Raw genomic sequence first — 46315 nt, forward strand, 5'->3', positions numbered from 1 at the left:
AGATGTCGATCAGCCGGTTGCCCTTGCGGACCGCGGCGATCCCGGCCCACATCGACTCCTCGGTGACCCGGCTCAGCTCGTGCAGCTCCGGGGCGTGGCCCTCGCCGACGAAGACGGTGAAGGCGGCGTCCCCGTGCCAGCCGTCGATGATCGCGCCCGCGTCGATGGAGATGATGTCGCCGTCGGCGAGGACGGTCTCGCGGTCCGGGATGCCGTGCACGACGACGTCGTTCACGGAGGTGCAGATGGTCGCGGGGAAGCCGCCGTAGCCCAGGAAGTTCGACTTGGCGCCGTGGTCGGCGATCACCTTGCGGGCGACGTCGTCCAGGTCCTTGGTGGAGGCGCCGGGCACGGCGGCCGCGCGCGTCGCCTCGTGGATGGCGGCGACGACCAGCCCCGCCTCGCGCATCTTCGCGATCTGCTCGGCCGTCTTGATCTCCACCATCGCCCTCAACCTTCCGCGGTCCATCGTTTCCGCTCAACAGTACGGCCGCGAGACCTCAGGGCTCGCGGCCGTACTGACAGTAACCATCAATTGAGCAACCCCTACGGCGAGCAACCAGGTCCGCGAGAGCGGCGGCGGTTTAGCCGCAAAGGGGTGCGTCAGGCCGCCTTGGCCGCCAGGGCGCCCATCGCGCGCTGCGTGACCTCGGACACCGCGCCGAGCGCCGGGATCGTCACGACCTGGCCCTTGGCCCGGTAGTAGTCGATGATCGGCTCGGTCTCGCGGTGGTAGACCTCGAGGCGCTTGCGGACGGTTTCCTCGCTGTCGTCCTCGCGCTGGTACAGCTCACCGCCGCACACGTCGCACACGCCCTCGGCCTCGGGCTTCTTGTACTCCACGTGGAAGGTGTGCGCGCTGTCGTTGCGGCAGGTACGGCGGCCGGCGATGCGCTTGACCACCTCGTCCTCCGGGACCTCCAGGTCCAGCACCGCGTCGAGCGTCAGCTCGTTGGCCCGCAGGAAGGCGTCCAGCGCCTCGGCCTGGGCCAGGTTGCGCGGGAAGCCGTCGAGCAGGAAGCCGCCCGACGCGTCCGGCTGGCCCATCCGGTCCTCGGCCATGCCGACGGTGACCTCGTCCGGGACCAGCTGACCGGCCCGCATGTACTCCTGCGCCTGCTTGCCGAGCGGCGTGCCCTGGCTGATGTTCGCGCGGAACAGGTCGCCCGTGGAGATGTGCGGGATCGACAGGTTTTTGGCCAGATACGCGGCCTGCGTACCCTTGCCCGCTCCAGGAGGCCCGACGAGGACGATTCGCATCAGCGGAGGAACCCTTCGTAGTGTCGCTGCTGAAGCTGGCTCTCGATCTGCTTCACGGTCTCCAGGCCGACACCCACGATGATCAGGATGCTCGTGCCGCCGAACGGGAAGTTCTGATTGGCATTGAGCGTCACCAGCGCCACCGTGGGCACCAGGGCGATCAGACCCAGATAGAGCGCACCGGGCCACGTGATGCGGTTCAGCACGTAGCTCAGATACTCAGCAGTGGGACGACCAGCCCGAATACCCGGGATGAACCCACCATACTTCTTCATGTTGTCGGCAACTTCTTCGGGGTTGAAGCTGATGGCGACGTAGAAGAACGCGAAGAAGACGATCAGCAAGAAGTACGCGGTGATGTAGATCGGGTGGTCGCCCTTGACCAGGTTCTGCGAGATCCACTGCGCCCAGCCCGCCTTGGACTGGCTGAACTGAACGATCAGCGCCGGAATGTAGAGCAGGGACGAGGCGAAGATCACGGGGATCACACCCGCCTGGTTCACCTTCATCGGGATGTAGGTCGACGTGCCGCCGTAGCTACGACGGCCGATCATCCGCTTGGCGTACTGCACCGGGATGCGGCGCTGCGCCTGCTCGACGAAGACCACCAGGCCGACCATGGCCAGACCACAGACGATCACCAGGCCGAACTCCAGCCAGCCGTCCATGATCTTGCCCTGCTGCTTGATGCTCCACATGGCGCTGGGGAAACCGGCGGCGATCGAGACGAACATCAGGATCGACATGCCGTTGCCGATGCCGCGGTCGGTGACCAGCTCACCGAGCCACATGATCAGCGCGGTGCCGGCGGTCATCGTGATGACCATCACGGCGGTGGTGAAGATCGAATCATCCCGGACGATCTGACCACCGACCGGGCAGCTCTGGAACAGCGAACCGCTGCGCGCGGTGGCGACCAGACCGGTGCCCTGGAGGATCGCCAGCGCGACGGTCAGGTAACGGGTGTACTGCGTGATCTTCGCCTGCCCGGTCTGGCCCTCCTTCTTGAGGGCCTCCAGACGCGGAATCACCACGGTCAGCAGCTGCAGGATGATGCTCGCCGTGATGTACGGCATGATCCCGAGCGCGAAGATGGTGATCTGGAGCAGTGCGCCACCACTGAACATGTTGACCAGGCCGAACAGCCCCTGCTGACCCTTGGCCAAGTCCATGCACGTCTGGACGTTCTTGTAGTCGATGCCCGGGATCGGGACATGTTGCCCGAGCCGGAAGAGCACGATGATGGCCAGCGTGAACAGCAGCTTCTTGCGCAGGTCGGGCGTCTTGAACGCCCGGGCGAACGCGGTGAGCACGGTGCCTCCTGCGCCCCCCGCGGTTCGTTGCGCGAGAGGTGACGGTCTTGAGGATCGACGAATACTTATCAGCCAGGACCCGTACGGAGACGTACCGCACGGAAGGTAACAGCGCATGCCACCTTACCGGCGACCGGGCCCCCCTAGGAACGACCAACCGGGGATGCCCCGAATCTGGGGCATCCCCGGCCAGTTTCGCACGTTGCTCAGACGAGCTCGGTGACGGTGCCGCCGGCAGCGGTGATCTTCTCCTTGGCGGAGCCGGAGACGGCGTCGACCGTCACCTGGAGCGCCACGGAGACCTCACCGGAGCCCAGCACCTTGACGAGCTGGTTCTTGCGCACCGCACCCTTGGCGACCAGGTCGGCCACCGTGACCTCGCCACCCTGCGGGTAGAGCGCGGCCAGCTTGTCCAGGTTCACGACCTGGTACTCGGTGCGGAAGGGGTTCTTGAAGCCCTTCAGCTTCGGGAGACGCATGTGGAGGGGCATCTGCCCACCCTCGAAGCGCTCCGGAACCTGGTAGCGGGCCTTGGTGCCCTTGGTACCACGACCAGCGGTCTTACCCTTGGACGCCTCACCACGACCGACACGGGTCTTGGCGGTCTTGGCGCCCGGGGCGGGCCGGAGGTTGTGGACCTTCAGCGGGTTGTTCTCCGCCATGTCAGTCGACCTCCTCGACCGTCACGAGGTGCCGCACGGTGGTCGCCATGCCGCGGAACTCGGGGCGGTCCTCCTTGACAACCACGTCGCCGAGCTTCTTCAGCCCGAGCGAACGCAGGGTGTCGCGGTGGTTCTGCTTGCTGCCGATGTACGACTTCGTCTGCGTGATCTTGAGGCGGGCCATGCTCACACACCCACCCCGGCACGCGCCCGCAGCAGAGCGGCGGGAGCGACGTCCTCGAGCGGCAGACCACGACGGGCGGCGATCTCCTCGGGGCGCTGAAGGCCCTGCAGAGCGGCTCGCGTGGCGTGCACGATGTTGATCGGGTTCGACGAGCCGAGCGACTTGCTCAGCACGTCGTGGATGCCCGCGCACTCCAGAACGGCACGCACCGGGCCACCGGCGATCACACCGGTACCGGGGGACGCCGGCTTGAGCAGCACGACACCCGCGGCCTCCTCACCCTGGATCGGGTGCGGGATGGTGCCGGCGATCCGGGGGACCTTGAAGAAGTGCTTCTTGGCCTCCTCCACGCCCTTGGCGATCGCGGCCGGCACCTCCTTGGCCTTGCCGTAACCGACACCCACGGTGCCGTCACCGTCGCCCACCACGACCAGCGCGGTGAAGCTGAAGCGACGACCACCCTTCACAACCTTGGCGACGCGGTTGATCGCGACAACACGCTCGACGTAAGCGGTCTTCTCGGCAGCTGCGCCGCCGTCCCGCCGGTCCTTCCGGTCCCGCCGCTCGCCGCCACCGGCGCCGCCACCGCGGCGCTGGGGTCCAGCCATTGGATTTACCTCTCTCGTTTCCGCATTGCGTTGGAACCGGGGCTCAGAACTGCAGCCCGGCCTCACGGGCAGCGTCCGCCAGGGCGGCGATGCGCCCGGCGTACCTGTTGCCACCGCGGTCGAACACGACCGCCTCGACACCCGCGGCCTTGGCCCGCTCGGCGACCAGGGCGCCGACCTGCTTGGCCTGGGCGCTCTTGTCACCCTCTCCGCCGCGGATGGAGGTGTCCAGGGTCGACGCCGAGGCCAGCGTGTGGCCCGCGATGTCGTCGATGACCTGGGCCACCATGTGACGGTTGGAGCGCGTCACGACGAGGCGGGGGCGCTCCGGCGTGCCGGACACCCGCTTGCGGACGCGGATGTGACGGCGCTTGACGGCCGCGGCCTTGCGCGCGTCGCCCTTAGCGATCTTCACACCGTATGCCATGGCTTACTTACCAGCCTTTCCGACCTTGCGGCGGATGACCTCGCCCGCGTACTTGACGCCCTTGGCCTTGTACGGGTCCGGGCGGCGCAGCTTGCGGATGTTCGCGGCGACCTCGCCGACCTTCTGCTTGTCGATACCCTCGACGCTCAGCTTGGTCGGGGACTCCACCTTGAAGGAGATGCCCTCGGGGGCCTCCACCAGGATCGGGTGGCTGTAGCCCAGCGAGAACTCCAGGTTGGAGCCCTTCGCCTGGACGCGGTAACCGACACCGCTGATCTCGAGCGCCTTGCTGTAGCCCTGGGTCACGCCGGTGATCATGTTCGCCACCAGCGTGCGGGACAGGCCGTGGAGGGCCTTGTTCTGACGCTCGTCGTTCGGGCGGGTGACAACGAGAGAGTTGTCCTCACCCTTGGCGACATCGATCGGCGCGGCGACGGTGTGCGAGAGGGAGCCCTTGGGGCCCTTCACGGCGACCGTGCGGCCATCGATGGTGACGTCCACACCAGCGGGAACCTGGATGGGCAGCTTGCCAATGCGCGACATGTGCTTCCTCCGTTCCCTGGTTACCAGACGTAGGCGAGGACTTCCCCACCCACGCCCTTCTTGCCGGCCTGCTTGTCGGTGAGGAGCCCGTGCGACGTGGAGATGATCGCCACGCCCAGGCCGCCGAGCACCTTCGGCAGGTTGGTGGACTTTGCGTAGACCCGCAGGCCCGGCTTCGAAATCCGCTTGATGCCGGCGATCGAGCGCTCGCGGTTCGGACCGAACTTCAGCTCGAGGGTGAGGTTCTTGCCGACCTCGGCGTCCTCGACCTTCCAGCCGGTGATGTAGCCCTCCTGCTGGAGGATCTCCGCGATGTGCGACTTGATCTTGCTGTGCGGCATCACGACGGAGTCGTGGTACGCCGAGTTCGCGTTTCGCAGACGCGTCAGCATGTCTGCGATCGGATCGGTCATGGTCATGATGGCCTTCGGCCTCTCTCGCCGGGGTTTCCTGTATGCGCCATCCCTCTCACCCATCTCACGGTGGGCACGGGTGCGGCGCGGGGACCTACGGCGTAGTAAGGATTCTGGGCGGCGAGCGCCCAACCCTTCCACTCTACGGGAGTGAACGGGCGGGGCTCGCCATCCATTGCTTACCGAGAGCCCGGTTACCAGCCTTTACAGGCTGATTACCAGGAGCTCTTGGTCACGCCCGGCAGCTCGCCACGGTGAGCCATCTCACGAAGGCACACGCGGCACAGGCCGAACTTGCGGTACACGGAGTGCGGACGGCCGCAGCGCTGGCAGCGGGTGTAGCCGCGCACGCCGAACTTCGGCTTGCGGGCGGCCTTCGCAATGAGAGCCTTCTTCGCCACGGCTCACGCCTCCTTGAACGGGAAGCCGAGGTGACGCAGCAGGGCCCGGCCCTCTTCGTCGTTGGTCGCCGTGGTCACCACGGTGATGTCCATACCCCGGACGCGGTCGATCTTGTCCTGGTCGATCTCGTGGAACATGACCTGCTCCGTGAGACCGAAGGTGTAGTTGCCCCGGCCGTCGAACTGCTTCGGCGACAGACCGCGGAAGTCGCGGATGCGCGGCAGCGCGAGCGACACCAGGCGGTCCAGGAACTCCCACATGCGGTCACCGCGGAGGGTGACGTGGGCACCGATCGGCTGGCCCTCACGCAGCTTGAACTGCGCGATGGACTTACGGGCCTTGGTGACGGCCGGCTTCTGGCCGGTGATCGTGGTGAGGTCGCGGATGGCGCCCTCGATCAGCTTGGAGTCGCGGGCGGCGTCGCCCACACCCATGTTGACCACGACCTTGGTGAGGCCCGGGATCTGCATGACGTTCCCGTACGAGAACTGCTCCTGCAGCTTGCCCTGGATCTCTTCGCGGTAGCGCGTCTTGAGACGCGGTGCGTTGGTGGTGGCAGTCATCAGATGTCCTCACCGGTCCGCTTGGCAACGCGGATCTTGTTGCCCTCGTCGTCGAAGCGGTACCCGACGCGGGTGACAACCTTGTTGCCGTCCTTCTCCACCACGAGCTGGACGTTGCTCACGTGGATCGGGGCCTCGGTCGTCACGATGCCGCCGGTCTTCGACCCACGAGCGGTCTGTCCGGCCTTGGTGTGCTTCTTGACCCGGTTGACACCCTCGACCAGGACCCGGTCCTCGCGGGGGAAGGCCGCGATGACCTTGCCCTGCTTGCCCTTGTCCTTACCGGTGATGACCTGGACCAGGTCGCCCTTCTTGATCTTCATCGGTTACAGCACCTCCGGCGCGAGGGAGATGATCTTCATGAACTTCTTCTCGCGCAGCTCACGGCCCACGGGGCCGAAAATACGGGTGCCGCGGGGGTCGCCATCGTTCTTGAGGATGACGGCCGCGTTCTCGTCGAAGCGGATGTACGAACCGTCCGGGCGGCGGCGCTCCTTCACGGTGCGCACGATGACCGCCTTGACGACGTCACCCTTCTTCACGTTGCCACCGGGGATCGCGTCCTTCACGGTGGCGACGATGACGTCACCAATGCCCGCGTAGCGGCGACCCGAGCCACCGAGAACACGGATGCAAAGGATTTCCTTCGCCCCCGTGTTGTCGGCGACGCGCAGTCGCGACTCCTGCTGGATCACGTCTATCTCCTGATCGTCTGCCGGTTCCCGGCAGGGGCTCGGCACTTACCGTGCGAGCCCCTGCCAAGCCTGGCGGAACTGTCCTGCGGGCTTGCCCCGCAGGAATTACTTGGCCTTCTCGAGGATCTCGACGACGCGCCAGCGCTTCGTCGCGGACAGCGGCCGGGTCTCCATGAGGAGGACGCGGTCGCCGACACCCGCGGCGTTCTGCTCGTCGTGCGCCTTGAGCTTGTTGGTACGGCGGATGACCTTGCCGTACAGCGCGTGCTTGACGCGGTCCTCGACGGCGACGACGACGGTCTTGTCCATCTTGTCGCTGACGACCAGACCCTCACGGGTCTTGCGGAAGCCGCGGCTCTGCGTTGCGTTCTCAGTCACATTCGTCTCGCTCATCAGGCGCTCTCCACCGTCTCGATGCCGAGCTCGCGCTCCCGCATCAGGGTGTAGATCCGGGCGATGTCCTTGCGGACGGCCTTCAGCCGGCCGTGGTTCTCGAGCTGTCCGGTCGCCGCCTGGAAACGGAGGTTGAACAGCTCTTCCTTGGCCTCACGGAGCTTGCCAACGAGGTCCTCGTTGTTCAGCTCACGCAGCTCGGACGCCTTGGTACCGGCCGCCATCACGACTCACCTGCCTCGCGCCGCACGATCCGGCACTTCATCGGGAGCTTGTGAGCAGCGCGGGTGAGCGCCTCACGCGCAGTCTTCTCGTTCGGGTAGGACAGCTCGAACATCACCCGACCGGGCTTGACGTTCGCGACCCACCACTCCGGCGAGCCCTTACCGGAACCCATGCGGGTCTCGGCGGGCTTCTTCGTCAGCGGACGGTCCGGGTAGATGTTGATCCAGACCTTGCCGCCACGCTTGATGTGGCGGGTCATCGCGATACGAGCGGCCTCGATCTGACGGTTCGTGACGTACGCCGGGGTGACGGCCTGGATGCCGTACTCCCCGAACGCCAGCTCCGTGCCGCCCTTGGCCATGCCGGACCGCTTGGGGTGGTGCTGCTTGCGGTGCTTGACCCTGCGAGGGATCAGCATGTCGGTCAGGCCTCCGTTCCGGTGCTCTCAGCAGCCGGAGCAGCGGCGGCGGCCTCGGCCTTGGGGGCCTCGGCAGCGGCGTTCTGCTGCTGCGGCTTACGGCCACGGCCGCCACGCTCGCCACCACGGCGCTGCGGACGGTCGCTGCCGCGCGACGGGCGGTTGCCGGCGCGGGCGGCGGCGTTCTCGGCGCGGACCTCGGCGATGTTCTTGACGTCGCCCTTGTAGATCCACACCTTGACGCCGATGCGGCCGAAGGTGGTCTTGGCCTCGAAGAAGCCGTAGTCGACGTTCGCGCGGAGCGTGTGCAGGGGCACGCGGCCCTCGCGGTAGAACTCCGAGCGGGACATCTCGGCGCCGCCGAGACGGCCACCACACTGGATCTTGATGCCCTTGGCACCGGCCTTCATCGAGCTCTGCATGCTCTTACGCATCGCACGACGGAAGGAGACGCGGGAGGACAGCTGCTCGGCGACGGCCTGGGCCACCAGCTGAGCGTCCACCTCGGGGTTCTTGACCTCGAGGATGTTCAGCTGCACCTGCTTGCCGGTGAGCTTCTCCAGCTCGCCGCGGATACGGTCGGCCTCCGCGCCGCGGCGGCCGATGACGATGCCCGGCCGGGCGGTGTGGATGTCGACGCGGACGCGGTCACGGGTGCGCTCGATCTCCACCTTGGAGATACCGGCGCGCTCCATGCCCTTCGTCATCATCCGGCGGATGGCGACGTCTTCCTTGACGTAGTCCTTGTACAGCTTGTCGGCGTACCAACGCGACTTGAAGTCGGTGGTGATGCCGAGCCGGAACCCGTGCGGGTTAACCTTCTGGCCCATTACCGGGTTCCTTCCTTGCTGCTGACGACCACGGTGATGTGGCTGGTCCGCTTGCGGATCCGGTAGGCGCGGCCCTGGGCGCGCGGACGGAAACGCTTCAGGGTCGGGCCCTCGTCGACATAGGCCTCGGAGATGACGAGGCTGTCGGCGTCGGTGTGGTCGTAGTTGTGCGCGGCGTTGGCGATGGCGCTGTCCAGCACCTTGCCGACCGGCACGCTCGCGGCCTGCGGGGCGAAACGCAGGACCGCCTGAGCCTCCGTGGCATTCATGCCACGGATGAGGTCCACCACGCGGCGGGCCTTCATGGGCGTGACGCGGATGTACCGCGCCTGGGCCCTGGCTTCCATGGTTGTCCCTTCGGTGTCTGTCATGAGTCTCTTCCGCCGATCAGCGACGACGCGACTTGCGGTCGTCCTTCTCGTGGCCGCGGAAGGTGCGGGTCGGCGCGAACTCGCCGAGCTTGTGGCCGACCATCGACTCGGTGACGAACACCGGGACGTGCTTGCGGCCGTCGTGCACCGCGATCGTGTGGCCGAGCATGGCCGGGACGATCATCGAGCGGCGGGACCAGGTCTTGATGACGTTCTTGGTGCCGGCTTCGTTCTGCGTGTCCACCTTCTTGCTCAGGTGGTCGTCGACGAAGGGCCCCTTCTTGAGACTACGCGGCATCTAAACCCGCTCCTAGCGCTTCTTGTTCGTCTTGCGGCGGCGGACGATGTACTTGTTGCTGGCCTTCTTCGGCGAGCGAGTACGGCCCTCCTTCTGACCCCACGGCGAGACCGGGTGGCGACCACCGGAGGTCTTGCCCTCACCACCACCGTGCGGGTGGTCGACGGGGTTCATGACCACACCACGAACGGTCGGGCGGACGCCCTTCCAGCGCATGCGGCCGGCCTTGCCCCAGTTGATGTTCGACTGCTCGGCGTTGCCGACCTCGCCGACGGTGGCGCGGCAGCGGACGTCGACCAGGCGGATCTCACCGGACGGCATGCGGAGGTGGGCCATGGAGCCCTCCTTCGCCAGCAGCTGCACGGAGGCACCCGCGGAACGGGCGAACTTCGCGCCGCCACCGGGCCGCAGCTCGATCGCGTGGAGCGTGGTACCGACCGGGATGTTGCGCAGCGACAGGTTGTTGCCCGGCTTGATGTCGGCCCCGGGGCCGTTCTCGATCCGGTCGCCCTGCTTCAGGCCACGCGGGGCGAGGATGTAGCGCTTCTCGCCGTCCACGTAGTGCAGCAGCGCGATGCGCGCGGTGCGGTTGGGGTCGTACTCGATGTGCGCGACCTTCGCCGGGACGCCGTCCTTGTCGTGACGGCGGAAGTCGATCACGCGGTACGCACGCTTGTGACCGCCACCCTGGTGGCGGACCGTGACGCGACCGGCGTTGTTACGACCGCCCTTGCTGTGCAGCGGGCGGACCAGCGACTTCTCCGGCGTGGACCGCGTGATCTCGACGAAGTCGGCGACGCTGGAGCCACGACGGCCCGGGGTCGTCGGCTTGTACTTGCGGATACCCATTTCTCAGTCCTCGGAATATTCCGGACTTCTGGACGATTCCGGCCTCCGTCAGGAGGTCGGGCCGCCGAAGATGTCGATACGGTCGCCCTCGGCAAGGGTCACGATGGCGCGCTTGGTGTCCTTGCGCTTGCCGTAACCGGTGCGGGTGCGCTTGCGCTTGCCCTGCCGGTTGATCGTGTTGACCCCGGTGACCTTGACCGAGAAGACCGCCTCGACGGCCTGCTTGATCTGGGTCTTGTTCGCGCGCGGGTCGACGATGAACGTGTACTTGTTCTCGTCCAGCAGCGCGTAGCTCTTCTCCGAGACCACCGGCTTGACGAGAACGTCGCGGGGGTCGGTGAAGGTCTTGCTGGTGACAGCGGTCGCCTCACTCATCAGGCGGCGCTCCCTTCGGTCTTCTCAGCGGCCTTGGGACCAGCCACGAAGGACTCGAAGGCGGCCTTGGTGAAGACCACGTCATCGGAGACGAGCACGTCGTACGTGTTCAGCTGGCCCGGCTCCAGGATGTGCACCTGGGGCAGGTTGCGGGCGGACAGCCACGCGGCCTCGTCGCTCCGCTCGGCGACCAGCAGCACGTGCTTGCGCTCGCTGATCTTGCCCAGCAGGGCCTTCGCGGCCTTGGTGGAGATGTCGCCCTCGACCACGCCGGTCACGACGTGAACGCGGCTGTGGCGCGCCCGGTCCGAGAGGGCTCCGCGCAGCGCGGCGGCCTTCATCTTCTTCGGGGTGCGCTGGCTGTAGTCGCGCGGCACGGGGCCGTGCACGACGCCACCGCCGGCGAACTGCGGCGCCCGGGTCGAACCCTGACGGGCCCGGCCGGTGCCCTTCTGGCGGTACGGCTTCTTGCCACCGCCGCGGACTTCACCGCGGGTCTTGGTCTTGTGCGTGCCCTGACGGGCAGCGGCCAGCTGGGCGACGACGACCTGGTGGATCAGCGGAATGCTGACCTGCGCGTCGAAGATCTCCGTGGGGAGCTCGACGGTCCCGGCCTTGTCGCCCGCCGGCGAAAGGATGTCAATGGTGCTCATCGGTTACCTCAGGCCCCCTTGGCCGCGGTACGGACCAGGACGAGGCCGCCGTTCGGACCAGGAACCGCTCCCTTGATCAGGAGCAGACCCTTCTCCGCGTCAACGGCATGGACGGTCAGGTTCTGGGTGGTGACCCGCTCGTTGCCCATGCGGCCCGCCATGCGCAGGCCCTTGAACACGCGGCCCGGGGTGGCGCAGCCACCGATCGAGCCCGGCGAGCGGTGCTTGCGCTGGGTGCCGTGGCCGGCGCCGAGGCCGCCGAAGCCGTGGCGCTTCATGACACCGGCGGTGCCCTTGCCCTTGCTGGTGCCGGTCACGTCGACCTTCACACCGGACTCGAACACCTCGGCGGTGACCTCCTGGCCGAGCGTGTACTCGCTGGCGTCAGCGGTACGCAGCTCCACCAGGTGGCGGCGCGGGGTGACGTCCGCCTTGGCGAAGTGGCCCTTGAGGGGCTTGTTCACCTTGCGGGGGTCGATCTCGCCGAAGGCGATCTGGACGGCGTCGTAGCCGTCGGCGTCATCGGTACGGACCTGGGTCACGACGCAGGGACCGGCCTTGACGACGGTGACCGGGACGACACGGTTGTTCTCGTCCCAGACCTGCGTCATGCCGAGCTTCTCGCCCAGGACGCCCTTGATCTGCTTAGCCATCTCGCGCGTCACCTCAGAGCTTGATCTCGATGTCGACGCCCGCCGGCAGGTCGAGACGCATGAGCGAGTCGACGGTCTTCGGCGTGGGGTCGAGGATGTCGATGAGGCGCTTGTGCGTACGCATCTCGAAGTGCTCGCGCGAGTCCTTGTACTTGTGCGGCGACTTGATGACGCAGTACACGTTCTTCTCTGTGGGCAGCGGCACCGGGCCCGCGACCGACGCACCAGTGCGGGTCACCGTCTCGACGATCTTCTTCGCCGAGGAGTCGATGACCTCGTGGTCGTAGGCCTTGAGCCGGATGCGGATCTTCTGTCCCGCCATGGCTACTTCGTAGTCCTGTCTCTCGTAACGCTCTGGGACCCGGTGGCGTTCGCGGCCCTTCCCCCACTCCCGACCCACGCGGTCGGGCGTGTCGCGCCCCTTCTCGTAAATCTCCACAGAAGAGATCCCTGGTGAAGGGGGTTGGTCAGGGGAGAGAGTCACCCACCGGGCGCCTGGCTGGGGCCCCGCTGACACTTCCCGGAAGATTCCCGTACTTCCGCCCCTGATCAGGGACGACGAGTACTGCGGGACTCGCTTCCAGTCCTCCCGGCGGGAGGCGCGCAGCATCGGCACTCAACCGAGCAACCCGGACAGTCTGCCATACGAGGCCCAGCCTCCGCGAATCGGCCCTGGAGCGTACCCCGCCCCCGCCTCACCGAACCACGACCACCCGATCCGCCCCCATCGGGTTTCCCCGGCATCATCTGCCTCGCCCCCGGCGTGGTGTGCTTCCGCGAGGCACCGTGGTGCGGCGGCCGACGCCCGCGGTACCTTTCCCGGCGCGCCGGGAAAATGGGGGAAAGAGGGGGGATCGGGATGGCCGGGGTACCACTGCGGGTGGACATCTTACGGGCGGGCGAGGAGCACGTGGAGCAGATCGCCCGGCTCGCCGCGTCACGGAGCCTGGACGGGCCGGGCGGCGCTCAGAGCTCGACCGAGGGCGGTTTCCTGGTCTCGGCGTACACCGATGCCGACTACCGCTCCCGGCTGACGACCGCCGAGCACTTCTATGTGGCGGTCAAGGGCGGACAGGTCCTGGCGTTCCTGCTCGCGTACAGCTCCGACCGGGTCGAGCCGGACGAGTGGCTGAACCGCCGGATCAAGACGGCGCTGGGCGACTTCCTCGTGATCAAGCAGATCTGCGTGGCCCGCGAGGCGGCGCGGGCCGGGATCGCCTCGATGCTCTATTACCACGTGCTCGACCAGTGGAACGAGAGCCCCGTGATCGCCGCAGTGGTCAACGACCCGCCCAACGACGCGTCCGCGCGCTTCCACCACAAGCTCGGCTTCCAGGAGCTGACCCGGATGACCCCGCCGGACGGGCTGCCTCGGGTGGTGTGGGTCTGGCGCAAGCCGCGCGAGGCGATGCTGCACGCGCAGTACGGGATCGCGGTGGACCTCTACAAGCACGAAGACAGCTTGAACTGGCAGAAGTTGAACAACTTCTTCTACATCACGGCGGGCCTCGCGGCCGCCACCGCCTTCTGCCTCGGCAAGGAGGGCGCGGGCGGCACCCTGGGCACGGCGCTGGCGATCATCATCTCGGTCATCGGCTTCGGGGTATCGCTGGGCTTCTCGCAGATGCTGCGCTTCGGACGTCAGTACCTCCTGGCGCGCAAGGAGGCGGTGATCGAGCTCGAGGAGTACATGGCCTGGCACGGCGGCGAGCGGATAGTCAACCGCCGCACCAGCGACCCCGGCTCCGCGTATCTGAAGGTGTCGCCCACCGGAGCGATCATGATGCTGCTGCCGGTGCTGGTGGCGGTCTGCTGGCTGGCGGTGCTCGTGGCGCTGGTCACCCACTGAGGCCGGCAAACCTGTCAGGTCCGCCGCTGCCTGTGATGTGACCCACAGTGGGCAACCCGGCCGCGTCCCCACCGCGTTTCGGCGTGCGTGGATCACACGAAGGATCGGCTTCGAATCACGCGAGGGCGGCATGGCGGGCGGCGACTGGACCGAGTTCGAGGAGTTCGTCGCCGCCTGCGGGCCACGGCTGCTGCGGTCCGCCTGGTTCCTGACCGGCGACCGGCATCTGGCCGAGGACCTGCTGCAGAGCGCCCTGGCCCGGGTCTGGCCGAAGTGGGGACGGATCGCCGAGGAGAACCCCGAGGCGTACGTCCGCCGCACCCTGGTCCATCTGCACGCGTCCTGGTGGCGGCGGCACTGGCGGCGCGAGGTGCCCCACTCGGAGCTGCCCGAACCGTCCCCCCGGGGCGGCCCGTCCGGGCCGTATCCCCAGGTCGGGGAGGTGGACCAGGGGCGGGCGATCATCGGGCTGCTGCGGCTGCTGCCCCGGCGGCAGCGCGAGGTCGTCGTGCTGCGCTATCTGGAGGACCTGAGCGTGGAGCAGACCGCCGCGGTGCTGGGCTGCTCCACCGGCACGGTCAAGAGCCAGGCGTCGAAGGCCCTGAGCACGCTGCGCACCCGATTACCCGGGCTCGATCCCGGGCTCGTGCCCGCCCCGGAGCCGGTCCGCGGCCGCGCCGCGCCGAAGTGAGGTGAGGACCGTGGCGATGAACGACGAGGGCGCCCGGGAGCTGGCCCGCGCCGCGGCCGGGCTGCGGCGGCTCGCGGACGCCGACACCCCGCCGCTGACCGCGCCGGAGGACCGGATGGAGCGGGTACGGCACCGGGTGGTGCGGGCCCGCAGGCGGCGCACCGCGGTCGTGGCCGCCCCGATGGTGGTCGCGCTGATCGCGGGGGCGGTGTCGCTGGCCACCGGGGTGCGCGACGGCCGGCCCGCCGGGCCCGGCGGCACCACACCGGCCACGGCGCCCGCCCCGGACCGGACGGCGGCGCCGCGGAAGGTGCTGCGGCTGCCGGACATCGCGGGCGGCATGGACCTGCGGGTGTCCGTGCCCGGCGACTGGCGGGTGCCACGGCCGCGCCGGGTGGACGGTACGAGCACACCGGCGAGCGAGACGTACGTCCTGGCGGGCCCGGCGGCGGACGAGACGTCGAGCACGGCGGCGGGCACGGTGTCGAGACCGCCGAGCACCCTGGGGAGCACGGCGTCGACCGTCTCGCCGAACCCCGGCGGCACCGGGTGCGGCGATCCGCTCAAGGAAGCCCTCTACGGCCCCGAGCTGTGCCTGCCGGTGAACCGGCTCCCGGAGAACAGCGCCCTGGTGCTGTGGCGCCGGGAGTCCTACGACCGGCCGGAGAAGCGGCTGCCCGTACGGCGGTCGGACCCCACCCCGGTCTGCCGGGAACTGGGCGGCACCGCGTTCCTCAGCCTGCGGCAGCCGCTGCCCGAACACCCCGACAGCACGGTCGCCGCGTACGCCTGCCTCGCCTCCGCGGACCCCACCCTCGTCGAGCACGTCAAGGACGCGCTCACCTCGGCCCGCTTCTCCTGAACCGGTCCACGCTTCCGTCCCCCTTCCCTTGGAGCACCCCCCGCCATGACCGTCACCGAACACCAGTCCGCCGAGCGGTCCGCCCGGCCCTCGCACCGCCGTTCGTCCCGGCGCCGCCGACGGCGGCGGTCGCCGGTGGTGCCGCTGCTGATCGGCGCGGCGGTGGCGTCCGGGGCCCTGCTGGCCGCCTACGTGGTGTCACCGGGCGACGGGGGCGGCGTACGGGCGGCCCCCGCGAACTCCCCGGCGGCGCGCCGGTCCCCGGCCGCCGGCCACTCCCCCACCGCCCCGCCGTCGGCTCCGCCCTCCCGGTCCTCCCGCGACGCCGGACCCACGCGCCCCGCCGCGCCCACGTCCCCCGCGGCGCCCACCTCCCCCGCCGGGACCGGCACGTTCACCACCGCGAAGGCGTCCGGCAAGGTGGTCGGCGACGGCGGCGCGGTGCGGCGGTTCAAGGTGCAGGTGGAGGAGGGCACGGGCGTCGACGCGAAGCAGGCCGCGGACGAGATATCCGCGGTCCTCGCGGACGAACGCGGCTGGACCAGGGACCGGAAGCACTCCTTCCAGCTGGTCTCCGGCGGCAGCTACGACTTCGAGGTGAAGATCGCCACCCCGGACACGGTCGACTACATCTGCGGCCAGGCCGGCCTCAAGACCCACGGCGAGGTCAACTGTGCCAACGGAACGCAGGTCATGGTCAATCTCAAGCGCTGGAACACCGGTTCCCCCGAGTTCGACGGCCCCATCGGCGAGTACCGGGCGCTGATCATCAATCATGAGGTGGGCCACCGCATCGGCCACGGCCATGAGACCTGCCCGGGCAAGGGAAAGCCCGCCCCGGCGATGATGCAGCAGATAGACGGGCTGAAGGGCTGCGTCGCCAACGCCTGGCCCTACACCAGGGCCGGGAGGTACCTCGGCGGCCCCTCGGTCGCCTGAGCCGGCACCGGGCGGCGCGTTCGAGTTGTGACCGACGCCTCCCGGCTATCGGACAACCTTTGAAGATCATCGGCCGTCCCTTATCACGTGGAAGCAGCCGGAGATTACGCGCTGCACAAGTGACAGGGTCACCAAATTGAACAGTCGATGGACTCTGCCCGCGCGCACGACACGCAGGCATGCACTGGCCGCGGTGGCGGCCCTCGGCGCCGCCGCTGCCGCCGCCGGGTGCAGCGGCCGCCCCCTGGCTTCCGCCGCCCCCACCACACCGGCCCGGACGACCAGCAGCCCGGGGGCCGCCGAGCCGTTCACCTCGGCGGCCGGGGACAAGCGGGCCACCCTGCTCCAGGTCATGGCCCACCCCGATGACGACCTGTACTTCATGAACCCCGACAACGAGCACGTCCTGCGCTCCGGGGTTCCCGTGGTGAGCGTGTACGTCACGGCGGGCGAGGCGTTAGGCCTCAACCGGGTGCCCGGGCGGCCGCTGCCGACGCCGGACAAGGCCGCGTACTCCGCCGCCCGCCACCAGGGGCTGCGCCAGGCGTACGCGCAGATGCTGGGCCTGCACCAGTTCACGCCGTGGCACCGGTCGGTGCTCAACCTGCCGGGCGGCGTCAAGGCGGAGACGAACGTGCTCGCCAACGGCGCCCGCCGAGTACGGCTGATCTTCCTCAACATCGCCATGCTGTCCGAGGGCCACCAGCGCATGCCCGACCTGTGGGACACCCCGGGCGCCGTCATGCGGACGCTGCTGGCCGAGGGCTCCCCGGTGGCGCACCCCAGTTCGTACGTCCACCAGACCCTCGTCGACGTGCTCGCCGAGATCATGGACCGCTACCGGCCCACGCTGATCCACACCCTCGACCCCGACCCCGACTTCCAGATCCACGACGCGCTGCACCCCAAGGACAACGACCAGCCCGGCTGCTCGGACCACCGGGACCACACCCCGGTCGCGCTGTTCACCTGGAAGGCGATCGCGCAGTGGGCCGCCGAGTCCACCCGCCGGGACAAGCAGGCGCCGCGCTTCACCACCACGTCCTTCCGCGGCTACTACAACCAGCGCTGGCCGCACAATCTGCCGCCCGCCGTGCTGGCCCAGAAGGCGCGCGTCATCAAGGCGTACGGCGGCTCCCCCGAGTGGGAGTGCGGTGACGCCGCGGGCTGCGGCGACTACGGCCAGGGCGGCGTGCGGCCGCTGCGGAACCGCAAGGGCTGGATCCGCTCCACCCACTACCGCTACCCCAGCGCCCTGCCCACCCCCACCACCGACCGCGAGGGCCGCCTCGTCGCGTACGGCGTCCTCGGCACCCAGGCCGTCCGGTGGCGCGAGACCGCCCGCGGCAGCGGGCGGTTCGGGGCGCCGCTCGGGCTCGGCGGCGGGCCGCTGGCCCCCGCGCTGACCGCCGTGACGGACAGCGCCGGACGCCACGTCCTGCTCGCGCTGCGGTTCGCGGCGCTGGACGGCCAGGGCGGGGCCAACCTGCGCGAGGTCGTGGCGCTCGAACAGAGCCGCCCGAACGGGCCGTTCCGCGCCTGGACCGGACTCGGCACCCCCGAGGCCAACCCGCAGCACGGCCGCCGCGTCGGCTGCCCCGCCGCGGTCGCCACCCCGGACGGGAAGATCCACCTCTTCGTGCGGACCGCCGAGAAGGCCCTCGCCACCCGGGTACGGGACGCGGACGGCCGCTGGGGGCCCTGGGAACGGCTCGGCGGCGCGGAGATCCAGGACGGGCTGACCGCCCTGGTCGACCGCGAGGGCCGCGCCCATGTCGTCGCCCCGGGCCGCGACACCGTGCACCACTGGTCGCAGGAACAGCCCGGAGGCCCCGTCGCCCTGCGGCCCTCCGCCGGGCTGCCCCGCCCTGGCGGCAACCAGATCGGCGCCGCGATCGCCCCCGACGGCTCGCTCTCGCTGGTCTACCGCACCCCCGCGGCCACCGTGCCCGCCGTCCACGGCACGGAGAACCGCACGCTGCGGCACTTCGAGGGGTACGGGGCCATCGCCGCGCACACCGTGCCCGAGCCCGGCAAGGACGGCGACGACCACAAGGCCGCCACCCTGCTCCTGCTCGGCCGCGGCCTCGACGGCGACGTCCAGGTCCAGTGGGGCACCGGCCCCGGCGACCGCCCGCTGCGCTCCCCCGGCCACCTCACCCCGGTGGGCACCCCCGCCCTGCTGTCCGACCCCGGCCAGGGGGCCTGCGTGGTGGGCATCGCGCCGGACGCCACCCCGTGGATCTGGCGCCCGCGCCCGACGTCCACGGCGTGACGCCACCGCTGGGGCGCCCCGGTCCGTTCACCGGGGCGCCCCAGCGGTCGGCCGCCGCCCGCAGGGGTGTCAGCGGCGAGCCGCCGCCGTACGCCGCGGGCGCTCGGCCTCGGCGTCGTCCTCAGCCTCGTCCTCTGCCTCGTCCTCGGCCACGGCCGGCTCTTCGGGCTCCTCGTACTCCTCCTCCGGTTCCTCCTCGGGCTCGGCGTCGGCGTCCTCGGGCTCGTCGGGCTCCTCGTACTCCTCCTCGGGCTCCTCCTCGCCCTCGTCCTCGTACGCCGCTTCCTCGTCGTCCTGATCGGCCCGCGGCTCATCGGCCTCTCCCCCGGCCTCCTCGCCGTGCTCGTCCTCTTCCTCCGCCACGGCCGTCTCGTGGTCGACCACGACCTCGCCGTCCCGGACCTCGCCGCGCCAGCCGTCCGTGGCCTCGCCGCGCATCATGATGAACTTGCGGTAGAGCTTGAGGTCGAGCCGTGCCCGGCGGCCCTGGGCGCGCCAGATGTTGCCGGTCTTCTCGAACAGCCCCTTGGGGAAGTACTCCAGCACCAGCAGCACGCGGGTGAGGTTGTCGCCGAGCGGGTGAAAGGTGACGACGCCCTTGACGGTGCCCTTGGCACCCTCGGTCGTCCAGCTGATCCGCTCGTCGGGCACCTGCTCGGTGACGTTGGCCTTCCAGCTGCGCGTGGACTTGGCGACCTTCACCTTCCAGTTGCTGCTGGTGTCGTCGGCCTTCTCGACGCTGACGACACCCTTGGCGAAGGTGCTGAACTCCTGGAACTGGGTCCACTGGTCGTACGCCTCGCGGACCGGCACCCCGACGTCGATGTCCTCGACCACCGTGACGCTCTTGGACTTGCCGCCGCCGCTCTTGCCACGTCCCTTGCCGAACATGCCCTTGACCTTGTCCTTCAGCGAGTCCTTCAACGAGTCCTTCAGCTGGGAGGCCCCGGCCTTCAGCACGGCCCGGCCCGGCGGCTTGCCCTCGGCGAGCGCCTTGGTGCCCTTGGCGAGACCGCTGCCGAGTCCGGAGAGCGCGTGGGTCGCCCGGGCCTGTACGTAGCTCTGCAGCTCGTCCTTGAGGCGGTCCGCGGCCGGGCTGCGGACGATGTCGTCCTTCAGCTTGCCCAACGTGTCAGCCATTGCGGCCCCCGGCGGTCTTCTTGGCCGTCTTCTTCGTGGCCTTCTTCGCGGTCTTCTTCGCCGCGCCGGACGACGAGGCGGCGGTCCTGCGCGCCCGGCCGGCCGGGGCCTTGGCCGCCTTGGCCTGCGGCGCCTTGGCCTGCGGTGCCTTGCGGCGTGGTGCCGGCGGTTTCCGCTCGCTGTCCTCGTCGGCCGGTTCGTCGTCCTCCGGCTCCTCGTCCGCTTCGCGCGCGTCGTCCGCCCCGCCCCGCAGGCTCAGCGTGCGGTCGTGCAGCGAATCGGCGAGGCCGTTCATGCGGGTGGACAGGGCCGAGGTCGCGGCCGTCTTGGCGGCACCGGCCAGCTCCTTGCGCGCCTGCGCGTTCAGGCCGCTCAGCAGCGGGGAGTCGGCGACCGCCCGGGCCAGCTGCTGCGGATCCAGGCTGATCTTCTTCCCGGCGAGCAACATGCCCAGCCCGAGGGCGAGTTTCGCCTTCTTGGTACGCCCCAGGAGGTAGCCTCCCGCGACCGCCACCGCGATCTTGCCGTTGGTCATCATCGGTTCTCCCGAAGTCGAACTCAGCTTCGATACGGGGGGCCGGGTACCCAGATACGGAAAAGCCCCACCCGCCGTATGAAGGCGAGTGGGGCTTCGTGCTCCGGGGAGCGTGCTCCGAAGAGCGTCAGATCACTTGTTGATCTTCGTGACCTGACCGGCGCCGACGGTCCGGCCACCCTCACGGATGGCGAACTTCAGGCCCTCCTCCATGGCGACCGGCTGGATCAGCTGGACGGACATCTCGGTGTTGTCGCCCGGCATGACCATCTCGGTGCCCTCGGGGAGGGTCACAACGCCCGTCACGTCCGTGGTACGGAAGTAGAACTGCGGACGGTAGTTGTTGAAGAACGGCGTGTGGCGGCCACCCTCGTCCTTGGACAGGATGTACGCCTGGGCCTCGAACTCGGTGTGCGGGGTGACCGAACCCGGCTTGATGATGACCTGGCCGCGCTCGACGTCCTCGCGCTTGATGCCGCGGAGCAGCAGACCGACGTTCTCACCGGCCTGGCCCTCGTCGAGCAGCTTGCGGAACATCTCGATACCGGTGACGGTGGTCGAGGTCTTCTCGTTCTTGATGCCGATGATGTCGACGTTCTCGTTGACCTTCAGCACACCGCGCTCGATACGGCCGGTGACGACCGTACCGCGACCGGTGATGGTGAAGACGTCCTCGATCGGCATGAGGAACGGCTTGTCGACGTCGCGCTCCGGGTTCGGGATCGAGTCGTCGACGGCCTTCATCAGGTCGAGGACGGACTTGCCCCACTCGGCGTCGCCCTCGAGCGCCTTGAGCGCCGAGACCTTGACGACCGGGACGTCGTCGCCCGGGAACTCGTACTCGGAGAGCAGCTCGCGGACCTCGAGCTCGACGAGCTCCAGGATCTCCTCGTCGTCCACCATGTCGGCCTTGTTCAGGGCGACGACGATGTACGGAACGCCGACCTGGCGGGCCAGGAGCACGTGCTCCTTGGTCTGCGGCATCGGGCCGTCGGTGGCGGCGACCACGAGGATGGCGCCGTCCATCTGCGCGGCACCGGTGATCATGTTCTTGATGTAGTCCGCGTGACCGGGGCAGTCAACGTGCGCGTAGTGACGCGACTCGGTCTGGTACTCGACGTGCGCGATGGAGATCGTAATACCGCGCTGGCGCTCTTCCGGCGCCTTGTCGATCATGTCGAAGGCCGAGGCCTCGTTCAGGTCCGGGAACGCGTCGTGCAGCACCTTGGTGATCGCCGCGGTAAGGGTCGTCTTACCGTGGTCGATGTGACCGATGGTGCCGATGTTGACGTGCGGCTTAGTCCGCTCGAACTTCGCCTTCGCCACTGGGGTCCTCCTGTGGAGTGGTTCTGTAACGCATCCGCGCTTTGCGAATGGGTTCAGTTGGTCTTACCGAACCGGCCAGGACCCCGAGGGGGATGCCCTTCGCCGTATTCGTATGGGGGCCGGCGGCCGGGGCCCCGCCGTCGATCGCCACGGTGGACGGTCTCCGGCGGAACACCCGTTGCCTTTTGCTCCAGCCTAAAGGGTGAGGAATGCGGATGAACCCGCCTTACTCGCCCTTGGCCTTCGCGATGATCTCCTCGGCGACGTTCCGCGGAACCTCGGCGTAGGAGTCGAACTGCATGGAGTAGCTGGCGCGGCCAGAGGTCTTGCTGCGCAGGTCGCCCACGTAGCCGAACATCTCCGACAGCGGGACCAGACCGATCACCAGCTTGGCGCCGCTACGGTCCTCCATGGACTGGATCTGACCACGGCGGGAGTTGATGTCGCCGATCACGTCGCCCATGTAGTCCTCGGGCGTCGTGACCTCGACCTTCATCATCGGCTCGAGCAGGGCCGGGCTGGCCTTGCGGGCGGCCTCCTTGAAGGCCATCGAACCGGCGATCTTGAAGGCCATCTCGGAGGAGTCGACCTCGTGGTAGCCACCGTCGAGAAGCACGACCTTGACGCCGGTCAGCGGGTAGCCGGCGAGCACGCCGAACTCCATGGCCTCCTGGCAGCCCGCGTCCACGGACGGGATGTACTCCCGCGGGATGCGGCCACCGGTGACCTTGTTCTCGAACTCGTAGCCGTCGCCCTCGAGCGGCTCCAGCGCGATCTGCACCTTCGCGAACTGGCCGGAACCACCAGTCTGCTTCTTGTGCGTGTAGTCGTACCGCTCGACCGCCTTGCGCAGCGTCTCACGGTAGGCCACCTGCGGCTTGCCGACGTTGGCCTCGACCTTGAACTCACGCTTCATACGGTCGACCAGCACGTCGAGGTGGAGCTCACCCATACCGGCGATGATGGTCTGGCCGGTCTCCTCGTCGGTCTTGACGCGGAAGGACGGGTCCTCCTCGGCAAGCCGCTGGATCGCGACGGCGAGCTTCTCCTGGTCGCCCTTGGACTTCGGCTCGATGGCCACCTCGATGACCGGGGCCGGGAAGTCCATGGACTCGAGGATCACCGGGTTCGACGCGTCGCAGAGGGTCTCACCGGTGGTGGTCTGCTTCAGACCCATGACGGCGACGATGTCACCGGCACCCACCGACTCGATCTCCTCACGCTTGTTCGCGTGCATTCGGTAGATCTTGCCGATGCGCTCCTTCTTGCCCTTCACCGAGTTCAGCACCTGCGTGCCGGCCGTCATGCGGCCCGAGTAGACCCGGATGAAGGTGAGCTTGCCGAGGTGCGGGTCGCTCGCGATCTTGAACGCCAGCGCCGACAGCGGCTCTTCCTCGGACGGACGCCGCTTGATGACCTCGTCGGGGTCCTTGACCGAGTGGCCCTCGACCGCCTCGACGTCGATCGGCGACGGCAGGTACCGGACGACCGCGTCGAGCAGGGGCTGCACGCCCTTGTTCTTGAACGCGGTGCCGCAGAACACGGGGGTGACGGTCGTGCCGCCGCCCACGCCGGAGGCGATGGTGATGCGGCGGATCGCCGCGTACAGCTGCTCCACGGAGGGCTCCTCGCCCTCCAGGTACAGCTCCATCATCTCTTCGTCGTTCTCGGCGACGGTCTCCAGCAGCTTGCCGCGCCACTCGTCGGCGGCCTCGGCGTGGGTGTCCGGGATGTCGACGGTGTCGTACATCTCGCCCTTGGACGCCTCGATGTTCCAGACCAGCGCCTTCATGCTGACGAGGTCGATGACACCCTTGAAGTCGGCCTCGGTGCCGATCGGCAGCTGCATGACCAGCGGCACCGCGCCCAGGCGGTCCGTGATCATGTCGACGCAGCGGTGGAACTCGGCACCGGTGCGGTCGAGCTTGTTGACGAAGCAGATCCGCGGAACGCCGTAGCGGTCCGCCTGACGCCACACGGTCTCGGACTGCGGCTCCACGCCGGCCACACCGTCGAACACCGTCACGGCACCGTCGAGGACGCGCAGCGAGCGCTCCACCTCGACCGTGAAGTCGACGTGCCCCGGGGTGTCGATGATGTTGATCGTGTGATCGGTGTCCTCGAGCGGCCAGTGACAGGTCGTCGCGGCCGACGTGATCGTGATGCCGCGCTCCTGCTCCTGCTCCATCCAGTCCATGGTGGCAGCGCCATCGTGGACCTCACCGATCTTGTAGCTCACACCGGTGTAGAACAGAATCCGCTCGGTGGTCGTCGTCTTGCCCGCGTCGATGTGGGCCATGATCCCGATGTTGCGGACCTTGGCCAGGTCAAGTGAAGTGGTAGCCATAAGGCTTCAGTCTTCTCTCGGTCTCGATGGGGGTAGCGACTACCAGCGGTAGTGCGCGAAGGCCTTGTTGGACTCGGCCATCTTGTGGGTGTCCTCGCGACGCTTGACGGAGGCGCCGAGACCGTTGCTGGCGTCCAGCAGCTCGTTCATCAGGCGCTCGGTCATGGTCTTCTCGCGGCGGGCGCGGGAGTAGCCCACGAGCCAGCGCAGCGCGAGGGTGGAGGAGCGGCCGGGACGGACCTCGACCGGCACCTGGTAGGTGGCGCCACCAACACGGCGGGAGCGGACCTCGAGGGTCGGCTTCACGTTCTCCAGCGCGCGCTTGAGCGTGATGACCGGGTCGTTGCCGGACTTCTCGCGCAGGCCCTCCATGGCGCCGTACACGATGCGCTCGGCGGTGGAGCGCTTACCGTTCAGCAGCACCTTGTTGATGAGGGACGTCACCAGAGGAGAGTTGTAAACCGGGTCGATGATGACCGGGCGCTTCGGGGCGGGACCCTTACGAGGCATTCTTACTTCTCCTTCTTGGCGCCGTAGCGGCTGCGAGCCTGCTTGCGGTTCTTGACGCCCTGCGTGTCGAGGGAGCCGCGGATGATCTTGTAGCGAACACCCGGCAGGTCCTTCACTCGACCGCCACGCACGAGCACGATGGAGTGCTCCTGCAGGTTGTGACCCTCACCCGGGACGTAGGCGGTGACCTCGATCCCACTGCTCAGCCGGACACGCGCGACCTTGCGGAGCGCCGAGTTCGGCTTCTTCGGCGTCGTGGTGAACACGCGGGTGCACGTGCCACGGCGCTGCGGCGACCCCGCCAGTGCGGGAGTCTTGTTCTTCTCGACCTTGTCCTGGCGGCCCTTGCGGACCAGCTGCTGGATCGTAGGCACCGTTTCTCCGGTTTCTGTGTGCCGTCTCGGTAAAGCTAACCTGGGATTTCTCCGACCCACGCGGTCGGGTGTGTCGCGCACCGCAGCCCCCTGCGAATGTCAGGAGAGTGCGAATTGTTGGTGTCGACACCTCGGCCCCCCGCGCGGTCTCAAGCACACACGGGAGCCCAGGGACACCCCAGGCACAAGGTCAGAGCGTACCTACCGCATCGGCTCCGGTCAAAACAAATGCACACGCGCTGGACACACCAACCCGGAGCATAGCCGCAGGGCGGCCACCCCCGCCATGGGGTGACCGCCCTGTACCGCATTTCCCGGGGGCTGTGACACCAGCGGCTACCGCCGCGGGCCCCGGACCCCAGCCGGGAGTGCTTACTGGTTGTACGGACCGTAGTCGTAGTCCTCCAGCGGGACCGCCTGGCCGGAGCCGGTGCCGAAGGGCGAGTAGTCGATGTCGTCGTAGCCGACGGCCGAGTACATCGCGGCCTTCGCCTCCTCGGTCGGCTCGACCCGGATGTTGCGGTAGCGGGACAGGCCCGTACCGGCCGGGATGAGCTTACCGATGATGACGTTCTCCTTGAGGCCGATCAGGGAGTCCGACTTGGCGTTGATCGCCGCGTCGGTGAGCACCCGGGTCGTCTCCTGGAAGGACGCCGCCGACAGCCAGGACTCGGTCGCCAGCGAGGCCTTGGTGATACCCATCAGCTGCGGACGGCCGGAGGCCGGGTGGCCGCCTTCCTGGACCACACGACGGTTCTCACCCTCGAAGCGCGTACGCTCCACCAGCTCGCCCGGCAGCAGCTCCGCGTCGCCGGACTCGATGATCGTGACCCGGCGCAGCATCTGCCGGATGATGATCTCGATGTGCTTGTCGTGGATCGACACACCCTGCGAGTTGTAGACCTTCTGGACCTCGCCGACCAGGTGCACCTGGACGGCGCGCTGGCCGAGGATGCGCAGCACGTCGTGCGGGTTGGTGGCACCCACGGTCAGCGCCTGGCCGACCTCGACGTGGTCGCCCTCGCCCACCAGCAGACGGGCCCGCTTGGAGACGCCGTAGGCGGTCTCGTCGGAGCCGTCGTCCGGGGTGACGACGATCTTCTTGGTCTTCTCGGTCTCCTCGATCCGGACACGGCCGGCCGCCTCCGAGATCGGCGCGACGCCCTTGGGCGTACGGGCCTCGAACAGCTCGACGACACGCGGCAGACCCTGGGTGATGTCGTCACCGGCCACACCACCGGTGTGGAAGGTACGCATCGTCAGCTGGGTGCCGGGCTCACCGATGGACTGGGCGGCGATGATGCCGACGGCCTCGCCGATGTCCACCAGCTTGCCGGTCGCCAGCGAGCGGCCGTAGCACATGGCGCAGGTGCCGACGGCGGACTCGCAGGTGAGCACCGAGCGGGTCTTGACCGTCTCCACGCCGTGCCGGACCAGCTCGTCGATGAGCACGTCGCCCAGGTCGGTGCCGGCCGGGGCCAGGACCTTCCCGTCCACGACGATGTCCTCGGCGAGGCAGCGCGCGTACACGCTGGTCTCGACGTCCTCGGTCTTGCGCAGCACGCCGTCCGCGCCCTTGGTCGCGATCGCCAGCTTGAGGCCGCGCTCGGTGCCGCAGTCCTCCTCGCGGATGATCACGTCCTGCGAGACGTCCACCAGACGACGGGTCAGGTAACCCGAGTCGGCGGTACGCAGGGCGGTGTCCGCGAGACCCTTACGGGCACCGTGGGTGGAGATGAAGTACTCCAGCACGGAGAGACCCTCACGGAACGACGCCTTAATGGGCCGCGGGATGGTCTCGTTCTTCGCGTTGGACACCAGACCACGCATACCGGCGATCTGACGCATCTGCATCATGTTTCCGCGCGCGCCCGAGTCGACCATCATGAAGATCGGGTTGGTCTTCGGGAAGTTCGCGTTCATCGCCTCGGCGACCTCGTTGGTCGCCTTGGTCCAGATCGCGATCAGTTCCTGGGTGCGCTCGTCCTTGGTGATCAGACCGCGCTCGTACTGCTTCTGGACCTTCTCGTCCTGCGCCTCGTAGCCCGTGATGATGGCCTTCTTGGCCTCGGGCACGACGATGTCGGAGATGGCGACGGTGACACCGGAGCGGGTGGCCCAGTGGAAACCGGCCGCCTTCAGGTTGTCCAGGGTCGCCGCGACGATGACCTTGGGGTAGCGCTCGGCGAGGTCGTTGACGATCTCGGAGAGCTGCTTCTTGCCCACCGAGTAGTCGACGAACGGGTAGTCCTCGGGCAGCAGCTCGTTGAAGAGCGCGCGGCCCAGCGTGGTGCGCAGCCGGAAGCTGTCGCCCTGCTGCCAGGCGGGCTCGCCCTCTTCCGGAGCCGGCGGGGTCCAGCCGCGGGGCGGGACGGTGCCGATCGGGAAGCGGATGTCGATCTTCGCCTGGAGCGACAGCTCCCGGGCGTCGAACGCCATGATCGCCTCGGCGCTGGAGCCGAAGGACCGGCCCTCGCCGATGACCTTGCGCTCCTCCTCGTCGGTGGTGAGGAAGAACAGGCCCAGCACCATGTCCTGGGTCGGCATGGTCACCGGCCGGCCGTCGGCCGGCTTGAGGATGTTGTTCGAGGACAGCATCAGGATGCGGGCCTCGGCCTGGGCCTCCGCGGACAGCGGCAGGTGCACGGCCATCTGGTCACCGTCGAAGTCCGCGTTGAACGCGGTGCAGACGAGCGGGTGAATCTGAATGGCCTTGCCCTCGACCAGCTGCGGCTCGAAGGCCTGGATGCCCAGACGGTGCAGGGTCGGCGCACGGTTCAGCAGCACCGGGTGCTCGGCGATGACCTCTTCGAGCACGTCGTACACGACGGTGCGGCCGCGCTCGACCATGCGCTTGGCCGACTTGATGTTCTGCGCGTGGTTGAGGTCCACCAGGCGCTTCATCACGAACGGCTTGAACAGCTCCAGCGCCATGGCCTTGGGCAGACCGCACTGGTGCAGCTTGAGCTGCGGGCCGACGACGATGACGGAACGGGCCGAGTAGTCGACGCGCTTACCGAGCAGGTTCTGACGGAACCGGCCCTGCTTACCCTTCAGCATGTCGCTGAGGGACTTCAGCGGACGGTTACCGGGACCGGTCACCGGGCGGCCGCGGCGGCCGTTGTCGAACAGCGCGTCGACGGCCTCCTGCAGCATCCGCTTCTCGTTGTTCACGATGATCTCGGGGGCACCGAGGTCGAGAAGACGCTTGAGGCGGTTGTTCCGGTTGATCACACGGCGGTACAGGTCGTTCAGGTCGGAGGTCGCGAAGCGGCCACCGTCCAGCTGCACCATCGGACGCAGGTCCGGCGGGATCACCGGGATGCAGTCCAGCACCATGCCGTTGGGGCTGTTGCGGGTCTGCAGGAAGGCGGAGACGACCTTGAGGCGCTTGAGCGCACGGGTCTTCTTCTGGCCCTTGCCGGTCCGGATGATCTCGCGGAGCTTCTCGGCCTCCTCGTCGAGGTCGAAGGACTCCAGGCGCTTCTGCAGGGCGGCGGCGCCCATGCCACCCATGAAGTACGTGCCGAAGCGGTCACGCAGCTCGCGGTAGAGCAGCTCGTCGCCCTCCAGGTCCTGGACCTTGAGGCTCTTGAAGCGGTTCCACACCTCGTCGAGACGGTCGATCTCGCGCTGGGCGCGGTCGCGCAGCTGCTTCATCTCGCGCTCGGCGCCCTCGCGCACCTTGCGGCGCACATCGGCCTTGGCGCCCTCGGACTCCAGGTCGGCGAGGTCGGCCTCGAGCTTCTTGGCGCGGGCCTCCAGGTCGGCGTCGCGGCGCTGCTCGATCTGCTGGCGCTCGACGGAGACGTGGGCCTCCAGCGAGGGCAGGTCGCGCGTGCGGCGCTCCTCGTCCACCCACGTGATCATGTAGGCGGCGAAGTAGATGACCTTCTCGAGGTCCTTCGGGGCGAGGTCGAGCAGGTAGCCCAGACGGCTGGGCACGCCCTTGAAGTACCAGATGTGGGTGACGGGAGCGGCCAGCTCGATGTGGCCCATCCGCTCACGGCGCACCTTGGCGCGGGTGACCTCGACGCCACAGCGCTCACAGATGATGCCCTTGAAGCGGACGCGCTTGTACTTGCCGCAGTAGCACTCCCAGTCCCGGGTCGGACCGAAGATCTTCTCGCAGAAGAGTCCGTCCTTTTCGGGCTTCAGGGTGCGGTAGTTGATGGTCTCCGGCTTCTTGACCTCGCCGTGGGACCACTGACGGATGTCGTCAGCAGTGGCGAGGCCGATCCGCAGCTCGTCGAAGAAGTTGACGTCGAGCACTTGTCGTCAATCCCTCTTTCAGGGTCGTGTCTTCGGGTCTGACTGGGGGTCCGGGGAGAGGCCGGGGCGGTGCGTACGAGCCGCCCCGGCCAGACCCGTCAGACCTCTTCGACGCTGCTCGGCTCGCGCCGCGACAGGTCGATGCCGAGCTCCTCCGCAGCGCGGAAGACGTCCTCGTCGGTGTCGCGCATCTCGATGGACATGCCGTCGCTGGACAGCACCTCCACGTTGAGGCACAGGGACTGCATCTCCTTGATGAGCACCTTGAAGGACTCGGGGATGCCGGGCTCGGGGATGTTCTCGCCCTTGACGATGGCCTCGTAGACCTTCACGCGGCCGGTGACGTCGTCGGACTTGATGGTCAGCAGCTCCTGGAGGGCGTACGCGGCGCCGTAAGCCTCCAGCGCCCACACCTCCATCTCTCCGAAGCGCTGGCCACCGAACTGAGCCTTACCACCCAGCGGCTGCTGGGTGATCATCGAGTACGGGCCGGTGGACCGGGCGTGCAGCTTGTCGTCCACCAGGTGGTGCAGCTTGAGGATGTACATGAAGCCGACCGAGATCGGGTCCGGGAACGGCTCGCCGGAGCGGCCGTCGAAGAGCCGGGCCTTGCCGGAGGGCTGGACCAGACGGTCCCCGTCGCGGTTCGGGATCGTCGCCTCGAAGAGACCGGCGATCTCGTCCTCACGGGCACCGTCGAAGACCGGGGTCGCGACGTTGGTGCCGGGCTGGACCTCGTCGGCGCCGATCGCCTGCAGCCGCTGCATCCACTCCTCGGAGCCCTCGACCTTCCAGCCCCGGGAGGCCAGCCAGCCGAGGTGGATCTCCAGCACCTGTCCCGGGTTCATTCGGGACGGCACACCGAGGGGGTTGAGGATGATGTCGACCGGGGTGCCGTCCTCCAGGAACGGCATGTCCTCGACCGGCAGGATCTTCGAGATGACGCCCTTGTTGCCGTGGCGGCCGGCGAGCTTGTCACCGTCGGTGATCTTGCGCTTCTGCGCGACGTAGACGCGGACCAGCTGGTTCACGCCGGGCGGCAGCTCGTCGCCCTCCTCGCGGTCGAAGACGCGGACGCCGATGACCTTGCCGATCTCGCCGTGCGGCACCTTCAGCGAGGTGTCACGGACCTCACGGGCCTTCTCACCGAAGATCGCGCGCAGCAGGCGCTCCTCCGGAGTCAGCTCGGTCTCACCCTTCGGGGTGACCTTGCCGACCAGGATGTCGCCGGCGACGACCTCGGCACCGATGCGGATGATGCCGCGCTCGTCGAGGTCGGCCAGGACCTCCTCGGAGACGTTCGGGATGTCCCGGGTGATCTCCTCGGGGCCGAGCTTGGTGTCCCGGGCGTCGACCTCGTGCTCCTCGATGTGGATCGAGGAGAGGACGTCGTCCTGCACCAGCCGCTGGCTGAGGATGATCGCGTCCTCGTAGTTGTGGCCCTCCCACGGCATGAACGCGACGAGCAGGTTCTTGCCGAGCGCCATCTCGCCGTCCTCGGTGGACGGGCCGTCGGCCAGCACCTGGCCGGTGATGACGCGGGCGCCCTCGTCCACGACGACCTTCTGGTTGAAGGAGGTGCCCTGGTTGGAGCGGGAGAACTTGGCCACCCGGTAGGTGGTGTAGGTGCCGTCGTCGTTGGCCACCGTCACGTAGTCGGCGGAGACCTCCTGGACGACACCGTCCTTCTCGGCCTTGATGACGTCGCCGGCGTCGACCGCGCAGCGGTACTCCATGCCGGTGCCGACCAGCGGGGACTCCGCCTTGATCAGCGGCACGGCCTGACGCATCATGTTCGAGCCCATGAGCGCGCGGTTGGCGTCGTCGTGCTCGAGGAAGGGGATCATGGCGGTCGCGACCGACACCATCTGGCGCGGCGAGACGTCCATGTAGTCGACCTCGGAGCCGGGCACGTAGTCGACCTCGCCGCCACGGCGGCGGACCAGGACCCGGTTCTCGACGTAGGTGTTGTCGTCGGCCAGCGGCGCGTTCGCCTGGGCGATGACGAAGCGGTCTTCCTCATCGGCGGTGAGGAAGTCCACCTTGTCGGTGACGACACCCTCGTGGACCTTGCGGTACGGGGTCTCGACGAAGCCGAACGCGTTGACCCGGCCGTACGAGGCGAGCGAGCCGATCAGACCGATGTTCGGGCCTTCCGGCGTCTCGATCGGGCACATGCGGCCGTAGTGCGAGGGGTGCACGTCACGGACCTCGAAGCCGGCCCGCTCACGGCTCAGACCACCCGGGCCCAGCGCCGACAGACGGCGCTTGTGGGTCAGACCCGACAGCGGGTTGGTCTGGTCCATGAACTGCGACAGCTGGCTGGTGCCGAAGAACTCCTTGATGGAGGCGACGACCGGCCGGATGTTGATCAGGGTCTGCGGCGTGATCGCCTCGACGTCCTGGGTGGTCATCCGCTCGCGGACGACGCGCTCCATACGGGCCAGACCGGTGCGGACCTGGTTCTGGATCAGCTCGCCGACGTTCCGCAGGCGGCGGTTGCCGAAGTGGTCGATGTCGTCGGTCTCGACGACGATCATGTCGCCGGCCTCGCCGACCGTCTCGGTCTCCCCGGCGTGCAGCTTGACCAGGTACTTGATGGTCGCGATGACATCGTCGGTGGTCAGCACGCCGGCGTCGAGGGGGGCGTCCGCGCCGAGCTTCTTGTTGACCTTGTACCGGCCGACCTTGGCGAGGTCGTAGCGCTTGGGGTTGAAGTACAGGTTCTCCAGCAGCGTCTGGGCGGCCTCACGCGTCGGCGGCTCGCCCGGGCGCAGCTTGCGGTAGATGTCGAGCAGCGCGTCGTCCTGGCCCTGGGTGTGGTCCTTCTCCAGGGTGGCGCGCATGGACTCGTACTCGCCGAACTCCTCGAGGATCTGCTCGGTGGTCCAGCCGAGCGCCTTGAGCAGGACGGTGACGGACTGCTTGCGCTTGCGGTCGATACGGACACCGACCATGTCGCGCTTGTCGATCTCCATCTCCAGCCAGGCACCCCGGGACGGGATGATCTTGGCCGAGAAGATGTCCTTGTCGGACGTCTTGTCGATGGAGGAGTCGAAGTACACACCCGGCGAGCGGACCAGCTGCGAGACGACGACACGCTCGGTGCCGTTGATGCAGAAGGTGCCCTTCGGGGTCATGAGCGGGAAGTCGCCCATGAAGACCGTCTGGGACTTGATCTCGCCGGTCTCGTTGTTGGTGAACTCGGCGGTGACGAAGAGCGGCGCGGCGTACGTGAAGTCGCGCTCCTTGCACTCGTCGATCGAGTTCTTCGGCGGCTCGAAGCGGTGGTCACGGAAGGTCAGGGACATCGACCCGGAGAAGTCCTCGATCGGGGAGATCTCCTCGAAGATCTCTTCCAGACCGGACTTGGTGGGGACGTCCTGACCGCTGTCCAGCGCAGCCTCGACGCGAGCCTTCCAGGCGGCATTGCCGAGCAGCCAATCGAAGCTCTCGGTCTGCAGTGCAAGGAGGTTCGGAACCTCGAGGGGTTCCTTGATCTTCGCAAAGGAGATGCGCAGCGGGGCGGTGCTGGCGCCGTTGTTCGTATTGGCAGTCGAGGCGTTGCGCGAGGCGGCCAAGAGGGGGTCCTTCCGAGGGCTCGGACTCACTACGCGCGTACCGGTCCCACCGCGAACCCATGGACGAAATCCCTGGTCAGGGCGTTTTCATCGGCAGTGCTCAAAGGTGGGTATGCCCCTGGTGACGGGCAGGGAGCAGCTAACAGGCAGCGCAAAGGGTCAGTGTAGCCACTTGGCACACTGATGTCCAGCGCCGAGTTTCTGAGACCGGCAGTGCCAATCTCTCCCTCCGGTGAGGGGCGCGCCCCTCGTTGTCCTTCACACGCCTGTCCGGCAGTCATCGCGCTTCGCCAGCGCATATCGATACTGCCCGCTTCGCCGACGATCCATGCCTCGGACTTACGGATCGGTGTGACGTCGCGTCCCGAGAATTGCGCGCTGCGTGCCGTTCGTCAAGGCCCCCCACTCCGGCGAGATCGTCACAGGGCGTGGCGACGGGCAACGAAGATCACCATACCTGCCGGAACCGGAAAGTCAGCGTAGCCGTCACAAGAACACCGAAGGGCGACCACCCCAACGGGTGATCGCCCTCACGGCACAGCGGGTCATCCGACCCGTGAGATCACTTGACCTCGACCGAGGCGCCGGCGCCCTTGAGGGACTCGGCGGCCTTCTCCGCGGCCTCCTTGTTGACCTTCTCCAGGACCGGCTTCGGGGTGCCGTCGACGAGGTCCTTGGCCTCCTTCAGACCCAGGGAGGTCAGCTCACGCACGACCTTGATGACCTGGATCTTCTTGTCGCCGGCGCCGGTGAGGATGACGTCGAACTCGTCCTTCTCCTCCTCGGCCTCGGCGGCGGCCGGGGCACCCGGGGCACCGGCGGCGACGACGGCGGCCGGGGCGGCGGCGGTGACGTCGAACTTCTCCTCGAAGGCCTTCACGAACTCGGAGAGCTCGATGAGGGTCATCTCCTCGAACTGCGCGAGCAGGTCGTCCTGGCTGAGCTTCGCCATGATGGCGGTCCTTCCACTAGTTCGGCAGGTGCCGGATGAAAATGGGGGCGGGCTTCTTCCGGGCCCGCTGCGACCGGGGCCGAGTTACTCGGCGGCCTCGGCCTCGGCGGGAGCCGGCTCGCCGGCACCGCCCTGCTCGACCTTGCTGCGAAGCGCCTCCGCGGTGCGGATGAACTTCGACAGCGGGGCCTGGAAGAGCGCGGCAGCCTGGGACTGCTTGCCCTTCATGGCGCCCGCCAGCTTGGAGAGCAGCACCTCGCGGGACTCGAGGTCCGCGAGCTTCTTGATCTCGTCGGCGGACAGCGCCTTGCCATCAAGGACACCGCCCTTGATGACGAGAGCGGGGTTGTCCTTGGCGAAGTCACGGAGACCCTTCGCCGCCTCGACCGGGTCACCGGTCACGAAGGCGACGGCCGACGAACCTGTGAACAGGTCGTCGATCTGGTTGATCCCGGCCTCGTTGGCCGCGATCTTGGTCAGCGTGTTCTTCACCACACGGTACTGGGCGTTCTCACCGAGCGAACGGCGCAGCTCCTTGAGCTGTGCGACGGTGAGACCGGTGTACGCGGTCACAACGGCGCCGTTCGAGGTGCGGAACTTCTCCCGCATCTCGTCGACGGCGTCGACCTTGTCGGGACTCGCCATGAGCCTCGGCCTCCTTCCGGGTGATGAGGACCGCATCGGCCTGAAGGAAGGAGACTGAACAACACGAAAACGCCCCGGCGCAGGCGCACGGGGCGTGACTCGACCGCACGGACCTACGGCCCGTTCGGGAGTGCTACCACAGTCACCTGCGCGGGTCGTCCGCAGCTAGCGGATCCTTCAGCCGCCGTGATCCCCTTGCGGAGACACAGCGACAACCAGCGGTCTTTGGCTTCTGCAGCAGATTACGCGAACGGGCCGCGCCCGGGCAAATCAGCTACGGCTGGGACCCCTGCTGCAGCTTCTGGAAGTCCATGGTCTGCGAGGCCGGCGGCTCCTCGACGGTGACCTTGGTGCCGTAGTCCGAGTAGTAGACCGTCGAGTCGGTGACGCCCGTCTTACTCTTGGCCTGCTCGCGCTTCTTGACCAGCAGGTTCTTGTCGTCGATCCACAGGTCGACGGTCTCGCTGTCCGCACCGGACTGCTTGAGCTGCTTCTCCAGAGCGTCCAGCTCCGACTGGCTCAGCCCCTTGGACTGCGCCCGGGCGATCTCCGAGACCTTGACCACGCCCGTGTAGTGGGTGGTCCCGACGCCCCGGACGTCCTCCGTGCCGACCTTCTTGACCTGGCCCGTGGCGAGGAGGAGCTGCACCGAACGCGACGGGTTGTTGTTCTGCATCTGGTCCTTGAGGTACGCGCCGGAGGGGCCGCCCTGCTTGGCGAGCAGATCATAGTCGTACTTGATCCACTCCTTGCCCTGGGCCGGGATCCCCATCGCGGCCGCGTTCATGAACATCGCGTCGGGCGTGTAGCGCACGTTGACGGGCTTGTCGCCGCCCGGGGAGGAGGCGGCGCCGGCGCCGCCCTTCGACTTCATCTGCATGTCGGCACGCATGCCGTCGGACCAGTCCATCGCGCCGGTCATGTCGCTGTCCGCGAGCGGGCTCTTGATGGTGCCGTCGATCTTCGCGGAGTGCTGCTGGTCCGTGCGCTGTGAGGCGAGCTTCAGGGCCGCCAGCGGGCTGCCCACCGACTGGCCGCCGCCGTCACCCTTGCCGCCCGCCTTGTCGCCGTCGGACGAGTCGCTCCCGCACGCGGTCAGCCCGGCCATCAGAACAACGCCACAGGCCGCGATCACGCATCGCACGCCCACATGAGTACCGCGCACGGTTCCCCCTTATTTTTCTTTTACGACTGTCAGTTGAACCCTATCCAGGGCCTCCGACAGCAACGCGCCGGGCCCCCGCCTCTCTTCACGAGATGCGGGGGCCCGGCGGTTCCGGTCAGGGAAGGGCTCAGACGGCCTCGTCCTCGACCAGCAGGTTGCGGGTGCGGTTGGCGTCCAGCGGGATGCCGGGGCCCATCGTCGTGCTCAGGCTCGCCTTCTTGATGTAGCGGCCCTTCGCGGCGGACGGCTTGAGACGGTTGATCTCCTCGAGCGCCGCGGCGTAGTTCTCCACCAGCTGCGTCTCACCGAACGACACCTTGCCGATGATGAAGTGCAGGTTGGAGTGCTTGTCGACGCGGAACTCGATCTTGCCGCCCTTGATGTCCGTGACGGCCTTGGCCACGTCCGGGGTGACGGTGCCGGTCTTCGGGTTCGGCATCAGACCACGCGGACCGAGCACCCGGCCCAGGCGGCCGACCTTGCCCATGAGGTCCGGGGTGGCGACGACGGCGTCGAAGTCCAGGCGGCCCTTGGACACCTCGTCGATCAGCTCGTCGGAGCCGACGATGTCGGCGCCGGCGGCCTCCGCGGCCGCAGCACGGTCACCGGTCGCGAAGACCAGGACCCGGGCGGTCTTACCGGTGCCGTGCGGCAGGTTCACGGTGCCGCGGACCATCTGGTCGGCCTTGCGCGGGTCGACGCCCAGGCGCATGGCGACCTCGACGGTCGCGTCGAACTTGCTCGGGGAGGTGTCCTTCGCCAGGCGGACGGCCTCGAGCGGGGCGTACACGCGCTCCCGGTCGATCTTGGCGTCCGCAGCGCGGAGGGACTTGCTGCGCTTGCTCAACTCTGCTCCAGATGTCTGAGTTCGGAGTCGTGGTCCGGACCGCGCATTGGCCCTGCCACGGTGGTGCTACGGGGTGGCTGTCAGCCCTCGACCGTGATGCCCATGGAACGGGCGGTGCCGGCGATGATCTTCTCGGCGGCGTCCAGGTCGTTGGCGTTCAGGTCGGGCATCTTGGTGGTGGCGATGTCGCGGACCTGGTCGCGGGTGATCTTGGCGACCTTGGTCTTGTGCGGCTCGCCGGAGCCCTTCTCCACGCCCGCGGCCTTGAGGATCAGCTTCGCGGCCGGCGGAGTCTTGGTGATGAAGGTGAAGGAACGGTCCTCGTAGACCGTGATCTCCACCGGCACGACCATGCCGCGCTGCGACTCGGTCGCGGCGTTGTAGGCCTTGCAGAACTCCATGATGTTGACGCCGTGCTGACCCAGCGCGGGGCCGACCGGCGGGGCCGGGTTCGCGGCGCCGGCCTGGATCTGGAGCTTGATCAGCCCCGTGACCTTCTTCTTCTTGGGAGGCATGCTCTCTCCGGGTCCTAGTGAGAGGTGGTCCGCCCCCACTCCGGGTCATCCGGATGGAGGCATACCGCACAACGATAACGGGTATGGATGCGCGGCCTGAAACCGAGCAGGTCAGACCGGCCCCGAGGGGGCCCGTCTGACCTGTCGGAAGGGTGCGGAAGAAAGGGTCAGTTCTTCTGGATCTGGTCGAAGCTCAGCTCGACCGGGGTCTCCCGGCCGAAGATCTCGACCAGGCCCTTGACCTTCTTCGAGTCGGCGTTGATCTCGTTGATCGTGGCCTGCAGCGTGGCGAACGGGCCGTCGGTGACCGTGACCGAGTCGCCCACCTCGAAGTCCAGCACCTGGACCTCGACCTTGCGGCTGGGCGCCGGCGCGCCGCCCTCCTCGGCGGTGGCCTTGGCGGCCTTCTCCTCGGCCTCCGGGGCGAGCATCTTGACGATCTCGTCCAGGGTCAGCGGGTACGGGTCGTAGGCGTTGCCCACGAAGCCGGTGACGCCCGGCGTGTTCCGCACGACGCCCCAGGACTCGTTCGTCAGGTCCATGCGCACCAGCACATAGCCGGGGAGCTTGTTCTGACGGACGTTCTTGCGCTCGCCGTTCTTGATCTGGACGATCTCTTCTTCGGGGACCTCGGCCTGGTAGATGAAGTCCTCGACGTTCAGCGAGACGGCACGCTGCTCCAGGTTGGCCTTCACGCGCTTCTCGTAGCCCGCGTAGGTGTGGATCACGTACCACTCGCCCGGCAGCCCGCGCAGCTCTTCACGGAGGGCCTCGACCGGGTCGACCTCGACCGCGGCCTCCTCGGCCTCGACGTCCTCAGCGGCCTCGGCGACCGCCTCGGCCTCGTCCTCGACGTGGATCGCGGCCGTCTCGGCGGGCTCACCCGCGGCGGCGTCGGCGGCTTCAGCCTGGTCGGAGTCCGCCGCCTCGACGATGTCGAGCTCGTCCTCACGGGACTCGACGGGCTCGGCGGCGTCGTTCAGGTTCGGGTCAGACACGGTGGCTGCTTCTTCCTGGCTTCAAGGGGTGGAACGTGCGAAAGGACGCTGCCGGGAAGCGGCCGCCCTCCGCGGGATCTCAGCCAAAGACGTACTTGATGGCGTTGTTGAACCCATAGTCAATCACGGTCACGATGCCGATCATGATCAGCACGAAGACGATCACCACGCTGGTGTACGTCGACAGCTGGTTGCGCGTGGGCCACACGACCTTGCGCAGCTCGGCGACGATCTGGCGGTAGAACAGCGCGAGCCGGCCGAAGGGCCCCTTCTTCGCGCGCTTGCCACCACGGCGGCCCTTCTTGGTCGCCACCTCGTCCTCGTCGGGACGACCGCTCTCAGGCGTCGCGGTGGAGCCAAGGGCTTCCGTCACTCGTCCTCACCTGAATCCGGGTCGTGGCCGTGCCGCGTCCGGCCCGGCCGCACAGCGGTGCTTGTCCTTGCGTACGCATGCACGCACCCTGACGATCAAGTGCGTGTAGCAGGGCCGGAGGGACTTGAACCCCCAACCGCTGGTTTTGGAGACCAGTGCTCTACCAATTGAGCTACGACCCTTTGCGGCAACCCCCAACCTACCGCATCCATCCCGCTGCACGGAGTGTGCGGGGCGGATACGTCTGTTGAGCGGCCAACGACGGTTGAGTGTACGTGCTTGACGGCCGGGCGTCGAACGAGAAGCGCCCGTGCCCTCCATGGAGTCTCCGCGGGGTCCCGGCAGAAGTCTGGTGTGAGTCTCGTTAAACCTGTGTACCGCCCTTTTCTCCGGTCTGCGACGATGCATCCATGACCGCTGCTACTCCCCCTGCACAGTCCCCGACCGACCGGCGGGTGTCGGCCCGGATCGGTTCCATCTCCGAGTCCGCGACCCTCGCCGTCGACGCCAAGGCCAAGGCCCTGAAGGCCGCCGGCCGCCCGGTGATCGGCTTCGGCGCCGGTGAGCCGGACTTCCCGACGCCCGACTACGTCGTCGAGGCGGCGGTGGCGGCTTGCCGTGATCCCAGGTTCCACCGCTACACCCCGGCCGGCGGGCTCCCCGAGCTGAAGGCCGCCATCGCCGCGAAGACCCTGCGCGACAGCGGTTACGAGGTCGAGGCGGCCCAGATCCTGGTGACCAACGGCGGCAAGCAGGCGATCTACGAGGCGTTCGCCGCGATCGTCGACCCGGGCGACGAGGTCATCGTCCCCGCGCCGTACTGGACCACCTACCCGGAGTCGATCCGGCTGGCCGGCGGTGTCCCGGTGGACGTGGTCGCGGACGAGACGACCGGCTACCGGGTCTCCGTCGAGCAGCTGGAGGCCGCCCGCACCGAGCGGACCAAGGTGCTGGTCTTCGTCTCGCCGTCCAACCCGACCGGCGCGGTCTACAGCCGTGAGCAGATCGAGGAGATCGGCCGCTGGGCCGCCGAGCACGGGCTGTGGGTGCTCACCGACGAGATCTACGAGCACCTGGTCTACGGCGACGCGACGTTCCACTCGCTGCCGGTGGTGGTGCCCGAGCTGCGCGACAAGTGCGTCGTGGTCAACGGTGTCGCCAAGACGTACGCGATGACCGGCTGGCGGGTCGGCTGGATCATCGGCCCCAAGGACGTGGTGAAGGCCGCGACCAACCTGCAGTCGCACGCCACCTCCAATGTGAGCAATGTCGCGCAGGCCGCCGCCCTGGCCGCCGTCTCCGGCGACCTCGACGCCGTCGCCACGATGCGCGAGGCGTTCGACCGCCGGCGCCGCACCATCGTGCGCATGCTCAACGAGATCGACGGCATCGAGTGCCCGGAGCCGGAGGGCGCGTTCTACGCCTACCCGTCGGCGAAGGGGCTGCTCGGCAAGGAGATCCGCGGCAAGCGGCCGCAGAGCACCGTCGAACTGGCCGCGCTGATCCTGGAGGAGGCCGAGGTCGCCGTGGTGCCGGGTGAGGCGTTCGGCACACCGGGCTATCTGCGGCTGTCCTACGCGCTGGGCGACGAGGACCTGGTCGAGGGCATCTCGCGGATCCAGAAGCTGCTGGCGGAGGCCCGCGCCTGAGCGGTTTTCCCCTGGAGAGCGGGCGCCCGGCCACGGCCGGGCGCCCGCTCTCGTGCGGACCCGTATTCCTGTGCGGGCAAGCCCACGTTCGGTGAAAGCGGTACCGGCGGGTCCGGACGTGCGGCAAAATCTGCAGATGGCACGCGATGTACATCTGCTCCCCAAGGCGCATCTGCATCTCCACTTCACCGGCTCCATGCGCCCCGGCACGCTCCTCGAACTCGCCGACAAGTACGGCGTCCATCTGCCCGAGGCGCTGAGCGGCGGTGAGCCGCCGAGACTGCGGGCCACCGACGAGCGCGGCTGGTTCCGCTTCCAGCGGCTGTACGACATCGCGCGGTCCTGTCTGCGGGAGCCCGACGACATCCGGCGGCTGGTGCGCGAGACCGCCGAGGAGGACGTCGCGGACGGCTCCGGGTGGCTGGAGATCCAGGTCGACCCCACCTCGTACGCCCCGCGGCTGGGCGGGCTGATCCCGGCGCTGGAGATCATCCTGGACGCGGTCGACGCGGCCTCGCGGGACACCGGGCTCGGGATACGGGTCCTGGTCGCCGCGAACCGGATGAAGCACCCCCTGGAGGCGCGCACCCTGGCCCGGCTCGCGGTGCGCTTCGCAGACCGCGGGGTGGTCGGCTTCGGGCTCTCCAACGACGAGCGGCGCGGCTTCGCCCGCGACTTCGACCGCGCCTTCGCCATCGCCCGGGACGGCGGACTGCTCGCCGCCCCGCACGGCGGCGAGTTGTCCGGGCCCGGCAGCGTCCGCGACTGCCTGGACGACCTCGTGGCCGCACGGGTGGGGCACGGGGTGCGCGCGGCCGAGGACCCGCGGCTGCTCGCCCGGCTGGCCGACCGCGGGGTGACCTGCGAGGTGTGCCCGTCCTCCAACGTCGCGCTCGGGGTCTACGAGAAGCCCGAGGACGTACCGCTGCGCACGCTGTACGAGGCCGGGGTGCCGATGGCGCTGGGCGCCGACGACCCGCTGCTGTTCGGGTCGCGGCTGGCCGCCCAGTACCAGCTGGCGCGCGAGCACCACGGCTTCACCGACGAGGAACTGGCCGAGCTGGCGCGGCAGTCGGTGCGGGGGTCGGCGGCGCCGGAGGACGTACGGCGGCGGCTGCTGGCCGGGATCGACGGGTGGCTGGCCTGACCGCCTACGGATATCCGTAGGCGTTACAGGCTCACGCCCACCGTCACCGGCTCGTTGACCAGCGTGACGCCGAACGCCTCCTCGACCCCGGCCACCACCTCGCGGGCCAGCGCCAGCAGGTCCTCGGTGGTGGCCTCGCCGCGGTTGGTGAGCGCGAGGGTGTGCTTGGTGGAGATGCGGGCCGGGCCGGTGCCGTAGCCCTTGGTGAAGCCCGCCTTGTCGATCAGCCAGGCGGCGGAGGTCTTGATCCGCCCCTCCCCCGCCGGGAAGGCGGGCGGGGCGATGTCCGCGCCGAGGCGGTCGGCGACGCGGGCCAGGAAGGCTTCGTAGGCGCTCTCGGTCAGCACCGGGTTGGTGAAGAAGGACCCCGCGGACCAGGTGTCGTGGTCGTCGGGGTCGAGCACCATGCCCTTGCCCGCGCGCAGGGACAGCACGGTCCGGCGGGCGGTGTCGGCGGGCACCCGGTCGCCCACCTCGACGCCGAGCACCCGGGCGGTCTCGGCGTACTTGATGGGCGCGGACAGCCCGTCCGCGTCCTCCAGTTCGAAGCGGACCCGCAGGACGACGTGGCGGTCCGGCTCCGCCTTGAAGCGGCTGTGGCGGTAGGAGAAGGCGCAGTCGGCGGCGGGGATCGTCACCACGGCGTCGGCGCGGCGGTCGTAGGCGACGACCTCGCTGAGGGTGGCGGAGACCTCCTGGCCGTACGCCCCGACGTTCTGTATCGGGGTCGCGCCCGCGGAGCCGGGGATTCCGGCCAGGCACTCGATACCGGCGAGGCCCGCCTCGACCGTACGGGCCACGGCGTCGGACCAGTTCTCGCCGGCGGCCAGCTCCAGCCGGGTGCCGTCGAGGGTGAAGCCGGTGGTCGCGATGTGCAGGGCGGTGCCCTCGAAGCCCTTGTCGGCGATGACCAGGTTGCTGCCGCCGCCGATCAGCAGCAGCGGGGTGCCGGTCGCGTCGGCCTCGCGGACCGCGGCGATCACCTCGTCGTCGGTGGTGGCCGTGATCAGGCGGGTGGCCGGGCCGCCGAGGCGGAAGGTGGTGAGGGGGGCGAGGGGGGCGTCATGGAGTTCCTGCACGCGCTCAAGAGTACGGGGGCGCCCCCGGCGCGATGCCGGGGGCGGGCGCAGTCCTCGAGCGATCAGGCGAGCCGGACGACGGCGCGGGCCATGCCCAGCACCTTCTGGCCCTCGCTGGTCGCCGTGAGGTCCACCCGGACCGTACGGGCCTCGTCGTCCAGCTTGGCGGCGACCTTGGCGGCGATCTCGATGATCGCGCCCTTGTCGTCGTTCGGGACGACGACCGGCTTGGTGAAGCGCACGCCGTAGTCGGCGACGGCCCCGGGGTCGCCGGTCCAGTCGGTCACCACGCGGATCGCCTCGGCCATGGTGAACATGCCGTGGGCGATGACGTCGGGGAGGCCGACCTCCTTGGCGAACTTCTCGTTCCAGTGGATCGGGTTGAAGTCGCCCGACGCGCCGGCGTACCGGATCAGGTCGGCGCGGTTCACCGGGAAGGTCCGCGCGGGCAGTTCGGTGCCGACCTCGACGGCGTCGTACGAGACCTTGGCGGTCATCTGCGGTCCTCCCCTTCGGCGGCGCGCGCCACCAGTTTCGTCATCGCCGTCACCACGTGCTCACCCGCGGCGTCGCGCACCTCACCGCTGATGAGGATCACATCATTGCCCGCGAGCGACTTGATGTCGTCGATCCTGGTGGTGACGGTGAGGCGGTCGGCCGCCTCGATGGGCCGGGTGTACGTGAACTTCTGGTCGCCGTGCACCACCCGGTTGAAGTCCAGGCCCAGCTGCGGGTCGCCGACGACCAGGTGCCGCGCGGCCTTGAAGGTGATCGCGAAGACGAACGTGGGCGGGGCGATCACATCGGAGTAGCCGAGCGCCTTGGCCGCCTCGGGATCGGTGTAGACCGGGTTGGTCTCGCCGATCGACTCGGCGAATTCGCGGATCTTCTCCCTGCCGACCTCATACGGGTCGGTGGGCGGATAGGTCCGCCCGACGAAAGACGGATCAAGCGCCATCGCCTCGGCACCTCCTGCTGTTGACGACTAACGAAACGAGGCCACCCCCGCTAGTGGGGGCGGCCTCGAATGAGAGTTTATTGCTATCGCGTCTCGCGGTGCGCGGTGTGCGCGTTGCAACGCGGGCAGTGCTTCTTGATCTCAAGACGATCCGGGTCATTACGCCGGTTCTTCTTGGTGATGTAGTTCCGCTCCTTGCACTCCACGCAGGCCAGCGTGATCTTCGGGCGGACGTCGGTGGCAGCCACGTGAGTGCTCCTTGACGAACGGATGGGACAGAAGAACGCATTAAAGAGTAGCCGACCGGAGGACCGACCCCACAATCGGCTACTGTGTGTAGCGGTGACCGGACTTGAACCGGTGACACAGCGATTATGAGCCGCTTGCTCTACCGACTGAGCTACACCGCTTCGATGCGATTCGGGCCCCGCCCGGCCGGAGCCGAACGGGATACCTCACACATCAGAGCCCCAATACGGAATCGAACCGTAGACCTTCTCCTTACCATGGAGACGCTCTGCCGACTGAGCTATTGGGGCGAGCGATGAAGACATTACACGCTCGGCCGCCGAAGGTGAAATCCGTATCGGCCGGAGGCCGCCGTGGGTGACACACGGTCCTCACGCACCACACCGGTACGACTATTCGGCTCCTCCGCGGCGCCGCCCCCACCGCGTCCTAGGCTCGGCTCACCCCGCGTGATCTGGAGTGCGATGCCCGAGAGCCAGCCGCCCGAGAGCCACCAGCAGCAGCCCTCCGGCAACGACGGCGGGACCGCCCCCGGGGCCACCGCGCTGGTCCTCGGCGGCGCCCGGCTCGCCGACGGCCGCACGGTGGACGTACGGCTCGGCGGCGGGCGGATCGAGGCGGTCGGCACCGTCGGCAGCCTGGTCCCCGGGCCGCGGCTCGACCTCGGCGGCTATCTGCTGCTCCCCGCCCCCGCCGAACCACACGCCCACTGCGACACCGCCCTGACGGCCGACATCGCGGGCCCCGTCCCGTACGCCTCCGCGGACGTCCAGCGCCGCACCACCGAGGCCGCCCTGCTGCACCTCGGCCACGGGGCGACCGCCGTGCGCACCCATGTGCGGATCGGCGGGGTGCACGGGCTGCGCTCGCTGGCGGCCGTCCTGGAGGCCCGGCACAGCCTGCGCGGGCTCATCGACCTCGGCGCGGTCGCCGTACCGCGGGTGCTGACCGGGGCCGCCGGGGCGGACGGGCTCGCGATGCTGCGGGACGCCGTACGGATGGGCGCCTCCGTCATCGGCGGCTGCCCCGACCTCGACCCCGATCCGACCGGCCACGCCGAGGCCGTCCTCGACCTCGCCGCCCGCACCGGCTGCGCCGTCGACCTCCACACGGACGGTGACGACCCGGCCCGGCTCGCCCGGCTCGCCGCGATGGCCGGGGGCCTGCGGCCCGGCGTCACCATCGGCCCCTGCGGCGGGCTGGCCCGGCTGCCCCGCGACGTCGCGGCGCGGGCCGCCGACCGGCTCGCGGCGGCGGGCGTCACCGTGGTCTGCCTGCCCCAGGGCGACTGCGTCGGGCGGGAGGACCGGGGCGAGCAGGGGGCGCGCGTGGCCGGGTGCGCTCCGGTGCGGCTGCTGCGGGCCGCGGGCGTCCGGGTCGCCGCCGGGAGCGGCGCCCTGCGCGACACCGTCAACCCCGTGGGCCGCGGCGATCCGCTGGAGGCCGCCTACCTGCTGGCCTCGCGGGGCGAGCTGGGCCCCGCGGAGGCCTACGACGCGGTCTGCGCCCGGGCCCGCGCCGCGCTGGGGCTGCCCGAGGTGCGGGTGGAGGCCGGGTTCCCCGCCGAGCTGCTGGCCGTGCGGGGCGACGGGCTCGCGGGCGTGCTGTCGCTCGCGTACAGCCGGGTCGTGGTCCACGACGGCCGGGTGGTCGCCCGTACCAGCGCCGTACGGGAGTACTGCGACTCCGCCGCCGCGGTCGCCCTCGACCTCCCCCGCCAGTCCCGGCCCACGGCCCGGCCCGGGCCGCCGCCGGCGTCCCCGCCCGCGGACGGCGACGGGCAGTCGTAGCCCGACCGGCGTACGGTCGGGATCATGCGCATTGTCATCGCTGGTGGACATGGACAGATCGCGCTGCGGCTGGAGCGGCTGCTCTCCGCGCGCGGAGACGAAGTGGCGGGCATCATCCGCAAGCCGGAACAGGCGGGCGACCTGCTGGCGGCCGGTGCCGAGCCGGTCGTCTGCGACCTCGAATCGGCCTCCGTGGACGACGTGGCCAAGCACCTGGAGGGTGCCGACGCCGCGGTCTTCGCCGCCGGTGCGGGCCCCGGCAGCGGGGCCGCCCGCAAGGAGACCGTCGACCGCGCCGCCTCCGTGCTCTTCGCGGACGCCGCCGAGCGGGCGGGCGTACGGCGGTTCGTCACCGTCTCCGCGATGGGCGCCGACCGCGAACCCGCGCCCGGCACGGACCCGGTCTTCGCCGCCTACCTGCGCGCGAAGGGCGCCGCGGACGACGACATCCGGGCCCGCGCCGCCCTCGACTGGACCGTGCTCCGCCCCGGCCGCCTCACCGACGACCCCGGTACGGGCCTGGTGACCCTGGCCGAGCACACCGGCCGGGACGAGGTGACCCGCGACGACGTGGCCGCCGTCCTGGCCGCCCTCCTCGACGAACCCCGCACGGCGGGCCGCACCCTGGAACTCCTGGGCGGTACCACGCCGGTGACGGCCGCGGTGCGCGCGATCGCCGACGGCGGCTGACGGGGGCGGGTCGGGCCCGGGGTTGCCCCGGGTGCCGGTGGCCCGGCCCGGCCCCCGCCAGTGGCAGACGCCGGGTCGGGGCGGGAAGCGACCCCGGCCGAATCCGGGCCGCGCCAGGCGGGGGCGGGAGCGGCCCGTCGGCGGCTGCCCGACCGGTGGCCGTCCGTTGCACGGACCGCGGCGCCGGTCCCGGCGGGCCGATGCGTACCGAACACGTGAGCAGCAGGGGCCGGGGCGGGGATGCCCCGGCCCCTAGGGGGTGTCGTGTGGATCATGCCGGGCTCCCGGCGCTGCTGTGACATCAGCCGCTGCCGCGGCGGGCGGCACCTCGCGGCCCCGCGCTCGTCGCACGCAGCGCCGCCGCGCTCTCCTCACGCGGGTTGCGAGCCTCCCCCAGCTACCGCTGGGAGGTGCCCCCTGCA

General features: G+C 68.9%; 52 protein-coding genes and 3 tRNA genes (1 of these 55 running past the window's edge). 9 read left to right on the forward strand and 46 right to left on the reverse strand.

The window, feature by feature from the left end; all coding sequences use genetic code 11:
* The 24 genes from map to rpsJ all read right to left on the reverse strand — a co-directional run.
* On the reverse strand, positions 1 to 445 hold the 5' portion of the coding sequence (map, locus tag ABZ562_RS23495) for a type I methionyl aminopeptidase (RefSeq protein WP_361482999.1). 392 nt of this gene lie to the left of the window's left edge; the window shows 445 of its 837 coding nt (coding positions 1-445); its start codon is at positions 443 to 445; its stop codon lies off the left edge, out of view.
* A gap of 158 nt (positions 446 to 603) precedes the next feature.
* Positions 604 to 1260 carry an adenylate kinase gene (locus tag ABZ562_RS23500; RefSeq protein WP_361483001.1) on the reverse strand — a complete coding sequence of 219 codons (657 nt, stop codon included), beginning with the start codon at positions 1258 to 1260 and terminating at the stop codon, positions 604 to 606.
* Positions 1260 to 2573 (reverse strand): preprotein translocase subunit SecY, encoded by a 1314-nt coding sequence (secY, locus tag ABZ562_RS23505; protein WP_361483004.1) that lies wholly within the window; start codon positions 2571 to 2573, stop codon positions 1260 to 1262. Before secY ends, ABZ562_RS23500 begins: the two co-directional genes overlap by 1 nt.
* A gap of 206 nt (positions 2574 to 2779) precedes the next feature.
* Positions 2780 to 3235, reverse strand: coding sequence for a 50S ribosomal protein L15 (gene rplO, locus ABZ562_RS23510; protein WP_059148967.1), 456 nt, complete (start codon positions 3233 to 3235; stop codon positions 2780 to 2782).
* A gap of 1 nt (position 3236) precedes the next feature.
* The gene (rpmD, locus tag ABZ562_RS23515; RefSeq protein ID WP_009715866.1) at positions 3237 to 3419 is read right to left on the reverse strand and encodes a 50S ribosomal protein L30; all 183 of its coding nucleotides are present in this window, start codon (positions 3417 to 3419) and stop codon (positions 3237 to 3239) included.
* 2 nt (positions 3420 to 3421) lie between these two features.
* Positions 3422 to 4027, reverse strand: coding sequence for a 30S ribosomal protein S5 (gene rpsE / locus ABZ562_RS23520; RefSeq protein WP_009715867.1), 606 nt, complete (start codon positions 4025 to 4027; stop codon positions 3422 to 3424).
* Positions 4028 to 4070: 43 nt separating this feature from the next.
* Positions 4071 to 4454 (reverse strand): 50S ribosomal protein L18, encoded by a 384-nt coding sequence (gene rplR, locus ABZ562_RS23525; protein WP_361483008.1) that lies wholly within the window; start codon positions 4452 to 4454, stop codon positions 4071 to 4073.
* A 3-nt stretch (positions 4455 to 4457) separates the two neighbouring features.
* On the reverse strand, positions 4458 to 4997 hold the full coding sequence (gene rplF / locus ABZ562_RS23530) for a 50S ribosomal protein L6 (RefSeq protein ID WP_055556101.1): 540 nt from the start codon (positions 4995 to 4997) through the stop codon (positions 4458 to 4460).
* A gap of 20 nt (positions 4998 to 5017) precedes the next feature.
* Positions 5018 to 5416 (reverse strand): 30S ribosomal protein S8, encoded by a 399-nt coding sequence (gene rpsH / locus ABZ562_RS23535; RefSeq protein ID WP_055556099.1) that lies wholly within the window; start codon positions 5414 to 5416, stop codon positions 5018 to 5020.
* Positions 5417 to 5625: 209 nt separating this feature from the next.
* Positions 5626 to 5811 carry a type Z 30S ribosomal protein S14 gene (locus tag ABZ562_RS23540; protein WP_003948630.1) on the reverse strand — a complete coding sequence of 62 codons (186 nt, stop codon included), beginning with the start codon at positions 5809 to 5811 and terminating at the stop codon, positions 5626 to 5628.
* Between the two features lie 3 nt (positions 5812 to 5814).
* Positions 5815 to 6375 carry a 50S ribosomal protein L5 gene (gene rplE, locus ABZ562_RS23545; protein ID WP_055556097.1) on the reverse strand — a complete coding sequence of 187 codons (561 nt, stop codon included), beginning with the start codon at positions 6373 to 6375 and terminating at the stop codon, positions 5815 to 5817.
* Positions 6375 to 6698: a 50S ribosomal protein L24 gene (gene rplX / locus ABZ562_RS23550; protein WP_014054173.1), complete on the reverse strand. Its 324-nt coding sequence runs from the start codon at positions 6696 to 6698 to the stop codon at positions 6375 to 6377. The genes rplE and rplX overlap by 1 nt, the downstream gene beginning before the upstream one ends.
* Before the next feature lie 3 nt (positions 6699 to 6701).
* Positions 6702 to 7070, reverse strand: a complete 369-nt coding sequence (gene rplN, locus ABZ562_RS23555; protein ID WP_003998823.1) for a 50S ribosomal protein L14 — start codon at positions 7068 to 7070, stop codon at positions 6702 to 6704.
* Positions 7071 to 7175: 105 nt separating this feature from the next.
* Complete coding sequence (gene rpsQ, locus ABZ562_RS23560; protein WP_055556095.1) at positions 7176 to 7463, reverse strand: 30S ribosomal protein S17; 288 nt, start codon at positions 7461 to 7463, stop codon at positions 7176 to 7178.
* Positions 7463 to 7687, reverse strand: coding sequence for a 50S ribosomal protein L29 (rpmC, locus tag ABZ562_RS23565; RefSeq protein ID WP_009715874.1), 225 nt, complete (start codon positions 7685 to 7687; stop codon positions 7463 to 7465). Before rpmC ends, rpsQ begins: the two co-directional genes overlap by 1 nt.
* Positions 7687 to 8106 (reverse strand): 50S ribosomal protein L16, encoded by a 420-nt coding sequence (gene rplP, locus ABZ562_RS23570; RefSeq protein WP_009715875.1) that lies wholly within the window; start codon positions 8104 to 8106, stop codon positions 7687 to 7689. The genes rpmC and rplP overlap by 1 nt, the downstream gene beginning before the upstream one ends.
* Positions 8107 to 8111: 5 nt before the next feature.
* On the reverse strand, positions 8112 to 8936 hold the full coding sequence (gene rpsC / locus ABZ562_RS23575) for a 30S ribosomal protein S3 (protein ID WP_055556093.1): 825 nt from the start codon (positions 8934 to 8936) through the stop codon (positions 8112 to 8114).
* Positions 8936 to 9283, reverse strand: a complete 348-nt coding sequence (rplV, locus tag ABZ562_RS23580; RefSeq protein ID WP_044571671.1) for a 50S ribosomal protein L22 — start codon at positions 9281 to 9283, stop codon at positions 8936 to 8938. Before rplV ends, rpsC begins: the two co-directional genes overlap by 1 nt.
* A 40-nt stretch (positions 9284 to 9323) precedes the next feature.
* Positions 9324 to 9605: a 30S ribosomal protein S19 gene (gene rpsS / locus ABZ562_RS23585; protein WP_030016988.1), complete on the reverse strand. Its 282-nt coding sequence runs from the start codon at positions 9603 to 9605 to the stop codon at positions 9324 to 9326.
* 12 nt (positions 9606 to 9617) lie between these two features.
* Complete coding sequence (gene rplB / locus ABZ562_RS23590) at positions 9618 to 10454, reverse strand: 50S ribosomal protein L2 (protein WP_055556091.1); 837 nt, start codon at positions 10452 to 10454, stop codon at positions 9618 to 9620.
* Positions 10455 to 10502: 48 nt separating this feature from the next.
* Positions 10503 to 10829, reverse strand: coding sequence for a 50S ribosomal protein L23 (gene rplW, locus ABZ562_RS23595; protein ID WP_009715880.1), 327 nt, complete (start codon positions 10827 to 10829; stop codon positions 10503 to 10505).
* Entirely contained in the window at positions 10829 to 11482 is a 654-nt protein-coding gene (gene rplD / locus ABZ562_RS23600) for a 50S ribosomal protein L4 (RefSeq protein WP_361483018.1), read from the reverse strand. Before rplD ends, rplW begins: the two co-directional genes overlap by 1 nt.
* An 8-nt stretch (positions 11483 to 11490) precedes the next feature.
* Positions 11491 to 12135 carry a 50S ribosomal protein L3 gene (gene rplC / locus ABZ562_RS23605; protein WP_361483021.1) on the reverse strand — a complete coding sequence of 215 codons (645 nt, stop codon included), beginning with the start codon at positions 12133 to 12135 and terminating at the stop codon, positions 11491 to 11493.
* A gap of 13 nt (positions 12136 to 12148) precedes the next feature.
* On the reverse strand, positions 12149 to 12457 hold the full coding sequence (gene rpsJ, locus ABZ562_RS23610) for a 30S ribosomal protein S10 (protein WP_003948644.1): 309 nt from the start codon (positions 12455 to 12457) through the stop codon (positions 12149 to 12151).
* A gap of 537 nt (positions 12458 to 12994) precedes the next feature.
* Between rpsJ and ABZ562_RS23615 the strand changes: the two genes are divergently transcribed.
* From ABZ562_RS23615 to ABZ562_RS23635, 5 genes are all read left to right on the forward strand, one after another.
* Positions 12995 to 13984, forward strand: a complete 990-nt coding sequence (locus tag ABZ562_RS23615) for a GNAT family N-acetyltransferase (RefSeq protein WP_361483024.1) — start codon at positions 12995 to 12997, stop codon at positions 13982 to 13984.
* A gap of 130 nt (positions 13985 to 14114) precedes the next feature.
* Positions 14115 to 14675 (forward strand): SigE family RNA polymerase sigma factor, encoded by a 561-nt coding sequence (locus ABZ562_RS23620; RefSeq protein WP_361483027.1) that lies wholly within the window; start codon positions 14115 to 14117, stop codon positions 14673 to 14675.
* A gap of 16 nt (positions 14676 to 14691) precedes the next feature.
* Positions 14692 to 15537, forward strand: coding sequence for a hypothetical protein (locus ABZ562_RS23625; RefSeq protein WP_361483096.1), 846 nt, complete (start codon positions 14692 to 14694; stop codon positions 15535 to 15537).
* Between the two features lie 45 nt (positions 15538 to 15582).
* Complete coding sequence (locus ABZ562_RS23630) at positions 15583 to 16476, forward strand: DUF3152 domain-containing protein (RefSeq protein ID WP_361483030.1); 894 nt, start codon at positions 15583 to 15585, stop codon at positions 16474 to 16476.
* Between the two features lie 193 nt (positions 16477 to 16669).
* A complete protein-coding gene (locus ABZ562_RS23635; RefSeq protein WP_361483033.1) occupies positions 16670 to 18751 on the forward strand; it encodes a PIG-L family deacetylase in 2082 nt (693 codons plus the stop codon).
* Between the two features lie 69 nt (positions 18752 to 18820).
* Here ABZ562_RS23635 and ABZ562_RS23640 read toward each other — a convergent pair whose 3' ends face one another.
* From ABZ562_RS23640 to ABZ562_RS23715, 16 genes are all read right to left on the reverse strand, one after another.
* The gene (locus ABZ562_RS23640; protein WP_361483036.1) at positions 18821 to 19891 is read right to left on the reverse strand and encodes an SRPBCC family protein; all 1071 of its coding nucleotides are present in this window, start codon (positions 19889 to 19891) and stop codon (positions 18821 to 18823) included.
* Positions 19884 to 20429: a hypothetical protein gene (locus tag ABZ562_RS23645; RefSeq protein ID WP_361483038.1), complete on the reverse strand. Its 546-nt coding sequence runs from the start codon at positions 20427 to 20429 to the stop codon at positions 19884 to 19886. Before ABZ562_RS23645 ends, ABZ562_RS23640 begins: the two co-directional genes overlap by 8 nt.
* Positions 20430 to 20558: 129 nt before the next feature.
* Positions 20559 to 21752, reverse strand: coding sequence for an elongation factor Tu (gene tuf, locus ABZ562_RS23650; RefSeq protein WP_123107880.1), 1194 nt, complete (start codon positions 21750 to 21752; stop codon positions 20559 to 20561).
* Between the two features lie 226 nt (positions 21753 to 21978).
* The gene (fusA, locus tag ABZ562_RS23655; protein WP_361483041.1) at positions 21979 to 24099 is read right to left on the reverse strand and encodes an elongation factor G; all 2121 of its coding nucleotides are present in this window, start codon (positions 24097 to 24099) and stop codon (positions 21979 to 21981) included.
* 39 nt (positions 24100 to 24138) lie between these two features.
* A complete protein-coding gene (rpsG, locus tag ABZ562_RS23660) occupies positions 24139 to 24609 on the reverse strand; it encodes a 30S ribosomal protein S7 (RefSeq protein ID WP_014178748.1) in 471 nt (156 codons plus the stop codon).
* A gap of 2 nt (positions 24610 to 24611) precedes the next feature.
* Complete coding sequence (gene rpsL / locus ABZ562_RS23665) at positions 24612 to 24983, reverse strand: 30S ribosomal protein S12 (RefSeq protein ID WP_014054153.1); 372 nt, start codon at positions 24981 to 24983, stop codon at positions 24612 to 24614.
* A 372-nt stretch (positions 24984 to 25355) separates the two neighbouring features.
* Positions 25356 to 29255: a DNA-directed RNA polymerase subunit beta' gene (locus ABZ562_RS23670; protein ID WP_361483045.1), complete on the reverse strand. Its 3900-nt coding sequence runs from the start codon at positions 29253 to 29255 to the stop codon at positions 25356 to 25358.
* A 98-nt stretch (positions 29256 to 29353) separates the two neighbouring features.
* Positions 29354 to 32836 carry a DNA-directed RNA polymerase subunit beta gene (rpoB, locus tag ABZ562_RS23675; protein WP_361483048.1) on the reverse strand — a complete coding sequence of 1161 codons (3483 nt, stop codon included), beginning with the start codon at positions 32834 to 32836 and terminating at the stop codon, positions 29354 to 29356.
* A gap of 562 nt (positions 32837 to 33398) precedes the next feature.
* Entirely contained in the window at positions 33399 to 33788 is a 390-nt protein-coding gene (rplL, locus tag ABZ562_RS23680) for a 50S ribosomal protein L7/L12 (protein WP_055556073.1), read from the reverse strand.
* Between the two features lie 84 nt (positions 33789 to 33872).
* Positions 33873 to 34433: a 50S ribosomal protein L10 gene (gene rplJ / locus ABZ562_RS23685; RefSeq protein WP_055556071.1), complete on the reverse strand. Its 561-nt coding sequence runs from the start codon at positions 34431 to 34433 to the stop codon at positions 33873 to 33875.
* 274 nt (positions 34434 to 34707) lie between these two features.
* Positions 34708 to 35541, reverse strand: coding sequence for a hypothetical protein (locus tag ABZ562_RS23690; RefSeq protein ID WP_361483052.1), 834 nt, complete (start codon positions 35539 to 35541; stop codon positions 34708 to 34710).
* Between the two features lie 184 nt (positions 35542 to 35725).
* The gene (gene rplA / locus ABZ562_RS23695; protein ID WP_055556067.1) at positions 35726 to 36445 is read right to left on the reverse strand and encodes a 50S ribosomal protein L1; all 720 of its coding nucleotides are present in this window, start codon (positions 36443 to 36445) and stop codon (positions 35726 to 35728) included.
* 80 nt (positions 36446 to 36525) lie between these two features.
* Complete coding sequence (rplK, locus tag ABZ562_RS23700) at positions 36526 to 36960, reverse strand: 50S ribosomal protein L11 (protein WP_009715899.1); 435 nt, start codon at positions 36958 to 36960, stop codon at positions 36526 to 36528.
* A 167-nt stretch (positions 36961 to 37127) separates the two neighbouring features.
* Positions 37128 to 37958 (reverse strand): transcription termination/antitermination protein NusG, encoded by an 831-nt coding sequence (nusG, locus tag ABZ562_RS23705; RefSeq protein WP_361483057.1) that lies wholly within the window; start codon positions 37956 to 37958, stop codon positions 37128 to 37130.
* 79 nt (positions 37959 to 38037) lie between these two features.
* Complete coding sequence (secE, locus tag ABZ562_RS23710) at positions 38038 to 38331, reverse strand: preprotein translocase subunit SecE (RefSeq protein ID WP_055556063.1); 294 nt, start codon at positions 38329 to 38331, stop codon at positions 38038 to 38040.
* A 109-nt stretch (positions 38332 to 38440) separates the two neighbouring features.
* A tRNA-Trp gene (locus tag ABZ562_RS23715) sits at positions 38441 to 38513 on the reverse strand.
* 228 nt (positions 38514 to 38741) lie between these two features.
* Here ABZ562_RS23715 and ABZ562_RS23720 point away from each other — a divergent pair.
* Both ABZ562_RS23720 and ABZ562_RS23725 read left to right on the forward strand, forming a co-directional pair.
* Positions 38742 to 39980: a pyridoxal phosphate-dependent aminotransferase gene (locus ABZ562_RS23720; protein ID WP_361483060.1), complete on the forward strand. Its 1239-nt coding sequence runs from the start codon at positions 38742 to 38744 to the stop codon at positions 39978 to 39980.
* A gap of 136 nt (positions 39981 to 40116) precedes the next feature.
* Entirely contained in the window at positions 40117 to 41127 is a 1011-nt protein-coding gene (locus tag ABZ562_RS23725) for an adenosine deaminase (RefSeq protein WP_361483063.1), read from the forward strand.
* 23 nt (positions 41128 to 41150) lie between these two features.
* Here the strand turns inward: ABZ562_RS23725 and ABZ562_RS23730 are convergent, their stop codons facing one another.
* The 6 genes from ABZ562_RS23730 to ABZ562_RS23755 all read right to left on the reverse strand — a co-directional run bounded on the left by ABZ562_RS23730 (position 41151) and on the right by ABZ562_RS23755 (position 43703).
* Positions 41151 to 42206 (reverse strand): UDP-N-acetylmuramate dehydrogenase, encoded by a 1056-nt coding sequence (locus ABZ562_RS23730; protein ID WP_361483066.1) that lies wholly within the window; start codon positions 42204 to 42206, stop codon positions 41151 to 41153.
* 62 nt (positions 42207 to 42268) lie between these two features.
* Positions 42269 to 42703 carry a MaoC family dehydratase gene (locus ABZ562_RS23735; protein ID WP_361483069.1) on the reverse strand — a complete coding sequence of 145 codons (435 nt, stop codon included), beginning with the start codon at positions 42701 to 42703 and terminating at the stop codon, positions 42269 to 42271.
* Positions 42700 to 43164 (reverse strand): MaoC family dehydratase N-terminal domain-containing protein, encoded by a 465-nt coding sequence (locus ABZ562_RS23740; RefSeq protein ID WP_361483072.1) that lies wholly within the window; start codon positions 43162 to 43164, stop codon positions 42700 to 42702. Before ABZ562_RS23740 ends, ABZ562_RS23735 begins: the two co-directional genes overlap by 4 nt.
* An 83-nt stretch (positions 43165 to 43247) precedes the next feature.
* Positions 43248 to 43412: a 50S ribosomal protein L33 gene (gene rpmG / locus ABZ562_RS23745; protein ID WP_009715907.1), complete on the reverse strand. Its 165-nt coding sequence runs from the start codon at positions 43410 to 43412 to the stop codon at positions 43248 to 43250.
* A gap of 89 nt (positions 43413 to 43501) precedes the next feature.
* A tRNA-Met gene (locus ABZ562_RS23750) sits at positions 43502 to 43574 on the reverse strand.
* Between the two features lie 56 nt (positions 43575 to 43630).
* A tRNA-Thr gene (locus ABZ562_RS23755) sits at positions 43631 to 43703 on the reverse strand.
* A gap of 174 nt (positions 43704 to 43877) precedes the next feature.
* Here ABZ562_RS23755 and ABZ562_RS23760 point away from each other — a divergent pair.
* Both ABZ562_RS23760 and ABZ562_RS23765 read left to right on the forward strand, forming a co-directional pair.
* A complete protein-coding gene (locus tag ABZ562_RS23760; protein WP_361483075.1) occupies positions 43878 to 45203 on the forward strand; it encodes a hydrolase in 1326 nt (441 codons plus the stop codon).
* Positions 45204 to 45227: 24 nt separating this feature from the next.
* Positions 45228 to 45893 carry an SDR family oxidoreductase gene (locus tag ABZ562_RS23765; RefSeq protein WP_361483078.1) on the forward strand — a complete coding sequence of 222 codons (666 nt, stop codon included), beginning with the start codon at positions 45228 to 45230 and terminating at the stop codon, positions 45891 to 45893.
* The last annotated feature ends 422 nt before the right edge of the window (positions 45894 to 46315 follow it).

This window comes from Streptomyces sp. NPDC019937 (assembly GCF_040631655.1).
Lineage (GTDB): Bacteria > Actinomycetota > Actinomycetes > Streptomycetales > Streptomycetaceae > Streptomyces.

Coding starts and splice junctions, on each gene's coding strand:
- ABZ562_RS23500 (WP_361483001.1), bottom strand. CDS start 1,260: ATGCGAATCGTCCTCGTCGGGCCTCCTGGAGCGGGCAAGGGTACGCAG.
- rplO (WP_059148967.1), bottom strand. CDS start 3,235: ATGGCGGAGAACAACCCGCTGAAGGTCCACAACCTCCGGCCCGCCCCG.
- rpmD (WP_009715866.1), bottom strand. CDS start 3,419: ATGGCCCGCCTCAAGATCACGCAGACGAAGTCGTACATCGGCAGCAAG.
- rpsE (WP_009715867.1), bottom strand. CDS start 4,027: ATGGCTGGACCCCAGCGCCGCGGTGGCGGCGCCGGTGGCGGCGAGCGG.
- rplR (WP_361483008.1), bottom strand. CDS start 4,454: ATGGCATACGGTGTGAAGATCGCTAAGGGCGACGCGCGCAAGGCCGCG.
- rplF (WP_055556101.1), bottom strand. CDS start 4,997: ATGTCGCGCATTGGCAAGCTGCCCATCCAGGTTCCCGCTGGTGTGGAC.
- rpsH (WP_055556099.1), bottom strand. CDS start 5,416: ATGACCATGACCGATCCGATCGCAGACATGCTGACGCGTCTGCGAAAC.
- rplE (WP_055556097.1), bottom strand. CDS start 6,375: ATGACTGCCACCACCAACGCACCGCGTCTCAAGACGCGCTACCGCGAA.
- rplX (WP_014054173.1), bottom strand. CDS start 6,698: ATGAAGATCAAGAAGGGCGACCTGGTCCAGGTCATCACCGGTAAGGAC.
- rpsQ (WP_055556095.1), bottom strand. CDS start 7,463: ATGAGCGAGACGAATGTGACTGAGAACGCAACGCAGAGCCGCGGCTTC.
- rpmC (WP_009715874.1), bottom strand. CDS start 7,687: ATGGCGGCCGGTACCAAGGCGTCCGAGCTGCGTGAGCTGAACAACGAG.
- rplP (WP_009715875.1), bottom strand. CDS start 8,106: ATGCTGATCCCTCGCAGGGTCAAGCACCGCAAGCAGCACCACCCCAAG.
- rpsC (WP_055556093.1), bottom strand. CDS start 8,936: ATGGGCCAGAAGGTTAACCCGCACGGGTTCCGGCTCGGCATCACCACC.
- rplV (WP_044571671.1), bottom strand. CDS start 9,283: ATGGAAGCCAGGGCCCAGGCGCGGTACATCCGCGTCACGCCCATGAAG.
- rpsS (WP_030016988.1), bottom strand. CDS start 9,605: ATGCCGCGTAGTCTCAAGAAGGGGCCCTTCGTCGACGACCACCTGAGC.
- rplB (WP_055556091.1), bottom strand. CDS start 10,454: ATGGGTATCCGCAAGTACAAGCCGACGACCCCGGGCCGTCGTGGCTCC.
- rplW (WP_009715880.1), bottom strand. CDS start 10,829: ATGAGTGAGGCGACCGCTGTCACCAGCAAGACCTTCACCGACCCCCGC.
- rplD (WP_361483018.1), bottom strand. CDS start 11,482: ATGAGCACCATTGACATCCTTTCGCCGGCGGGCGACAAGGCCGGGACC.
- rplC (WP_361483021.1), bottom strand. CDS start 12,135: ATGGCTAAGCAGATCAAGGGCGTCCTGGGCGAGAAGCTCGGCATGACG.
- rpsJ (WP_003948644.1), bottom strand. CDS start 12,457: ATGGCGGGACAGAAGATCCGCATCCGGCTCAAGGCCTACGACCACGAG.
- ABZ562_RS23615 (WP_361483024.1), top strand. CDS start 12,995: ATGGCCGGGGTACCACTGCGGGTGGACATCTTACGGGCGGGCGAGGAG.
- ABZ562_RS23620 (WP_361483027.1), top strand. CDS start 14,115: ATGGCGGGCGGCGACTGGACCGAGTTCGAGGAGTTCGTCGCCGCCTGC.
- ABZ562_RS23625 (WP_361483096.1), top strand. CDS start 14,692: ATGAACGACGAGGGCGCCCGGGAGCTGGCCCGCGCCGCGGCCGGGCTG.
- ABZ562_RS23630 (WP_361483030.1), top strand. CDS start 15,583: ATGACCGTCACCGAACACCAGTCCGCCGAGCGGTCCGCCCGGCCCTCG.
- ABZ562_RS23640 (WP_361483036.1), bottom strand. CDS start 19,891: ATGGCTGACACGTTGGGCAAGCTGAAGGACGACATCGTCCGCAGCCCG.
- ABZ562_RS23645 (WP_361483038.1), bottom strand. CDS start 20,429: ATGATGACCAACGGCAAGATCGCGGTGGCGGTCGCGGGAGGCTACCTC.
- fusA (WP_361483041.1), bottom strand. CDS start 24,099: ATGGCTACCACTTCACTTGACCTGGCCAAGGTCCGCAACATCGGGATC.
- rpsG (WP_014178748.1), bottom strand. CDS start 24,609: ATGCCTCGTAAGGGTCCCGCCCCGAAGCGCCCGGTCATCATCGACCCG.
- rplL (WP_055556073.1), bottom strand. CDS start 33,788: ATGGCGAAGCTCAGCCAGGACGACCTGCTCGCGCAGTTCGAGGAGATG.
- rplJ (WP_055556071.1), bottom strand. CDS start 34,433: ATGGCGAGTCCCGACAAGGTCGACGCCGTCGACGAGATGCGGGAGAAG.
- ABZ562_RS23690 (WP_361483052.1), bottom strand. CDS start 35,541: ATGGCCGGGCTGACCGCGTGCGGGAGCGACTCGTCCGACGGCGACAAG.
- rplK (WP_009715899.1), bottom strand. CDS start 36,960: ATGCCTCCCAAGAAGAAGAAGGTCACGGGGCTGATCAAGCTCCAGATC.
- ABZ562_RS23720 (WP_361483060.1), top strand. CDS start 38,742: ATGACCGCTGCTACTCCCCCTGCACAGTCCCCGACCGACCGGCGGGTG.
- ABZ562_RS23725 (WP_361483063.1), top strand. CDS start 40,117: ATGGCACGCGATGTACATCTGCTCCCCAAGGCGCATCTGCATCTCCAC.
- ABZ562_RS23735 (WP_361483069.1), bottom strand. CDS start 42,703: ATGACCGCCAAGGTCTCGTACGACGCCGTCGAGGTCGGCACCGAACTG.
- ABZ562_RS23740 (WP_361483072.1), bottom strand. CDS start 43,164: ATGGCGCTTGATCCGTCTTTCGTCGGGCGGACCTATCCGCCCACCGAC.
- ABZ562_RS23760 (WP_361483075.1), top strand. CDS start 43,878: ATGCCCGAGAGCCAGCCGCCCGAGAGCCACCAGCAGCAGCCCTCCGGC.
- ABZ562_RS23765 (WP_361483078.1), top strand. CDS start 45,228: ATGCGCATTGTCATCGCTGGTGGACATGGACAGATCGCGCTGCGGCTG.